This window comes from Pseudomonas sp. Z4-20 (assembly GCF_051131955.1).
Taxonomy (GTDB): domain Bacteria; phylum Pseudomonadota; class Gammaproteobacteria; order Pseudomonadales; family Pseudomonadaceae; genus Aquipseudomonas; species Aquipseudomonas marvdashtae.
Window position 1 is genome coordinate 4,942,914 of record NZ_CP071641.1, and the last position, 57,671, is coordinate 5,000,584.

At 60.5% G+C, this 57,671-nt stretch carries 45 protein-coding genes and 1 pseudogene (2 of these 46 cut by a window edge); 32 read left to right on the plus strand and 14 right to left on the minus strand.

Annotated elements, in window-relative coordinates; genetic code table 11:
• The 3 genes in view from ybeY to lnt are tightly spaced (at most 40 nt apart) and all read left to right on the plus strand, a layout consistent with a single transcriptional unit that may run on beyond the window.
• A protein-coding gene (gene ybeY / locus J3P82_RS22705) for an rRNA maturation RNase YbeY (RefSeq protein WP_434558763.1) crosses the window boundary here: on the plus strand, window positions 1-8 show its 3' end. 451 nt of this gene lie to the left of the window's left edge; 8 of the gene's 459 nt are visible here — the last part of the coding sequence; its start codon lies off the left edge, out of view; the stop codon is at window positions 6-8.
• Window positions 9-48: 40 nt separating this feature from the next.
• The gene (locus J3P82_RS22710) at window positions 49-888 is read left to right on the plus strand and encodes an HlyC/CorC family transporter (protein ID WP_186610826.1); all 840 of its coding nucleotides are present in this window, start codon (window positions 49-51) and stop codon (window positions 886-888) included.
• A 27-nt stretch (window positions 889-915) separates the two neighbouring features.
• Window positions 916-2,439, plus strand: coding sequence for an apolipoprotein N-acyltransferase (gene lnt, locus J3P82_RS22715; RefSeq protein WP_434558764.1), 1,524 nt, complete (start codon window positions 916-918; stop codon window positions 2,437-2,439).
• Window positions 2,440-2,508: 69 nt separating this feature from the next.
• On the opposite strand, the gene J3P82_RS22720 is transcribed toward lnt, so the two are convergent.
• Entirely contained in the window at window positions 2,509-3,270 is a 762-nt protein-coding gene (locus J3P82_RS22720) for a YdcF family protein (protein ID WP_434558765.1), read from the minus strand.
• Window positions 3,271-3,373: 103 nt separating this feature from the next.
• Window positions 3,374-3,694: a hypothetical protein gene (locus J3P82_RS22725; RefSeq protein ID WP_434558766.1), complete on the minus strand. Its 321-nt coding sequence runs from the start codon at window positions 3,692-3,694 to the stop codon at window positions 3,374-3,376.
• Between the two features lie 292 nt (window positions 3,695-3,986).
• On the opposite strand from J3P82_RS22725, the gene leuS reads away from it, so the two are divergent.
• The 5 genes from leuS to J3P82_RS22750 all read left to right on the plus strand — a co-directional run bounded on the left by leuS (window position 3,987) and on the right by J3P82_RS22750 (window position 10,202).
• Entirely contained in the window at window positions 3,987-6,593 is a 2,607-nt protein-coding gene (gene leuS, locus J3P82_RS22730) for a leucine--tRNA ligase (protein ID WP_434558767.1), read from the plus strand.
• 89 nt (window positions 6,594-6,682) lie between these two features.
• Window positions 6,683-7,288, plus strand: a complete 606-nt coding sequence (gene lptE / locus J3P82_RS22735) for an LPS assembly lipoprotein LptE (protein WP_434558768.1) — start codon at window positions 6,683-6,685, stop codon at window positions 7,286-7,288.
• Window positions 7,289-7,339: 51 nt separating this feature from the next.
• A complete protein-coding gene (gene holA / locus J3P82_RS22740; protein ID WP_434558769.1) occupies window positions 7,340-8,377 on the plus strand; it encodes a DNA polymerase III subunit delta in 1,038 nt (345 codons plus the stop codon).
• Between the two features lie 265 nt (window positions 8,378-8,642).
• Window positions 8,643-8,807, plus strand: a complete 165-nt coding sequence (gene arfA, locus J3P82_RS22745; protein ID WP_047229500.1) for an alternative ribosome rescue factor ArfA — start codon at window positions 8,643-8,645, stop codon at window positions 8,805-8,807.
• Window positions 8,808-8,879: 72 nt separating this feature from the next.
• Window positions 8,880-10,202 (plus strand): lytic murein transglycosylase, encoded by a 1,323-nt coding sequence (locus J3P82_RS22750; RefSeq protein WP_434558770.1) that lies wholly within the window; start codon window positions 8,880-8,882, stop codon window positions 10,200-10,202.
• Window positions 10,203-10,293: 91 nt separating this feature from the next.
• Here the strand turns inward: J3P82_RS22750 and J3P82_RS22755 are convergent, their stop codons facing one another.
• The 5 genes from J3P82_RS22755 to J3P82_RS22775 form a co-directional block, all read right to left on the minus strand.
• The gene (locus tag J3P82_RS22755; protein ID WP_434558771.1) at window positions 10,294-11,244 is read right to left on the minus strand and encodes a S66 peptidase family protein; all 951 of its coding nucleotides are present in this window, start codon (window positions 11,242-11,244) and stop codon (window positions 10,294-10,296) included.
• Between the two features lie 58 nt (window positions 11,245-11,302).
• Window positions 11,303-13,216 carry an arginine decarboxylase gene (gene speA / locus J3P82_RS22760; RefSeq protein ID WP_434558772.1) on the minus strand — a complete coding sequence of 638 codons (1,914 nt, stop codon included), beginning with the start codon at window positions 13,214-13,216 and terminating at the stop codon, window positions 11,303-11,305.
• Window positions 13,217-13,425: 209 nt separating this feature from the next.
• Window positions 13,426-13,797: a translation initiation factor Sui1 gene (locus tag J3P82_RS22765; RefSeq protein WP_434558773.1), complete on the minus strand. Its 372-nt coding sequence runs from the start codon at window positions 13,795-13,797 to the stop codon at window positions 13,426-13,428.
• A 171-nt stretch (window positions 13,798-13,968) separates the two neighbouring features.
• A complete protein-coding gene (locus tag J3P82_RS22770) occupies window positions 13,969-14,526 on the minus strand; it encodes an NUDIX hydrolase (RefSeq protein WP_434558774.1) in 558 nt (185 codons plus the stop codon).
• 3 nt (window positions 14,527-14,529) lie between these two features.
• Window positions 14,530-15,597 (minus strand): DUF2333 family protein, encoded by a 1,068-nt coding sequence (locus J3P82_RS22775; RefSeq protein WP_434558775.1) that lies wholly within the window; start codon window positions 15,595-15,597, stop codon window positions 14,530-14,532.
• A gap of 418 nt (window positions 15,598-16,015) precedes the next feature.
• On the opposite strand from J3P82_RS22775, the gene J3P82_RS22780 reads away from it, so the two are divergent.
• The 5 genes and pseudogenes from J3P82_RS22780 (at window position 16,016) to accC (ending at window position 22,185) form a co-directional block, all read left to right on the plus strand.
• Entirely contained in the window at window positions 16,016-17,686 is a 1,671-nt protein-coding gene (locus tag J3P82_RS22780) for a diguanylate cyclase (protein WP_434558776.1), read from the plus strand.
• A gap of 1,462 nt (window positions 17,687-19,148) precedes the next feature.
• Window positions 19,149-19,685 (plus strand): annotated as a pseudogene (locus J3P82_RS22785) (methyl-accepting chemotaxis protein); the annotation flags it as partial.
• 164 nt (window positions 19,686-19,849) lie between these two features.
• Complete coding sequence (gene aroQ / locus J3P82_RS22790; protein ID WP_018605716.1) at window positions 19,850-20,302, plus strand: type II 3-dehydroquinate dehydratase; 453 nt, start codon at window positions 19,850-19,852, stop codon at window positions 20,300-20,302.
• 48 nt (window positions 20,303-20,350) lie between these two features.
• A complete protein-coding gene (gene accB / locus J3P82_RS22795; protein ID WP_434558777.1) occupies window positions 20,351-20,812 on the plus strand; it encodes an acetyl-CoA carboxylase biotin carboxyl carrier protein in 462 nt (153 codons plus the stop codon).
• Window positions 20,813-20,829: 17 nt separating this feature from the next.
• Window positions 20,830-22,185, plus strand: coding sequence for an acetyl-CoA carboxylase biotin carboxylase subunit (gene accC / locus J3P82_RS22800; protein ID WP_434558778.1), 1,356 nt, complete (start codon window positions 20,830-20,832; stop codon window positions 22,183-22,185).
• Between the two features lie 85 nt (window positions 22,186-22,270).
• Here the strand turns inward: accC and J3P82_RS22805 are convergent, their stop codons facing one another.
• Window positions 22,271-26,239, minus strand: coding sequence for a type III effector 1 (locus tag J3P82_RS22805; protein WP_434558779.1), 3,969 nt, complete (start codon window positions 26,237-26,239; stop codon window positions 22,271-22,273).
• 197 nt (window positions 26,240-26,436) lie between these two features.
• Between J3P82_RS22805 and prmA the strand changes: the two genes are divergently transcribed.
• The 8 genes from prmA (at window position 26,437) to J3P82_RS22845 (ending at window position 36,767) form a co-directional block, all read left to right on the plus strand.
• A complete protein-coding gene (prmA, locus tag J3P82_RS22810; protein WP_434558780.1) occupies window positions 26,437-27,315 on the plus strand; it encodes a 50S ribosomal protein L11 methyltransferase in 879 nt (292 codons plus the stop codon).
• Between the two features lie 30 nt (window positions 27,316-27,345).
• Window positions 27,346-28,569, plus strand: coding sequence for a DUF3426 domain-containing protein (locus tag J3P82_RS22815; protein WP_434558781.1), 1,224 nt, complete (start codon window positions 27,346-27,348; stop codon window positions 28,567-28,569).
• 185 nt (window positions 28,570-28,754) lie between these two features.
• Window positions 28,755-29,762 (plus strand): tRNA dihydrouridine synthase DusB, encoded by a 1,008-nt coding sequence (gene dusB, locus J3P82_RS22820; protein ID WP_434558782.1) that lies wholly within the window; start codon window positions 28,755-28,757, stop codon window positions 29,760-29,762.
• Window positions 29,759-30,079: a DNA-binding transcriptional regulator Fis gene (gene fis, locus J3P82_RS22825; protein WP_186610807.1), complete on the plus strand. Its 321-nt coding sequence runs from the start codon at window positions 29,759-29,761 to the stop codon at window positions 30,077-30,079. The genes dusB and fis overlap by 4 nt, the downstream gene beginning before the upstream one ends.
• Window positions 30,080-30,162: 83 nt before the next feature.
• Window positions 30,163-31,770 carry a bifunctional phosphoribosylaminoimidazolecarboxamide formyltransferase/IMP cyclohydrolase gene (gene purH, locus J3P82_RS22830; RefSeq protein WP_434558783.1) on the plus strand — a complete coding sequence of 536 codons (1,608 nt, stop codon included), beginning with the start codon at window positions 30,163-30,165 and terminating at the stop codon, window positions 31,768-31,770.
• Between the two features lie 169 nt (window positions 31,771-31,939).
• Entirely contained in the window at window positions 31,940-33,235 is a 1,296-nt protein-coding gene (purD, locus tag J3P82_RS22835) for a phosphoribosylamine--glycine ligase (RefSeq protein WP_434558784.1), read from the plus strand.
• 98 nt (window positions 33,236-33,333) lie between these two features.
• Window positions 33,334-36,108, plus strand: a complete 2,775-nt coding sequence (locus J3P82_RS22840; RefSeq protein WP_434558785.1) for a response regulator — start codon at window positions 33,334-33,336, stop codon at window positions 36,106-36,108.
• A gap of 62 nt (window positions 36,109-36,170) precedes the next feature.
• A complete protein-coding gene (locus J3P82_RS22845) occupies window positions 36,171-36,767 on the plus strand; it encodes a MarC family protein (RefSeq protein ID WP_434558786.1) in 597 nt (198 codons plus the stop codon).
• Window positions 36,768-36,774: 7 nt separating this feature from the next.
• Here the strand turns inward: J3P82_RS22845 and J3P82_RS22850 are convergent, their stop codons facing one another.
• Complete coding sequence (locus tag J3P82_RS22850; protein ID WP_434558787.1) at window positions 36,775-37,599, minus strand: hypothetical protein; 825 nt, start codon at window positions 37,597-37,599, stop codon at window positions 36,775-36,777.
• 212 nt (window positions 37,600-37,811) lie between these two features.
• Here J3P82_RS22850 and J3P82_RS22855 point away from each other — a divergent pair, with 212 nt between their 5' ends.
• On the plus strand, window positions 37,812-38,459 hold the full coding sequence (locus tag J3P82_RS22855) for a hypothetical protein (protein WP_434558788.1): 648 nt from the start codon (window positions 37,812-37,814) through the stop codon (window positions 38,457-38,459).
• 74 nt (window positions 38,460-38,533) lie between these two features.
• On the opposite strand, the gene J3P82_RS22860 is transcribed toward J3P82_RS22855, so the two are convergent.
• From J3P82_RS22860 to cobG, 5 genes are all read right to left on the minus strand, one after another.
• Entirely contained in the window at window positions 38,534-45,583 is a 7,050-nt protein-coding gene (locus tag J3P82_RS22860; protein ID WP_434558789.1) for a TcdA/TcdB pore-forming domain-containing protein, read from the minus strand.
• Between the two features lie 422 nt (window positions 45,584-46,005).
• Window positions 46,006-47,703 (minus strand): precorrin-3B C(17)-methyltransferase, encoded by a 1,698-nt coding sequence (gene cobJ / locus J3P82_RS22865; protein WP_434558790.1) that lies wholly within the window; start codon window positions 47,701-47,703, stop codon window positions 46,006-46,008.
• A complete protein-coding gene (locus J3P82_RS22870) occupies window positions 47,700-48,431 on the minus strand; it encodes a precorrin-2 C(20)-methyltransferase (protein ID WP_434563937.1) in 732 nt (243 codons plus the stop codon). The genes cobJ and J3P82_RS22870 overlap by 4 nt, the downstream gene beginning before the upstream one ends.
• Entirely contained in the window at window positions 48,431-49,057 is a 627-nt protein-coding gene (locus J3P82_RS22875) for a precorrin-8X methylmutase (protein WP_434558791.1), read from the minus strand. The genes J3P82_RS22870 and J3P82_RS22875 overlap by 1 nt, the downstream gene beginning before the upstream one ends.
• Window positions 49,050-50,414 (minus strand): precorrin-3B synthase, encoded by a 1,365-nt coding sequence (gene cobG / locus J3P82_RS22880; protein ID WP_434558792.1) that lies wholly within the window; start codon window positions 50,412-50,414, stop codon window positions 49,050-49,052. Before cobG ends, J3P82_RS22875 begins: the two co-directional genes overlap by 8 nt.
• Window positions 50,415-50,578: 164 nt before the next feature.
• Here cobG and cbiE point away from each other — a divergent pair, with 164 nt between their 5' ends.
• The 10 genes from cbiE to J3P82_RS22930 all read left to right on the plus strand — a co-directional run.
• Complete coding sequence (gene cbiE / locus J3P82_RS22885; protein WP_434558793.1) at window positions 50,579-51,790, plus strand: precorrin-6y C5,15-methyltransferase (decarboxylating) subunit CbiE; 1,212 nt, start codon at window positions 50,579-50,581, stop codon at window positions 51,788-51,790.
• Window positions 51,783-52,880: a cobalt-precorrin-5B (C(1))-methyltransferase gene (locus tag J3P82_RS22890; RefSeq protein WP_434558794.1), complete on the plus strand. Its 1,098-nt coding sequence runs from the start codon at window positions 51,783-51,785 to the stop codon at window positions 52,878-52,880. The genes cbiE and J3P82_RS22890 overlap by 8 nt, the downstream gene beginning before the upstream one ends.
• An 11-nt stretch (window positions 52,881-52,891) precedes the next feature.
• Window positions 52,892-53,620: a cobalt-precorrin-6A reductase gene (locus tag J3P82_RS22895; RefSeq protein WP_434563939.1), complete on the plus strand. Its 729-nt coding sequence runs from the start codon at window positions 52,892-52,894 to the stop codon at window positions 53,618-53,620.
• A gap of 192 nt (window positions 53,621-53,812) precedes the next feature.
• Window positions 53,813-54,115 (plus strand): type II toxin-antitoxin system RelE/ParE family toxin, encoded by a 303-nt coding sequence (locus tag J3P82_RS22900; RefSeq protein ID WP_434558795.1) that lies wholly within the window; start codon window positions 53,813-53,815, stop codon window positions 54,113-54,115.
• A gap of 3 nt (window positions 54,116-54,118) precedes the next feature.
• The gene (locus J3P82_RS22905) at window positions 54,119-54,409 is read left to right on the plus strand and encodes an addiction module antidote protein (RefSeq protein ID WP_024617344.1); all 291 of its coding nucleotides are present in this window, start codon (window positions 54,119-54,121) and stop codon (window positions 54,407-54,409) included.
• A 169-nt stretch (window positions 54,410-54,578) separates the two neighbouring features.
• Complete coding sequence (locus J3P82_RS22910; protein WP_434558796.1) at window positions 54,579-54,977, plus strand: DUF2946 domain-containing protein; 399 nt, start codon at window positions 54,579-54,581, stop codon at window positions 54,975-54,977.
• Window positions 54,978-55,023: 46 nt separating this feature from the next.
• Window positions 55,024-55,503: a copper chaperone PCu(A)C gene (locus J3P82_RS22915; protein WP_434558797.1), complete on the plus strand. Its 480-nt coding sequence runs from the start codon at window positions 55,024-55,026 to the stop codon at window positions 55,501-55,503.
• Between the two features lie 12 nt (window positions 55,504-55,515).
• The gene (locus tag J3P82_RS22920; RefSeq protein WP_434558798.1) at window positions 55,516-55,968 is read left to right on the plus strand and encodes a DUF2946 domain-containing protein; all 453 of its coding nucleotides are present in this window, start codon (window positions 55,516-55,518) and stop codon (window positions 55,966-55,968) included.
• 185 nt (window positions 55,969-56,153) lie between these two features.
• The gene (locus tag J3P82_RS22925) at window positions 56,154-57,533 is read left to right on the plus strand and encodes a PepSY-associated TM helix domain-containing protein (protein ID WP_434558799.1); all 1,380 of its coding nucleotides are present in this window, start codon (window positions 56,154-56,156) and stop codon (window positions 57,531-57,533) included.
• 103 nt (window positions 57,534-57,636) lie between these two features.
• A protein-coding gene (locus tag J3P82_RS22930; RefSeq protein WP_434558800.1) for an ABC transporter ATP-binding protein crosses the window boundary here: on the plus strand, window positions 57,637-57,671 show its 5' portion. The gene runs 754 nt beyond the window's last position; the window shows 35 of its 789 coding nt (coding positions 1-35); its start codon is at window positions 57,637-57,639; its stop codon lies beyond the right edge, outside the window.

Consider the following 57,671-nt stretch of genomic DNA (forward strand, 5'->3'; position numbering starts at 1 on the left):
AACACTGATACATCAACCTGTAACGACAAAGGATTCAGAGTAATCGCTATGAGCGAAGATCGATCGACCAACGGGCAGAAGTCATGGCTGGGCAAGCTCACCCAGGCTTTTGCCCATGAGCCGAAAAACCGCCAGGAGCTGCTGGAGCTGCTGCGCGACGCACACCAGAACAAACTGTTGGACAGCGAAGCGCTGGCCATCGTCGAAGGCGCCATCCAGGTCGCTGACCTGCAAGTGCGGGACATCATGGTCCCCCGCTCGCAGATGGTCAGCATCAAGGCGACCCAGACACCCCGCGAGTTCCTGCCCGCCGTGGTCGATTCCGCTCACTCGCGCTACCCGGTCGTCGGCGAGAGCCATGACGATGTCATGGGCGTCCTGCTGGCCAAGGACCTGCTGCCCTTGATCCTTCAAGAGAACGGCGACAGCTTCAACATCAAGGACTTGCTGCGCCCGGCCACCTTCGTGCCCGAGTCCAAGCGACTGAACGTACTGCTGCGCGAATTCCGCGCCAATCACAACCACATGGCCATCGTCATCGACGAATACGGCGGCGTGGCCGGATTGGTGACCATTGAAGACGTGCTCGAGCAGATCGTCGGCGACATCGAGGACGAACACGATGTCGAGGAAGACAGCTATATCAAGCCGCTGCCCAGCGGTGATTTCCTGATCAAGGCCCTGACGCCTATCGAGAACTTCAACGAGTTCTTCGACAGCGAATTTTCCGACGATGAGTTCGATACCGTCGGCGGCCTGGTGATGAGTGCTTTCGGGCACCTGCCCAAGCGCAACGAAACCACCGAGATCGGTTCTTGGCGCTTTCGCATCCTGAATGCCGACAGTCGTCGGATTCATCTGCTGCGCCTGTCACCCATTGCCCGTTAAACCCCGCGAGCCCCGCTAAGGACACACATGCGTTGGATAACCCGCCCCGGCTGGCCCGGTAACCTGCTGGCCGTGGCGGCCGGCGCGATCACCACCCTGGCTTTGGCGCCCTTCGACATCTGGCCGCTGGCATTGCTGGCGGTCGGGTTGTTCTATGCCGGCTTGAGGGAACTCTCGCCGCGCCAGGCCCTGGGCCGTGGCTGGTGCTTCGGTTTTGGCTTGTTTGGCGCCGGCACCAGCTGGATCTACGTCAGCATCCATAACTTCGGTGGCGCCTCGGTGCTGCTCGCCGGGCTGTTGATGCTGCTGTTCATCGCAGCGATCGCCTGGTTCTTCGCGCTGCCGGCCTGGCTCTGGGCGCGCTGGTTGCGGCGCAACGAGGCGCCGTTGGCCGATGCCCTGGCCTTCGCCGCGCTGTGGCTGGGCCAGGAAGCGTTTCGTGGCTGGTTTTTGACCGGTTTCCCCTGGCTCTACTCCGGCTACAGCCAACTCGACGGCCCCCTTGCCGGCCTCGCGCCGCTGGGCGGGATGTGGCTGATTTCCTTCACCCTGGCCTTGACCGCCGCGCTGCTGTACAACGCGCCCGGCTTGGTTCGTAGCGGCCGCAAAGGCTTTATCGCGGCAGGCGTCGCACTGCTGGTCGGCCCATGGATTGTTGGCACGGCACTCAAGGGCCACGCCTGGACCAGCCCATCGGGCGAGCCCCTGAGCGTCGCGGCGATCCAGGGCAACATCGAGCAAAGCATGAAGTGGGACCCCGAGCAGCTCAACGCGCAACTGGCGCTGTACCGCGACATGAGTTTTGCGTCCAAGCGCGTCGACCTGCTGATCTGGCCGGAAACCGCGGTGCCAGTGCTCAAGGATTCCGCCCAGGGCTACCTGGACATGATGGGCAACTTCGCCGCCGAACGGAATTCGGCGCTGATCACCGGCGTGCCGATTCGCCAGTTGGTCCGCCATGAGAAGCGCTACTTCAACGGCATCACCGTGACCGGCGAAGGTGACGGAACCTACCTCAAGCAAAAGCTCGTACCGTTCGGCGAATACGTGCCGCTGCAGGACCTGCTGCGCGGGCTCATCGCGTTTTTTGATTTGCCCATGTCGGATTTCGCTCGCGGGCCGGCCGATCAGCCATTGTTACAAGCCAAGGGTTACCAGATCGCGCCCTTCATCTGCTATGAAGTGGTCTATCCAGAGTTCGCCGCCAGCCTCGCAGCGCGCAGCGACCTGTTGCTGACCATCAGCAACGACACCTGGTTCGGCACCTCGATCGGCCCGTTGCAGCATTTGCAAATGGCCCAGATGCGCGCCTTGGAAGCCGGCCGCTGGATGATCCGCGCCACCAACAACGGCGTGACCGGCCTGATCAACCCTTTCGGCCAGATTACCGTCAGCATCCCGCAATTCGAACGCGGCATCCTCTACGGCGAAGTGGTGCCGATGCACGACCTGACGCCGTATCTGCAATGGCGGTCGTGGCCGTTGATCATCCTGAGTGTGCTGCTGCTGGGTTGGGCACTGATCGCTGGACGGATGGCCAAGACCGTTTAAGGTTTTCGATACCCTTGTGGCGAGGGGATAGATCCCCTCGCCACAACAAGCTCCCTCGCCACAGGGAGCTCAGCGGTAGAACAACCGATACCCCACCTGCCCCACCGCCTCGTTCATCAACTGGCCAGACTGCCAGATCGACTTGAATTCCGGCATCCAGCCGCCCAGCGGACGGGCATTGTCCTGCCCCAGGAAACCGACAGGCGCCGGCACCACTTCAAATCCCGCACGCTCGAAACTCCAGACTGCCCGCGGCATGTGCCACGCCTGGGTCACCACCACGACACGCTTGATACCCGCTGGCAGGAGAATCTCGGCACTCATCTGCGCATTTTCCCAAGTCGTGCGGCTGCGTTCCTCCTGCCAGCGCACGGTCACGCCAAAATCCTCGCGCATCGAGTCGGCCATCAGCTTCGCTTCGCTGGGCGGGGTACCGTAATGCAGGCCGCCGGTGGTCAGCACCGGCAAGCCTGAAGCCTTGGCCAACCGCGCCGCATAACGCTGGCGCTCCAGCCCGATGCCGGTGGGCTGGTCGGCGCCCCAAGCCAGATCGCCGCGCTCGCGGCCCGAGCCCAGCACTACGATGGCGTCGGCGCGCTGGGCCAAGGTCGCCCATTCGCTACGTATTAATGGTGGTTCACGTTCCAACGCCTTGGCGCTCCATTGCACCGCAACTGGCAGGCTCATCAACCAGAAGCCACCCAGCCCCACAGCAAGACACACACGGGCCAGGCGCGGCCGGGAGTCGCGCCACCACCAGGCGAGCGCCAGCAGTAATAAAAGGATGCCGGGCGGCAACAAGAGTTGTTTGATGAAATAGCGAAACGGCATCGGGCATCTCCATAGATGCCCGAAGCCTAGGTGGGTTGACGCAAAGCGACAACAGATTCCAAAGATCTCGAATCAAAAAAAAGCGACACGCGTAAATTCGGCGTTACTTGAACTGCAGTGACCGGACCTTTACTTCATCCTTGCCGGGCGTCCGATCCTTGAGCCAGACTACCTTGGCCGAACGGGGCGCATCGAGACGCTTGTTTACCTGGGCTCCGCTTGCGCAGGCCTGGTGCCCGACCTGCTCAAGGTAAGCCTTGACCAGTTCGAACTCTGCGGGGCTCAAGCCGCGCAGCTCCAGCTCTGCCGGGCGTTCATCACGCAAACGACCGGCGGTTCTTGCAGCGTCCAGGGCCACCCCGAGACGGTCGATCAGTTTTCCGTACAACTCAGGTGTAGCGACTTTTCGTTGTGATTCAACCATCCCTCACCTCATTGAAGATAAGACTCACTCCCCATTGAGAAGCTTAGCTTCGCTGGGCGAACCGGCAGGGCGCCGCGACCAACGGCCCTGAACACAGGTCCTCGCCAGTGGTCCTGCATACCCGGCACGCAATCAGGGTTTCCCTCGGCGGAGCGCCGTCATGTATGCTACGGCGCTTCCTGTAACTCCACTTCCAGCTTGCCTGGGCATCGAAAACGCCGCATTCGGCGTCGTCTGCGTCCAGCATGGCCACGAAGAGGATTGGGCCACCCCATTCAGTACAAAAGTAGCCATGCACGAACACTACCAGCCCCGTGAAATCGAAGCCGCCGCCCAGTCGTTCTGGGACGAGCAAAAGTCCTTTGAAGTCAGCGAACAGCCAGGCAAGGAAACTTACTACTGCCTGTCGATGTTCCCTTACCCCAGTGGCAAGCTGCACATGGGGCACGTGCGCAACTACACCATCGGCGACGTGATCTCCCGCTATCAGCGCATGCAGGGCAAGAACGTCCTGCAACCCATGGGTTGGGACGCCTTCGGCATGCCGGCGGAAAACGCCGCGATGAAGAACAACGTGGCCCCCGCCAAGTGGACCTACGAAAACATCGCCTACATGAAGACCCAGCTGCGCAGCCTGGGCCTGGCGGTGGACTGGTCCCGCGAAGTGACCACCTGCAAGCCCGACTACTACCGCTGGGAACAGTGGCTGTTCACCCGCCTGTTCGAAAAAGGCGTGATCTACCGCAAGAACGGTACCGTGAACTGGGACCCGGTGGACCAGACCGTACTGGCCAACGAGCAAGTGATCGACGGTCGCGGCTGGCGTTCCGGCGCGCTGATCGAAAAGCGCGAGATCCCGATGTACTACTTCAAGATCACCGCCTACGCGGACGAACTCCTGGAGAGCCTCGACGAACTCACCGGCTGGCCTGAGCAGGTCAAGACCATGCAACGCAACTGGATCGGCAAGTCCCGGGGCATGGAAGTGCAGTTCCCGTACGACGTCGCGTCCATCGGCGAAGCCGGCACCCTGAAAGTCTTCACCACCCGTCCGGACACCCTGATGGGCGCCACCTACGTGGCCGTGGCTGCCGAGCATCCGCTGGCCGCCCTCGCCGCACAGAACAATCCCGAGCTGCAAGCTTTCATCGCCGAATGCAAGGGCGGCAGCGTCGCCGAAGCCGACGTCGCTACCCAGGAAAAGAAAGGCCTGCCGACTTCGTTGTTCGTCGAGCACCCTCTGACTGGCGAAAAACTGCCGGTGTGGGTCGCCAACTATGTGCTGATGCACTACGGCGACGGCGCCGTGATGGCCGTGCCAGCGCACGACGAGCGCGATTTCGAATTCGCCCACAAGTACAACCTGCCGGTCAAAGCGGTCGTGCGCACCAGCGCTGGCGACCAGACCTCGGCTCCTTGGCAGGACGCCTATGGCGAACACGGCGAACTGATCAACTCCGGCGAGTTCAACGGACTGGATTTCGCCGGTGCGTTCGATGCCATCGAAGTCGCCCTGATCAAGAAGAACCTTGGTGCATCGCGTACCCAGTTCCGCCTGCGCGACTGGGGCATCAGCCGCCAGCGCTACTGGGGCTGTCCGATCCCGATCGTGCATTGCGACACCTGCGGTGACGTACCAGTACCGGAAGATCAACTGCCCGTGGTCCTGCCGGAAGACGTCGTACCCGACGGCGCTGGTTCGCCCCTCGCCCGCATGCCTGAATTCTACGAATGCAGTTGCCCGAAATGCGGTGCACCGGCCAAGCGTGAAACCGACACCATGGACACCTTCGTCGAGTCCTCGTGGTATTACGCCCGCTACGCCTCGCCGCACTATGAAGGCGGCCTGGTGGAAAAATCCGCAGCTGACCACTGGTTGCCGGTGGACCAGTACATCGGCGGCATCGAACACGCCATCCTCCACCTGCTCTATGCGCGCTTCTTCCACAAGCTGATGCGTGACGAAGGTCTGGTGAGCTCCAACGAGCCGTTCAAGAACCTGCTGACCCAAGGCATGGTGATTGCCGAGACTTACTATCGTCGCGAAGCCAACGGGGCCTACACCTGGTTCAACCCAAGCGACGTCGAACTCGAACGCGACAGCAAGGCCAAGGTCATCAGCGCCAAGCTGATCGCCGACGGCCTGCCAGTGGAAATCGGCGGCACCGAGAAAATGGCCAAGTCGAAGAACAACGGCGTCGACCCACAATCGATGATCGACCAGTTCGGCGCGGACACCTGCCGCCTGTTCATGATGTTCGCCTCGCCACCCGACATGAGCGCGGAATGGTCCGATTCGGGCGTCGAGGGCTCGCACCGCTTCCTCAAGCGCGTCTGGCGCCTGGCCCAAGCCCACGTCACCCAAGGCCTGCCGGGGAAACTGAACGTCGCCCGCCTGAACGACGAGCAAAAAGCCATTCGTCGCTCGATTCACTTGGCGATCAAGCAGGCGAGCCATGACGTTGGCCAGAACCACAAATTCAACACCGCCATCGCCCAGGTGATGACGCTGATGAATGTGTTGGAAAAAGCTGCGCAGGGCACCGAACAGGATCGCGCGCTGGTTCACGAAGGCCTGGAAGCCGTGACGCTGCTGCTGGCGCCGATCACTCCGCACATCAGCCACGAGCTGTGGAGTCAACTGGGTCACGCCGACCCGGTGATTGACGCCCGCTGGCCGGTGGTGGACGAAACCGCGCTGGTGCAGGACAGCCTGACCCTGGTCATCCAGGTCAATGGCAAACTGCGCGGCCAGATTGAAATGCCGGCCGCCGCCACTCGCGAAGAAGTCGAAGCCGCCGCACGGGCCAACGAGAACGTGCTGCGCTTTGTCGATGGCCTGACGATCCGCAAGGTGATCGTGGTGCCCGGCAAACTGGTCAATATCGTCGCAAGCTAATTGGATCGGGCGTCCGGCCACAGGTCGGACGCCGAATATGACCTGCAGGGCCGCACGCTCGGCCCATGGGTTTCAAGGGGAGCAACAAGATGAACAAACGTAATTTGCTGGTTATGGGCCTGGCGGTCCTATTGAGCGCCTGCGGCTTCCAGCTGCGTGGCACCGGCACCACCGAACTGGCGATCACCGAGCTGGACCTGAGCGCGCGTGACGCCTATGGCGAAACCGTGAAAGCGCTGCGCGATACGCTGGAAAACAGCGGTGTGAAGATCTACAGCGGTGCACCCTACAAGCTGGTATTGACCCGTGAACAGCAAAGCCAGCGCAGCCTGAGCTATGCCGGCGCCGGTCGTTCGGCCGAATACGAACTGAACAATGTGCTGAGCTACGAAATCCGCGGCCAAAACAATCTGGTGTTGCTGGACGACAAGCTGCAAGTGCAGAAGATCTACCTGCATGACGGTAACAACATCACCGGTTCCGAGCAGGAGTCCAGTGAAGTGCGCGAGGAAATGCGCCGTGACCTGGTACAGCGCATGATGCTACGCCTGCAACAGCTGAGCCCGGCCCAGTTGGAGCAACTGCAACAGACCGCCGATGCCAAGGCCAAGGCCGAAGCCGAAGCACTCGAAGCGGCACGCAAGGCTGAAGCGGAAACCCCGCAGCAGTCGCCGATGCAAATCCCGGCTGAATAAGCCTTGCGGGGCGCTTCGGCGCCCGCTTGCATTGCCTATGAACTGTCCCTTATGAAACTGGCTCCCGCCCAACTCGGTAAACACCTGCAAGGTGCACTGGCGCCCGTCTACATCATCAGCGGCGATGACCCGCTGCTGTGCCAGGAAGCCGCCGACGCCATCCGCTCCGCCGCCCGCCAGCAAGGTTTCGACGAACGCCAGGTGTTCGCCGCCGACGCCAGTTTCGACTGGGGTACGCTGCTGCAGGCTGGGGCCAGCATGTCGCTGTTCGCCGAGAAACGCCTGCTGGAACTGCGCTTGCCCTCCGGCAAGCCGGGTGACAAGGGCGCCGCTGCGCTGATCGAATACTGCTCGCGACCGGCCGAAGACACGGTGCTACTCATCAGCCTGCCGAAACTCGATGGCAGCGCGCAGAAAACCAAATGGGGCAAGGCCCTGGTCGAAGGCCAGCAGACCCAGTTCGTGCAGATCTGGCCAGTTGATGTCAGCCAGTTGCCGAGCTGGATCCGCCAGCGCCTGTCCCAGGCCGGCCTGTCGGCCAGCCAGGACGCGGTGGAGCTGATAGCCGCCCGGGTCGAAGGCAACCTGCTGGCCGCCGCCCAGGAAATCGAAAAACTCAAGCTGATGGCCGAAGGTGGGCAGATCACCGTGGAAACGGTCCAGGCGGCCGTGGCCGACAGCGCCCGCTTCGATGTCTTCGGGCTGACCGATGCGATCCTCAACGGCGAAGCAGCCCATGCCCTGCGCATGCTCGAAGGCCTGCAAGGCGAAGGCGTCGAGCCTCCCGTGATCCTCTGGGCCCTGGCTCGGGAACTGCGGCTGCTGGCCAACCTGTCGCTGCAATACAGCCAGGGCGTGCCGCTGGACAAAGCTTTCAGCCAGGCCCGCCCGCCCGTCTGGGACAAGCGCAAGCCGCTGATGAGCAAGGCCCTGCAACGTTACTCGGCGCCACGCTGGGCGCAACTATTGCTGGAAGCCCAGCGCATCGATGCGCAGATCAAGGGCCAGGCCGCTGGCTCGCCGTGGATGAGCCTGAGCCGGTTGTCGCTGTTGATGGCTGGGCAGCGACTCCCTTTACCCGCTGAATAACACAGCACCTGTGGCGAGGGAGCTTGCTCCCGCTGGACTGCGCAGCAGTCCTAAAATCATTTGACTTGGTGTGTCAGACAAAATGCATTCAGCTCTCTTGGGGCTGCTGCGCAGCCCAGCGGGAGCAAGCTCCCTCGCCACAACAGCTCTCCAGCCACAACGCCGTCGGCCATCCTTGAAATTTCCTACGCAATGCAGGGACTGGACAAAGCCCCAGCCCTGTCCCATGATTTGCCCCGCAAAACCACCCCACGAGAGATCCCATATGAGCAAAAAGCCATCCAAGCATGGCCCCAACAAGGCCAAATCCATCATCGCCCAGCCCCTGTTCCGCAGCCGCCAGGAACGACCTGCCAAGGGCAAAGGTAGCTACCGCCGCGAAGCCTTCCAGTCTGACAACTGGGAGGCTTCTTGCTTTGTGGCAGCTTGAAACACCCGGACAAGCCCTACGCCCCTTTCGCATGTTAAGGTCAGCACCTGAACTGAATTTCTGGACCCGTGCATGCCCTTTTGTCTTCCCCGTCGTTGGCCATTGCGCCAACTGATCGCCGTCACAAGCGTCGCCCTGCTTGTTGCCTGCGCAGAGAAACCCACCGCCGCCGACGCCCAACCGCTCCAGACCGCTCCTGTCATGACGGCGCCGGCTATCGTGCCGCCTGTCGTCCCCTCCGGAGAAAACCTGGTCATAGCGCCCACCCAGACCTTTGCCGAATGGCAGGCCGGGTTTCGCAAGGAAGCCCTGGCCGCCGGGATCCGTGCCGATTTGTTCGACCGTGCATTTATCGGCGTCAGTCCGGACATGAGCGTGATCAAGGCTGATCGCAGCCAACCTGAATTCACCCGACCGGTGTGGGAATACCTCGACGGTGCACTGTCACCCTTGCGCATACGCAAAGGCCAGGCCCTGATCCAGCAGCAAGCGCAGATCCTGCAAAGCATCGAACAACGTTATGGTGTCGATCGCGAGGCGCTGGTTGCGGTGTGGGGCATGGAAAGCAACTTCGGCCAGTTCCAGGGCAACAAATCGGTGATCAACTCCTTGGCGACCCTGGCCTACGAAGGACGGCGTCCCGGCTTTGCCCATGCGCAACTGATCGCCGCGCTGCAGATCCTGCAACAGGGCGACATCTCGCCAGAAAAAATGCTCGGTTCCTGGGCCGGCGCCATGGGCCAGACCCAGTTCATTCCCACCACCTACAACACCCATGCGGTTGATTTTGACGGCGACGGTCGCCGTGACATCTGGGGCAGCGCCACCGATGCCCTGGCCTCGACCGCACATTACCTGCAGAGCTCCGGTTGGCAGCGCGGCCAGCCATGGGGGTTCGAGGTCGATCTCGCGGAGGGCTTCGACTACACCCTGGCCGATGGCACGATCCGCAAGCCAGTCTCCGAATGGATACGGCTGGGCGTCTCGGAATATGGCAGCTTACCGATAGCCCCCGAGAACAAGCCGCTATCGGCGTCCCTGCTCCTGCCGGCCGGCCATCGCGGCCCGGCGTTCTTGATCTTCGATAACTTCCGCGCCATCCTCAAGTACAACAACTCATCCTCATATGCCCTGGCGGTTGGGCTGTTGTCTCAGCGCTTCACCGGTGCAGGGCTGGTCTACGGACAGTGGCCAAAAGAGGACCTGCCCCTGAGCCGCAGCGAACGCATCGAGCTGCAGACCCTGCTCGGCAAGCACAACTACGACGCAGGCAATCCCGACGGCATCATTGGCGCCAACACCCGCAAGGCGATCCGCAGCGCCCAACAGTCGTTTGGCTGGCCGGCGGATGGATATCCGACGCATAAGCTGCTGGACGCGCTACGTAACCGCTGAATCGGCCTGATGCGTCCTACCGCTAAACTGCTCGCTACTCTTTCGAGGTTGGCGAGCAGTTCTCGATGATTGATGGATAGGTAACACTGGCCTAGCCGCCGAGCACCACATCCTGCTCCAACGTCACTTTCTTCTGCCCCGCATCCAGTTCCACCAGCGCGCCCATGGGCAACGTCAGATTGGGATCACAATGCCCGCTGCGCCAACCGGACAACACCGGAATGCGCAATGGCGAAAAGGTCTGCTTGAACAAGCGGTTCAAATCCTCGACGTCCACACCCGCGACATCTCCCAGCAGCACGCCCCGCAACTTCGCCAGGGTGCCCGCCAGCCGCAGCTGGGTCAGCAAGCGGTCGATGCGATAGAGCGGCTCGTTGACGTCCTCCACCAGCAGGATCACGCCTTCGGCATCGATCTCGTAAGGCGTGCCCATGGTCGCGGCTATCATCGACAGATTGCCTCCTAGCAGCCGCCCGTGAGCGATGCCTGGCTCGACAGTCGTCAATGGATAAGCCGCCGGATGGCTCAGTACGTCGCCTGCCCCCAATTGCCCATGCAACAGGCTGAAGAACGAAGTGAACGTCGACGGTGCCTTGCCGCCCAGCAGGTCGGCATTGAGCAATGGCCCATGGAAGGTCACGAACCCAGCATGACGGCTGATCGCCAGGTGCAGCGCGGTGATGTCGCTGTAGCCGACAAAGGGCTTGGCGTTACGCCGCAACAGCTCGTAATCGATGCGATCCAACAGTCGCGGCGTGCCGTAGCCCCCGCGCAGACAAATAATGGCCTTCACCTGCGGGTCGGCGAACGCTGCGTGCAGATCGTTGAGCCGCACCTCGTCACTGCCGGCCAGGTATCTGTCCTTTTCATGGACACCCGGAAATATCCGCAGCTCATGGCCGTGGGCGCGCATCCATTGCACGGCTTTGTCGCTGTCCAGCGGCGCCGGACCGGCAGGCGCAATCACCCCGATCAGCCCTTCGGCCGGGAGCGCCGGTACCGGCTGATGCGGATAAAGGGTGTGCTTGGGTCGAACGGTCATCCCTGAATCTCCCTGCATAAAGTCATGCGTACACACCGTCGTGAAGGGCCTGGCCCGATCAGGAAGACAGGTAGGAAGAGCGCGTCAGCCCAAGGCGTAGCGCATCCAGGTACTGGGTACGCTCGGCCGCGGTGATGCGAGCGCTGGCGCACTTGTCACGGTAATGCGTCATCAATTCCTCCGGCGACAGGTGCACGTAGCGCAGCATGTCTTCGATGGTGTCATGGGTCTCGATACCGGCGTGGTACACACTGCCGTCGGCGTTCTGGTAGATGTTCACCGAGTCGGTGTCACCGAACAGGTTGTGCATGTCGCCGAGGATTTCCTGGTAGGCCCCCACCAGGAAGATGCCCAGCAGGTAATCTTCGCCTGGATTGAGCGAGTGGACCGGCAGGCTGGTCTCGATGCTCTGCTCGTCAACGTATTGCTTGATCTTGCCGTCGGAATCGCAGGTCAGGTCTTGCAGCACGGCGCGGCGCAGGGGCTCTTCGTCGAGGCGATGCAGCGGCAGGATCGGCAATACCTGGCCGATCGCCCAGGTGTCCGGCAGGCTCTGGAACACCGAGAAGTTGCAGATGTACTTGTCGGCCAACTTGTCGTTGAGTTCGTCCAGCACCTGGCGGTGCGAGCGCTGGCGGGCCTTCAGCGAGTTGTGCAGGCGACGGCAGACGGCGAAATAGCATTGCTCGGCCAGGGCTTTTTCCGCCAGGGTCAGCTTGCCGTCGGCGTATTGGGCGGCCACGTCGCTCATGTAGTGGGTGGCGCGCCAGTAAGTCTCGGTGACCATCTCGATGTCGGTTGGGCCCAGCAGGTCCACCAACCATTGCACGGTTTCCGGCAGGCTTTCCTTGTTCTCGATCACCGGCACATCGTCGTGGTGTTTCTCGACGTCGGTCACCTGTACCACCAGCATCGCGTGGTGAGCCGTCAGTGAGCGGCCGCTTTCGGAAAAAATGTGCGGATGCGGCAGGCTTTGGGCGTCGCAGAATTCCTTGAGCATGCCCACCACGACGCCGGCGTAATCGTCCATGTCGTAGTTGATCGAGCTGGCGTTGCGCGAGTGCGTACCGTCGTAGTCCACGCCCAGGCCACCGCCGACGTCGATGTGATCCACCGGCAGGCCGAGGTTGCGCAGTTCGCCGTAGTAACGGATCGCTTCCTTGAAGCCATGCTGGTAGTCCGCCAGGTTGGCGATCTGCGAACCCATGTGGAAGTGCAACAGACGGATGCCCTGATCCAGGCCGGCGTCACGGAAGCGCTCGACCACGGACAACAGCTGCGCGGCCGACAGACCGAACTTGGACTTCTCGCCACCGGTGTCGGCCCACTTGCTCGACGCCAGGGACGACAGGCGCACCCGCAGACCTACCTGAGGCTTGACCTTGAGCGACGCGGCTTCTTCGATCACCAAGCCGACTTCGGATTCTTTCTCGATCACGATAAAGACGTTGTGACCAAGCTTCTGGCCCATCAGCGCCAGGCGAATGAATTCGCGATCCTTGTAACCGTTGCAGACAATCGTCCCACCCTTTGGCGCCAGGGCCAGCACCGCCAGCAGCTCAGGCTTGGAACCGGCTTCCAGGCCGATGGAGACGTTCTGGGTGGCGATGATGTTTTCGATCACCGCCTCCTGCTGGTTAACCTTGATCGGATAAAGCGCGGTGTACTGGCTCTGGTACTCCAGGCGTGCGATGTTGCTGTCGAACGCGCCGGTGAGCTGGCGCACACGATCTTGCAGGATGTCCGGGAAGCGCACCAGCAGGGGCAGCGAAAGGCCACTCTGGCGCAACTGGTCGACTTGCTCGTACAAATCGATGGGCGAGCTGTCGGGGCCGTTCGGACGGACTTCGACGCGACCGGCTTCATTGATCGCGAAATACCCGGCCCCCCAATGGCGGATCCCGTAAACGCTGCGGCTGTCCGCAACTGTCCATTGGCTGCCATCGTCTTTGCGTGTGCGTCGTACGGACATCGAAGTCCCCTATAAAGAAGTCAAAATGCACCATCCGGTCGGAGGCTGGCGCAGTCTAGAGAATGGAAATGACGATTTGCCTGTAAGCAAGGTAGACCCTGCCCACAGCGCTGAGTTTAAAACCCGTTCCGAACAGGTTCTGTGAAAACCCTGCGGACGATCCCGAACCCGGGGTTCGGATCAAGCCGAGGTGGCTTTCACAGAAGCTGCTAGCCGCCAGATTTTTTTGCCTTGAAACCGTGTTTGGTGAGTTCCGCCAGCAGCAGCTCGACGTGATCGCCCTGGATTTCGATGATGCCGTCCTTCAACGCGCCACCGGTGCCACAGCGTTTTTTCAACGTTGTCGCCAGCTCCTTGAGCGCGTCTTCGGCCAGCGGCAAGCCGGTGATCGTGGTCACCGTCTTGCCACCGCGGCCTTTGCTTTCGCGGCGCACGCGAGCGATACCGTCTCCGTCGGGAATGGCGGTCTGTTTGCAGATGCAGGCATCCACCGGCTGGCGGCAATCAGGGCAATGACGACCGGCGTCGGTAGAAAATACCAGGCCACCCAGGGCGGCGAAGGATGCGGCTTTTTTGGCCACCGGCAATCCTCTTCGGAGGACAATGACTGGTCGAGGAGCGAAAGTGCCCCGACCGCGAAGCCCCACTCAGGCAGGGGCAGCGCAACTGGACCGAGCGATGTCGGCCAAGCTTGAAAAGTCGCGCAGTGTAACGACAAAAAGCCGACTTGCTAAGGGCCAATCGACGCCAATTTACAGCTTCTTTGCGACACCCTGTTCGCGGGCTTTCAAATAGCGCCCGAGCGCCGCCAGAGAGTCCGGGCAATAAGGCTTGCAGCGGATTTCATCCAGGACCTGCTCGACCGGCAGGAAACGCGCTTCCAGCACTTCCTCCGGTTGCAGGATCAGCGGACCGTCCCAAATCGCCGAGAACGCCGAACACCACAGGCGACTGCCGGTGTCCTCGAAATAAAAATGGTCATGGGCAATCAGCTCGACGCCACTCACTCCCAATTCTTCGGCCAGCTCGCGGGCCGCCGACTCGGCGTAGGTCTCGTGCGCCTGCACCATGCCCCCCGCCGCAACGTCCCAGAAACCCGGGTAGATCGCCTTGCTCAAGGTTCTTCGATGAACGCACAACTCGCCGGCCGAGTTGAACAGCATGATGTAGGTGCCGCGCCCGATCAGGCCGCGCTCGCGCAGTTGCGAGCGCACCAGGCTGCCAAGCAGGTTGTCGTGTTCGTCGACCCAAGCAATCTGCTCGGCATCCGAGGCCACTCGGTGAGCAACCTCACGGGCACTTTCGTCCATTGATCAGCCCTGGTTCAGTAACTGCCGCAAGTCGATCACTGCCGCATTGGCGCGGGAAATATAGTTGGCCATGACCAGCGAGTGGTTCGCCAATACACCGAAGCCGCTGCCGTTGAGGATCATCGGGCTCCAGACCGGTTCCTGCGAGGCTTCCAGTTCGCGAATGATCTGCCGCACGCTGACCGTGGCGTTCTTCTTCGCCAGCACATCGGCGAAGTCCACCTCGATGGCACGCAACAGATGCGACAACGCCCAAGCCTGGCCGCGGGCTTCATAAAACACGTTATCGATTTGCAGCCAAGGCGTTTCCACCACTTCCTCATCCACCTGCGGCACCTGCCCCGGCGCCGGTACTTCGGTTTTCAACGAAGTGTTGAGCTTGACCCGGCCGACACTGGCCGACAGGCGCTGCGACAACGACCCCAGGCGCGTGCCGACATCACCTAGCCAGTTGTTGAGGTTGTCGGCGCGAGCGTAGAACAGCGCGCTTTTTTGCGCCGGATCGGACAGGCGCGCCTGATAGCGGCTCAACGAATTGATGCCTTCCTGGTATTCCGACTCGCTGGAGGGCAGCACCCAACTACGGTTGTCGAAATTGAACCGCGGCTCAGCCTTGGCGAGATCGGCGTCCTCGGCAGATTGCGACTGGGAACGGGCGAAGTCCTTACGCAACGCGCGGCTAAGATCGCGTACCTGTACCAGCACGCCGTATTCCCAGCTGGGCATGTTGTCCATCCACAGGCCCGGCGGGAAGCGATCATTGGAAATGTAACCGCCCTGCTTGGTCAACAACGTTCCGGCCACGGTCTTGAGGGTTTCAACGGTGGTGTAGCCGACCACCATTTGCCGGCCGTCCTTTTCCGCCGCCGCCTGGGCGTTCTGCTGCACGGGAAACAACGCTGGTTCCTGGCTCCAATACCAGCCAACCGCAATGGTCACCAGCAGATAAAGACCGATGAGCGTGGCCAGTGCCCGGCTGAAAAACACCCCGCCCAGGTAACTGCGGGTGTCCGATTTCGGTTCGGCGGCGCGTTCAGGCGCGCTGCCCGCGCGGTTCTTCCAGTCCAGCATGGCGATGTCCCTTCAATCACTTGAGTTCACGGTTCGACCACAACCTTACATCAACGTGCCTCAGCCGGCATCCGTCGTTGGGCTTATCGGAGATTTACTGTCGCGAAGCCGAAAGGCTTGTAAGGGATTCCCTTAACCGTGCAAGTCATCAATCCAAGGCAAAGAGCATCGATAGAAACCTGAGCCTGTATTGGATCGCACCACGAAGTACCGCGCAGATACTCCTTGAAGAAGCACTGAACCCCTTGTTTTCCGGGGATTTCCTCTACCCCGTACGGCGCATTCCAGACTATTCGGTCAGAAACTGAATGACCCCTCTTGGCAGATTATTGACGTACGACACTCATGTAAGGGAAAAGAGGTGCTAGCATAGAGCCACCAGTCGACCTCAGCATGCCCCCTAACTAGTAGTCAGGATATGACCGAGTCAGAAGACCCCAGCCGTGAGCGCCTCAAGCACCACTTTGCCCAGCGGGTAATTCATCAGGCTCGCCAGATCCTTGAGATATGGCAGCGCCTGCAACGCAGCGAGTGGTCGAGCACCGACCTCTCTGAGCTCAGCGAAGCCAATCTGCGCCTGCTGCGCTTTGCCGAGCGCTTTGAACAACCTGAGCATTACCAGCTCGCCCAAGATATCAGCCAGTCGCTGCACGCGGTGGATGCCAATCGTGGCCGCCTGAGCAGCCAATTGATCACTGAAATCAATCGCTTGATGCAACGCCTGTCCCGCACCGGCCTGCGCCATGGCGACCAGCTTGAGCAAACGTTCCTGCCGCCGCTGCGCAAGCCCGTCTATGTGGCGCTGCAAGACCATGACCGCGCCGAGCGACTGGCCAGGCAGTTGGAGTTCTTCGGCCTCAGCGCGCAGGCGCTGGACAGCGTCGCAGCGTTCAAGGCGTCGATGGTCGAGCGCCTGCCTGCGGCCATTGTCATGGATGTGGATTTCAGCGGCCCTGGTGTGGGCCTGAAGCTCGCAGCCCAAGCCCAGGAAGGACTCGACCAAGCCATTCCGCTGTTATTTTTCAGCTTGCTCGAAACGGATACGCCAACACGCTTGGCGGCGGTGCGCGCCGGTGGCCAGGAATTTCTCACCGGCACGCTCGAAGCCTCGAGCCTGCTGGAGAAAATTGAAGTGCTGACCTGTGTCGCCCAGTACGACCCTTATAAAGTGCTGATCATCGATGACTCCCGGGCCCAGGCCCTGCACACCGAGCGCCTGCTCAACAGCGCCGGGATCGTCACCCGGACCTTGATCGAGCCGATCCAGGCCATGGCCGAACTGGCGGATTTCCAGCCCGACCTGATCATCCTCGACATGTACATGCCCGCCTGCACCGGCACGGAATTGGCCAAGGTGATCCGCCACAACGACCGCTATGTCAGCGTGCCGATCATTTACTTGTCCGCCGAAGACGACCTGGACAAACAGCTCGACGCCATGAGCGAAGGCGGCGACGACTTCCTGACCAAACCGATCAAGCCCCGGCACCTGATCACCACCGTGCGCAACCGCGCTGCCCGGGCCCGCAATCTCAAGGCGCGAATGGTGCGCGACAGCCTCACCGGCCTCTACAACCATACCCACATCCTGCAATTGCTCGAAGACTGCAGTTTCCGCGCTCGCCGGGAAGGCAAGCCACTGAGCTTTGCGATGCTGGACATTGACCATTTCAAACGGGTCAACGACACCCATGGCCATCCCATGGGTGACAGGGTAATCAAGAGCCTGGCACTGTTTCTCAAGCAACGACTGCGCAAGACGGACTACATCGGACGGTACGGCGGTGAAGAGTTCGCGATCGTCATGCCCGACACCGACATCGACGCCGCCTACAAGGTGCTGGATGAAATCCGTCAGCGTTTTGCCGAGATCCATTACCCGGCCCAACCTCAAGACCTGTGGTGCACCTTCAGCGCCGGCCTGGTCGAAATGAGCGACGAATCCGACAGCCTGATGATGGCAAGCCAGGCGGACGAAGCGCTGTACCGTGCCAAGCACGCTGGGCGCAACAGGGTACAAAGCGCGCGGCAATCAAAGCAAAGTGCCACTTTTTCATCGGAATCAACCGATTCAGTCATAAACGTGTAACGTAAACGCAATAACTTCAGGCACTTACGATTCTGCCCCCGGTAGACCCTTGATGCGCCTGAAGCTGCTGACCAATCTCAATACCCTTCTTTTAGTTGCCGTGTGCCTTGGCCTCGGCGCCACGCTTTGGTGGTCGCAAATCGCCCTGGAGCGTCCTTATCTGCTGATGGAGCGCTACCTGGGCCTGTCACGACAGTTCCAAGGCGAGGTGGCGCGCAATATAGAGGACTATCTGGCCAGTGGCGACGCCTTGCGCCTCAGCGCAGCTACCCAGGCCTTGGAAATCCTGCAAAAAGAACTGGATCAATTCCCACCGGAACTGGCCAAGACGTTGCGCCCGAGCCTGTCGAACCTCGATGGCTTCAGCAGGACCGACTTGCTGGCCGCTGGCAAACTGGCCGGGGATCCCCAGGCGTTGCTGCTGCAGGCCGAACGTGAGCTGAGCGCCAACCTCGATCAGCTCGCCCAGTACGCCAACGGCGCACCGACTTATCTGCCGCCGTTGCTCGCTGCATCGCAGCATTTGGGCCGCCTGTCGCTCACACGGGGCAAACTCGTCAGCAGCGGCCGTAGCGAACTGGCCGCCGACGTCGAACGCGAACTGGCCAGTATCCGTGTCCAGGCCCAACAGCTCGATAATCTGGAGCTGCTCGGCGTCGCCGCCAGCAACGAATCCGGCAGCGATGACTTCGCCGCGTTGATGGGCTTGCAAACCCAGGAGAAAACCGTCGCCGAAGATGCCGGCATCGCGCTCAAGCGTGAACTCAACAGCCTGCTTGGCCGCTATCCAGCGGAACTGGCGCGCACCCGCGAGCTGATCCAGAAACGTACCGAGCTGGGCAATGCCACCCTCCTGAAGACCGCTGATGTGCAAAAGGCAATTGACGCCATGGAGCCGGCGGTGCGCGCCCAGCATGGACAGATCCAAGGCGAAGTACGGAGTATCCAGGGCGTGATGATCGGGTTGATCCTCTTGATCGCCCTGCTGATCGATACCCTGCAACGACACCTGGCCCGCACCCTGACCCGTCTGGCGCCAGCCCTGTCGACATGGGCCGAAGGCGACTTCAGCAATGATATCCACGTCGGCGCGAATAACCGCGAGCTGCGCGATATCGAAGCGTCCCTCAATCGCCTGCGCGCGTATCTGGTGGATCTGGTGGGCACCATTCGCCTGAACGCCGAGCAAGTGGCGGATAGCAGCCGGACCCTGGCGGAGTTGAGCGGCGAGCTGCACAGCGGCGCCCAATACCAGGCCGGCGACACGGCATTGATCCGCGATTCCCTCAGCGAACTCGAGGCGACCATCCAGCAGGTGGCCGGCGATGCCAGCCAGGCCGCAGCGGCCAGCCGCAGTGCCGGAGACGCGGTGGAACATGGCCAGAAAGTCATCGGCCTGAGCCTCGCCGGCCTTCACGCACTGGTCGGAGAAGTGCAAGGCAACGCGCAAATGATCGAACAACTGGCCGAGGAGTCGGCGACCATTGGCGGCGTACTGACCGTCATCCGCTCGATTGCCGACCAGACCAACCTGCTGGCCCTCAACGCGGCCATCGAAGCCGCCCGCGCCGGAGAAATGGGTCGAGGCTTTGCGGTGGTGGCCGAGGAAGTCCGTTCCCTGGCCCAACGCACGGCGGGCGCAACCGCCGAGATCCAGGCACTGATTGCACGCTTGCAGCTGGCCGCGCGTCAATCGGTGGATGGCATGCGTGCCCAGGTCGAACACGCCGAAGCCACCGCCAGCCAGGCGCAGGCAGCCGACGGTGCACTGGATGAAATCGTCGGCGCCATCCAGACCATCGCCGATACGGCCGGGCGCATCGCCGACGTCACTGCCCAGCAAAGCGGCGCCGTCAGCGAGATCCGTGATCATAGCGAGCGCATACATGAGCTCGGCGGGGATAACCTGCTGCGCATCGGCCAAGGGCGGGAACAGGGCGACAACCTGCTGCTGCTCGGTGGGCGGCTACACACTGCGGTGCAGGCATTCCGGGTCTGACCCTGCACATTCATTACAAGTGACCGGATCAAAGGACATGGTCATATATTTCGCGCAAACATCGCTCATCGTGCTGGCTATTGCTGAGAACTGGACAGTCATAAAGGCTTTGCGGCATAGTCGCCGGGTTCTGACACCTGCTCACAGATAACAAGGAACAGCAGATGGCGACCCTTTTGGTCCTGCATGGACCCAACCTGAACCTGCTTGGCACCCGTGAACCGGGCGTCTACGGCGCCGTGACACTGGCCCAGATCAACCAGGACCTGGAACAGCGGGCCCGCAATGCCGGCCATCATTTGCTGTATCTGCAAAGCAACGCCGAATACGAATTGATCGACCGCATCCACGCCGCGCGTGGCGAAGGCGTGGATTTCATTTTGATCAATCCAGCAGCTTTTACACACACAAGCGTCGCATTACGTGACGCGCTGCTGGCAGTGAGCATCCCATTCATCGAAGTGCATTTGTCCAATGTGCACAAACGCGAACCTTTCCGCCATCACTCCTACTTCTCCGATGTAGCAGTAGGCGTGATCTGCGGCCTTGGCGCCAGCGGGTACCGACTGGCCCTGGAGGCCGCCCTAGAGCAGCTTGAAAAACAGGCAACAGCTTGAACAACAAGCGTTAAACGCCCCTGACCGACCCTTGGGAGTTGATGATTCATGGATATCCGTAAAGTTAAGAAACTGATCGAGTTGCTGGAAGAGTCCGGCATCGACGAGCTCGAGATCAAGGAAGGCGAAGAGTCCGTACGCATCAGCCGCCACAGCAAGACCCCGGCCCAGCAGTTCTATGCACCGGCCCCGATGCAAGCTCCGGTCGCCGCCCCTGCTCCAGCAGCAGCGCCAGTTGCCGCCGCACCCGCCGCACCGGCAGCGCCAGCGCTCAACGGCACCGTTGCGCGCTCGCCGATGGTGGGCACGTTCTATCGCAAGTCTTCGCCATCCTCGCCATCCTTCGTTGAAGTTGGCCAGACCGTGAAGAAAGGCGACACCCTGTGCATCGTCGAAGCCATGAAGATGATGAACCACATCGAAGCTGAAACCAGCGGTGTGATCGAGTCCATCCTCGTCGAAGACGGCCAGCCGGTTGAGTACGACCAACCGCTGTTCACCATCGTTTGAACCGCGGGGAGCCTTTGATGACTGCGAAGTTGGAAAAAGTCCTGATCGCTAACCGCGGTGAGATCGCCCTGCGGATTCTGCGTGCCTGCAAAGAGATGGGCATCAAGACCGTCGCCGTTTACTCCAAGGCCGACAAAGAACTGATGCACCTGGGCCTGGCGGATGAATCCGTCTGCATCGGTCCAGCGTCGGCTGCGCACTCGTACCTGCACATCCCGGCGATCATCGCCGCCGCCGAAGTGACCGGCGCCACCGCCATTCACCCAGGCTACGGTTTCCTGGCGGAAAACGCCGACTTCGCCGAGCAGGTGGAAAACTCCGGTTTTGCCTTCATTGGCCCGAAAGCCGACACCATTCGCCTGATGGGCGACAAGGTTTCGGCCAAGCACGCCATGATCGCCGCCGGCGTACCGACCGTTCCGGGTTCCGATGGCCCGCTGCCTGAAGACGAGGAAACCGCTTTGCGCATCGGTCGCGAAGTGGGTTATCCGGTGATCATCAAGGCCGCTGGCGGCGGCGGTGGTCGCGGCATGCGCGTGGTACACAAGGAAGAAGACCTGATTTCCTCGGCGAAACTGACCCGCTCCGAAGCGGGCGCGGCGTTCGGCAACCCGATGGTCTACCTGGAAAAGTTTCTGACCAACCCGCGTCACGTCGAAGTCCAGGTACTGTCCGACGGCCAAGGCCAGGCGATCCATCTGGGCGACCGCGATTGCTCGCTGCAACGTCGTCACCAGAAGGTCCTCGAAGAAGCGCCGGCTCCGGGCATCGACGAGAAAGCGCGCGAAGAAGTCCTGGCACGCTGCGTCAAGGCGTGCATCGACATCGGCTACCGTGGCGCCGGCACTTTCGAGTTCCTGTACGAGAATGGCCGTTTCTACTTCATCGAAATGAACACCCGCGTCCAGGTGGAGCACCCGGTCTCGGAGATGGTCACCGGTATCGACATCGTCAAGGAGATGCTCAGCATCGCTGCTGGCAACAAGCTGTCGTTCACCCAGGATGACGTAGTGATTCGTGGTCATTCGCTGGAATGCCGAATCAACGCCGAAGACCCGAAAACCTTCATGCCAAGCCCGGGCACGGTCAAGCACTTCCACGCCCCAGGCGGCAATGGCGTTCGCGTCGATTCGCACCTGTACAGCGGCTATGCGGTTCCGCCGAACTACGATTCGTTGATCGGCAAGCTGATCACCTACGGGGCGACCCGTGACGAAGCCTTGGCGCGCATGCGCAATGCGCTGGACGAAATCGTGGTCGACGGGATCAAGACCAACATCCCGCTGCACCGCGACCTCGTGCGTGACGAAGGCTTCTGCAAAGGTGGCGTCAACATCCACTATCTGGAACACAAGCTGGGCAACCAGCACTGATGCTCCAAGGGATGTAAAAAAGACCCCGGTCCATTTGGCCCGGGGTCTTTTTTTGGCGCGTCTTTCTCGGGATGCCGGAATCGAATCAGCCCAGCACAACCAGGGTGATCTCGTTCAAAGCAAGTTGCGCCGCCGTCGCCGGCCTGCCTTCGCGGGTACGAACGGCACCATTGGCATTGGCTACCAGCGGCTCGCTGCGATAGCGCGTCATGAATGTGCGTGCACGCATCGACACAGGGTCAGAGCCCTTTTTCGCCCTCGCCAGTACCGGAACGTAAAAGCGTTCGACCTGGCCCTGTGATGTCTTGAATACCGTCGTCAGCCCACTGCGCAAGTCCAGTGACACGCCATAGGTATTACCGAAGCAGGAAGAATACGACCAGTAATCCCAGGTCGGTTGGAGACCTTGACGTCTCATCACCTGCCTGACCGGTTCACCAATGTCCGCGCCCGTGAGCCAGTCCCCACCGACCAGGGTCACCCGAACATCCTTCGCTGGTCCTCCCAGGCGCGACATGACCGCCTTGGTACCGCGTTCGATAAGCTTGCGGATGTTGTGATCAAAATGAATGACCGCTCCTATCTTGGTGATTGGGTTGTACATGGAAGCGACCACACACGTCTGCGCGTTCAGGGAGAACAGATAGTGATCCGTGATCGCCTCGCTGAACCTCGCCACCACTGCCTCGCCCTGCATCGCCCCCCTTGTTACGTCAGGGAAGACGTGTCCGGGAAACGCCTCCCTTAGATCCCCCACACGACCCAGATTGCGAACACCGTCATTGCCGCCCTTCAAACCAACGGCATTATGCGCCCACTTTCCATTCGCCAGCCTGCGGATGGGCAACTTGTACAACGCACCGGGACGACTGGCATCCACCAGGCACAAGCCGTCGAAGTAAGGATCCCTCCGTACTTGGTAGTACTTACCGTTACTGCGTATGTAATAAGTGCTTTGGGGGTGCGATGCGCTGGGCGGGCGACGATAGGTGCCTTGAAAAACTCCCTCTTCGGTCACCTCCTGCAGGTCCTTTGGCACCTGCCTGGCCGCTTGCCTTGGCTTGAAGCGTATGGGCTGCGTGACAGGCCCAGCCTCGTTGACTGCGGCCGATGCCAGGCGTCCCAAGCCTTGAGCGGATATCGATCTCAATACCCCTCTTGCCTTTCTGAATGCCCATATCAGTGGCGCATACACGCTTGGCGGCCCGAACATGGCAAACAATGTTCCCCAGGACACCTCCAGCCAGCGGCCGAGCGCTGCGTCCAGATCATTCTGCCGATGGGCTTCGATTGCTTGCCTGGAACCGATAACAATGAAAGTCACATCCAAAAATAAAATGAAGGGAGGGTAAATCATGCAGACGGGAAGCGCCGCCATGAGCAGCCCCTTGACGACCTGGTTCTTGATCATTTCAACGCGGCTGGTGGTTATGTCTTGTACGTCACTGACAGAGCGCTCGATATAGGCATCGAACTGCGCAGCAATATTCGATACACGATTGAACTCACGCAACGTATCGACACGAGTCGTTGCAATGGCCAGCGACTCCAACGTGCGCCTGACAGCAGCACGCGCGGCCTGCCCCACTCGCGCCATGACGTAATCATGCAGTTGCGCCGCGATACTCCCGGAAAAATCCAGGTATCTGCGAAACGCAATGCCGTCTGGAGAATCAGGCGTGTACAACCAATAGCTGGCCTTCGGATCGAAATAGATAAAGACGTAGACGCCCAGGACGACATGCCCGCCGACAGTAAATTTGATCATGCCTTCCTGCGCCACAGCAAAAGTCGAAGACATGGGAGGCGCGCCATCGTCCCACTGGCCGAGCAAGGTGACTTGGCGGGTCAGCCATCGGAACTCATCACTGCTCAAGATCGACTGGCCATAGGCAACACGCAGATCACGGTCAATCCTGGCAAGTTGTAAGTAACGATAAGCATCGCGACGCTTCAAATACTGCGGGGCATCGGGGTTCAGGAACTTGCCGCGAATATGCTTCGCATAGTGCTCCCCCAGGTGAGCGCGCCGAATATAAAGCGCCAAGTCAGCACTTCGTAACTGCGTCAGATCCTGCCCAACCGAAGAGAGTACGCCTTTTTGGGGATCGTCAATGCCCCAGTTGTCGTCATAACCATGGATGACCAGATCCAGCAGGCTGGCCACATGCTTGCCCCCCGTCCACCCCGAACGGTAGTCAATAAGCACCGTGGCAGGATCCACCGGTTCTTGAACGCCTTTGCTGCGCAAGTAGGGAGCGATCGCTTGCATGACGGTCCGCTTGGCGAAGTCCACAAAAACTTCATATTCCGCCAACAGATCGTTGAACATCTGCTGATGAATCAGCACCTCCTGGTTCAAACCGCTTATGTGTCGTCGAGAATCGACTGGCAGGGCGGAGTACCAGCGCGGCGATTCGTTCAGCTCCACCTCCGCCAGTTCATTCGTCAGCCCCATCGAGACAGCGATCCGGATACATTCCTCGAAACCTGCAACCGTACCTCTCAAGTCCTTGTTCAAGTCCCATGTAACTGACGTTGCCGTGATGCGAGAAAGGTACTGTCGGGCTTGCGCCCGATCGCCAGGAGCAAGTTGCTGCAACAGATAAAAACAGCCCGCGTCACTTGCGGTCCACCCACCGATCTCGGCACTGAGCGCCCGCAACGAGATCAACTCGATCCATTCCTGGCCATCAGGTTTGCCGGGGGCATAGAGCAATAAATCGTCAGGCTCGCCGCGCGGGTCTTCGCGGTAAAAAAGAAGCAGGTCGGTACATTTCAATCCATTGGGAAGTACCAGCCCGGCGACATGCAGCCCGGCTTTGGCTCGCGCCGCAGCCTCGCGCTCCCACTGAGCCATGAGCCGGTCGTGCCCGACGTCCGTCAGCTGGCCTGCGCAACGTGCGATAAAAGCACTGTGTTGCAGTCTTGCTAAAAACCGATCGAACATAGCGTCTTTCAGATCCGCTTTGTCGTAGCGGCTGGTCAGTGCCGGTAAATACCCGGCAGGCGCATCAACATTTGCTAACAACTGCGCGATGAACGTGGGCGATAGGGGCTGGTTGCGTAACATATCCCCGTTCTCGACCAGGAGCACCGATATCGCGTCCGGCCTCATGGGGCCCGCCGCGAGCAACTCGCTCAGGCTGTAGGTCCGCACAGGTTGCCCCACCACGGTTCGCCACTGTAACTGTACCTGGACTCGTTCTGGCTCAACGTCCATGTCCAGTTCATGCCTGACATAGTCTTTGGCGAGGTGCTTTGCGAAGGCGCGCAACGAGCCGAGCCCATCAAGCAGCTCATCCAGGCGCGCCTGCGTTTGCGCCGTCTGCTCCTGAAAAGTCAATAACGTCTTACGGTCAAATTCGCTCAATACCCGCAGCCATTCCGGCAAGTGCAATCGCGCAACCGCATCAATGGCCTCGCGCTCCTGCGGGGTCGCCAACCTCTGGAGTTGAGTCGCTTCGTGCCAGGCATCCTGAAGCGTTTGAATTTTTTCCCGTAGCTCATCAACGTCTAGGCCAACAACCTTGTCAGGATGAAAAACCTCATCGATTGATGCCATATGTTCATCAAGCCTTTGCCTGACGAACTCATCCAGCGAGGCATCCTCTTCGGCCATCTTCCAATGACGCCGCAGATAATCCTTGTAGTGACGGATAAAGCCCGAGACCGTCCCTTCAAGTGCCTGTGAAATGATATCCCGGCGCTCTGCCGAAAATCCCAGGTCAGCCCCTTCGGACCAGCGATAAGGAGCATCCTGCTGCTCGTCGAAAACCGCGGGCGCTTGGTCGATTATTTGCCGCAGCACTGCGTCCAGCAGCGTGCCGACGAAGTGTGGGTCGATGTTGCCTTGGTAGTAATGCGTGCGCAGTTCGACCAACAGATACTCTTCCAGCAATTCCAAAAACGTCATCTGGGTTTGCATCCGCGCATCGATAATCCCGTGCCAACGCGTTAGCTTTTCCAGAATTTCCGTTGCAGTGTCCGCCGACGAGGAAATTACCGGCACCGCGTCGTCCAAACTTGCTTGCCTCTCAGTAGCGTCGTCCATACACATTCTTCCCTGTTGTGTGGACCGGCACCTTATCCGCCTTGTGACCCGCTGATGTCATACATATATATATATATCGAAACACCCACCCGGACCGCCCGGGACGCGCTTATCCACTTTGATAGCGACCTGGCGTACACTGCGCGCCTTTGCAGCCTCACGCTGCCCCCCGTGGATATATTTCAAAGGTGCCCGCCATGCCTTGGCTGCAAGTACGTCTGGCCATCAGCCCGGAACAAGCCGAAACCTACGAAGACGCCTTCCTTGAAGTAGGCGCGGTATCGGTAACCTTCATGGACGCCGAAGACCAGCCCATTTTCGAGCCAGAGCTCAACACCACGCCGCTGTGGTCCCACACCCACCTGTTGGCGCTGTTCGAGGGCGGTGCTGAAGCTCAGAGCGTGCTCGCTCACCTGGAGCTGCTGACGGGCAGTCCATTGCCCGAACATCACAGTGAAGTGATCGAAGACCAGGACTGGGAACGCAGCTGGATGGACAACTTCCAGCCGATGCGCTTTGGCCAGCGCCTGTGGATCGTGCCGAGCTGGCATGCCGCGCCGGAACCGGACGCGGTGAACTTGCTGCTGGACCCGGGCCTGGCGTTCGGCACCGGCACCCATCCGACTACCGCGCTGTGCCTGGAATGGCTCGACGGCCAGGATCTCAAGGGCTGCAATGTGCTCGATTTCGGCTGCGGCTCAGGGATCCTGGCCATTGCCGCGCTGCTGTTGGGCGCCAAGGAGGCGGTCGGCACCGACATCGATGTCCAGGCCCTTGAAGCGTCCCGCGACAATGCCGGGCGCAACCACATCGCAGAAGAACTGTTCCCTCTGTATTTGCCGCAGGATTTGCCGCAAGTCCAGGCCGACGTGCTGGTGGCCAATATCCTCGCCGGTCCGCTGGTATCCCTGGCGCCGCAACTGTCGAGCCTGGTCAAGCCGGGCGGGCGCCTGGCATTGTCGGGGATCCTGGCCGAACAAGGCGATGAAGTCGCCGCCGCTTATGCCGCGGATTTTGACCTGGACCCGATCGCCAATCGCGATGGCTGGGTGCGCATCACCGGACGTCGGCGCTAGAATGGCCGCCTGTATCGACCGGATTGCCGCATGACCGACAGCTTCGTCACTCAATGCCCGCATTGCCACACCAGTTTCCGCGTCAGCCATGGTCAATTGAGCGTGGCACGCGGAGTGGTTCGTTGCGGCTCGTGCCTGCAAGTGTTCAATGCCGCCCGGCAATTGCTGGAGCAACGCACTGGCAAGGACATCGCCGCGCCGCCGGCTTCGCCCGTCAAGCCTGCCGTCGAAGCCCCGCGCGCCATCAGCCAGAAACAATGGACGGCCGCCGAGCTGGATCTCGATGACCTGGACAAGGAACTGGCTCGCCTGGAACGGCGTGACAAGCGGGCGCCAGACACCTTGGGCCGGCGCCGTGAAGACAACCTGAGCGCCCAGCGCGAAAACCTTTCGAACGAGCAGGAGCCCTGGTCCAACAGCCTCTACAGCGAGTCCCCCGCCGAACGCGCCGGAGCCGCCATCCAGCCGCCCCTCGAGCCGTTCGAGCCCCATGAACCCGCGCGACCGCCGCGGACCGAACCCTCCTTGTCGCTGGCGCTCGAGCCGCTGGAACCGGACGACGAACCTGTCGCCCCGCTGAGCCTCACGCAGGACGACGAACCCCACGAGCACCTCGAGCGCCTATCCGCCACTGACGATCTCGACGACGAACCCGAGCAACCGGTGCCGCTGCGCAAGTCACGGGAACGCCAGGAACCGGGAATACGCGCCGAAGCCCTCCACGACCTGGACGACGACCCGCTGCAACTGGACTGGCGCAAGCGCCGCACGCCCTGGGGCCGTCGCCTGCTCTGGGGCCTGTTGATACTGCTTGCCGCCGCAGCTTTGGGCGGTCAGTACATTGCGTACCATTTCGAAGAACTGGCTCGCCAGGATCAATACCGCCCCTGGTTCCTGCAAATCTGCCCGACCATCGGCTGCGACGTACCGTCCAAAGTCGACATCGCCAAGATCAAAAGCAGCAACTTGGTGGTGCGCAGCCATCCGGAATTCAGCGGCGCCCTGGTGGTGGACGCGATCATCTACAACCGCGCGCCCTTCTCCCAGCCCTTCCCCCTGCTGGAGCTGCGTTTTGCCGACCTCAACGGTCAGCTGATCGCCAGCCGTCGCTTCAAGCCAGGCGAGTACCTGGGCGGCGACCTCGAAGGCCGGGGGGAAATGCCACCGCAGACGCCGATCCATATTGCGTTGGATATCCTGGACCCAGGCCCCAAAGCGGTGAACTACAGCCTGAGCTTTCATTCGCCCGAATGAAGCCCGCCAGGGCCGGCCGATTGACGACAGCTTTCTGACTCACCTGACCCAGACCAAACCGCTGGCGATAACAAAATAGCTGTTCAGATTTTATCCAATTCGACCTTTATCCAGTCATCGAGAGCGGGTATCATGCCAACCCTTTTTCGAAGTCTCATGATCCGGCCCCACTTCAGGGAAGTCCTATGTCGGCGGTACGCATCGGCCCATATACATTGCAGAACGGTCTGGTTCTCGCCCCCATGGCGGGCGTCACCGATCAGCCCTTTCGTCAGTTGTGCAAACGATTGGGTGCGGGCCTTGTGGTCTCGGAAATGGTGACCAGCGACATGAGCTTGTGGAACACCCGCAAGTCGCGGCTGCGCATGATCCACGAAGGCGATCCCGAACCCCGCTCGGTACAGATTGCCGGTGGCGACGCACAGATGCTGGCGGAGGCAGCCCGGGCTAACGTCGAACTGGGGGCGCAGATCATCGACATCAACATGGGCTGCCCGGCGAAGAAGGTTTGCAACAAGGCTGCTGGCTCGGCGCTGTTGAAGGATGAAGCGCTGGTCACCGAGATCCTGCAGGCGGTTGTCGCCGCAGTCGATGTGCCGGTGACCCTGAAGATCCGCACCGGGTGGGACCGGGAGAACAAGAACGGCCTGACGGTGGCGAAGATCGCCGAACAGGCCGGTATCACAGCGTTGGCGGTCCATGGCCGCACCCGTGCTGACCTGTACACCGGCGAAGCCGAGTACGACACCATTGCCGCGATCAAGCAGGCGGTGTCCATTCCGGTCTTTGCCAATGGCGATGTCGACTCGCCAGAAAAGGCCCGGTACGTGCTGGACGCGACCGGTGCCGATGGCCTGTTGATTGGTCGGGCCGCCCAGGGGCGGCCGTGGATTTTCCGTGAGATCGAACACTACCTGCGCACCGGCGAAAAACTCGCTGCGCCGATGTTGTCCGAGGTGGAACGTATTCTGCTAGAGCATCTGGCCGCGCTGCATGTCTTCTATGGCGAAGTCATGGGCGTACGCATCGCTCGCAAGCATGTGGGCTGGTATCTCGCAACCCTGCCGGGCGCCAGGGAGTTTCGCGCCCGTTTCAATCGTTTGGATGGTACGCAAGCACAATGCGCCGACGTTCAGGCGTTTTTCGCCGGACGTTACAAGAGCCTGACAGGGGACGAAGGGGTGGCCGCATGACGATGATGACCGAGACTTTAGTGAGTGGAATAGCACCCGTGAGCGACAACGTGAATTTGAAACAGCACCTCAACACGCCCAGCGAAGAAGGCCAGACCCTTCGCGGGAGCGTCGAGAAGGCGCTGCACAATTATTTCGCCCACCTTGAGGGCGCTGCCGTCACGGATGTGTACAACCTGGTGCTTTCCGAAGTCGAGGCGCCGCTGCTCGAAAGCGTGATGAACTACGTCAAGGGCAACCAGACCAAGGCCAGTGAGCTGCTGGGCCTGAACCGCGGCACCCTGCGCAAGAAACTCAAGCAGTACGATCTGCTGTAAGCATTCAATCAAACCAGAAAGGCGCCCGCGTAAAAAACGGTCGCCTTTTTTGCTGACTTCCCTTGCTTTTGATGGAACTTGAAATGACCGACCAGACCACCCGCCTGCCGATCCGCCGCGCCTTGATCAGCGTCTCCGACAAGACCGGGATCCTTGAATTCGCCCGCGAGCTGCAACAGTTGGGCGTAGAGATCCTCTCTACCGGCGGGACCTTCAAGTTGCTGCAGGACAACGGTGTCGCCGCAGTGGAAGTCGCGGACTACACCGGCTTCGCGGAAATGATGGACGGTCGCGTCAAGACCCTGCACCCGAAAATCCATGGCGGGATCCTCGGTCGTCGCGGCATCGATGACGCCATCATGAATGAGCACGGCATCAAGCCGATCGACCTGGTAGCGGTCAACCTCTACCCGTTCGAAGCCACCATCAACAAGCCCGGCTGCGACCTGCCGACCGCCATCGAGAACATCGACATCGGTGGCCCGACCATGGTCCGCTCGGCCGCCAAGAATCACAAGGACGTGGCCATCGTGGTCAACGCCAGCGACTACGCCAGTGTGCTGGAGAGCCTCAAGGCCGGCGGCCTGACCTACGCCCAGCGTTTCGACCTGATGCTCAAGGCCTTCGAACACACCGCCGCCTACGACGGCATGATCGCCAACTACATGGGCACCGTGAACCAGGCCGCCGAAACGCTGAGCACCGAAGGCCGCAGCGAATTTCCGCGAACCTTCAACACCCAATTCATCAAGGCCCAGGAAATGCGCTACGGCGAGAACCCGCACCAGAGCGCGGCGTTCTACGTGGAAGCCAAGCCTGCCGAGGTCGGCATCGCCACCGCTACCCAATTGCAAGGCAAGGAGCTGTCGTTCAACAACGTGGCCGACACCGACGCCGCGCTGGAATGCGTGAAGAGCTTCGTCAAGCCGGCCTGCGTGATCGTCAAGCACGCCAACCCGTGCGGCGTGGCGGTGAGCCCGGACGCTGAGGGTGGCATCCGCCAGGCCTACGAACTGGCCTACGCCACTGACACCGAGTCGGCGTTCGGCGGCATCATCGCCTTCAACCGTGAGCTGGACGCAGAGACCGCCAAGGCCATCGTCGAGCGCCAGTTCGTCGAAGTGATCATCGCCCCTTCGGTCAGCGAAGAGGCCCGCGCCATTGTCGCCGCCAAGGCCAACGTGCGCCTGCTGGCCTGCGGCCAATGGTCGGCCGATCGTGCGCCGGCCTGGGACTACAAGCGCGTCAACGGCGGCCTGCTGGTCCAGAGCCGCGACATCGGCATGATCGGCAGCGAAGACCTCAAGGTCGTGACCCAGCGTGCCCCGAGCGAACAGGAAATCAACGACCTGATCTTCGCCTGGAAAGTCGCCAAGTACGTCAAGTCCAACGCCATCGTCTACGCCAAGAACCGCCAGACCATCGGCGTCGGCGCCGGCCAGATGAGCCGCGTGAACTCCGCCCGCATCGCCGCGATCAAGGCTGAACACGCCGGCTTGCAGGTACAAGGCGCGGTCATGGCCTCCGATGCGTTCTTCCCGTTCCGCGACGGTATCGACAATGCGGCCAAGGTCGGCATTACCGCAGTGATCCAGCCGGGCGGTTCGATGCGTGATGCAGAAGTGATTGCTGCAGCCGACGAGGCTGGCATCGCCATGGTATTCACCGGCATGCGCCACTTTAGGCACTGAGGCCAGCGGTAAGCTTCAAGCTGCAAGCGGCAAGTTAAGAGCAGGCCTGTGGCGCTCTGCTTGCCTTTGCAAACTCACTCATTCAAAGCCATAAGCTGCAAGTTAGAATCGCGCATACCCGCTCTGACTTGCAGCTTGTAGCTTGCAGCTTCTCCGAAGGAGTCTTTCTTTGAACATTTTGATCATTGGCAGCGGTGGCCGTGAACACGCCTTGGCCTGGAAAGTGGCCCAGGATCCCCGCGTGCAGAAGGTTTTCGTGGCGCCGGGCAATGCCGGCACCGCTATCGAAGCCAAGTGCGAAAACGTTGCCATCGACGTACTGGCCTTGGAACAACTGGCCGACTTCGCTAAGAAGAACGTCTCGCTGACCATCGTCGGCCCGGAAGTGCCGCTGGTCGCCGGCGTGGTCGACCTGTTCCGCTCCCGTGGCCTGGACTGCTTCGGCCCGACCGCCGGTGCTGCACAGTTGGAAGGCTCGAAAGCATTCACCAAGGACTTCCTGGCGCGTCACAAGATCCCGACCGCCGACTACCAGAACTTCACCGAAATCGAACCGGCGCTGGCGTACCTGCGTGAAAAAGGCGCACCCATCGTGATCAAGGCCGATGGCCTGGCCGCCGGCAAAGGCGTGATCGTTGCCATGACACTGGCCGAGGCCGAAGACGCGGTGCGCGACATGCTCGCCGGCAATGCCTTCGGTGACGCCGGTTCACGCGTCGTGATCGAAGAATTCCTCGACGGCGAGGAAGCCAGTTTCATTGTCATGGTCGACGGCAAGAACGTCTTGCCGATGGCCACCAGCCAGGACCACAAACGTGTCGGCGACGGCGACAGCGGTCCGAACACCGGCGGCATGGGCGCCTACTCTCCCGCTCCGGTGGTCACCGCCGACGTACACCAGCGCGTGATGGACCTGGTGATCTGGCCAACCGTGCGCGGCATGGCCGAGGAAGGCAATGTCTACACCGGTTTCCTCTATGCAGGGCTGATGATCGACAAGGCTGGTAACCCAAAAGTCATCGAATTCAACTGCCGTTTCGGCGATCCTGAGACCCAGCCGGTCATGCTGCGCCTGCAATCGAGCCTGGTGTTGCTGGTGGAAGCCGCCCTGGCCCAGGCGCTGGACAAAGTCGAAGCCCAGTGGGACCCACGTCCGAGTGTTGGCGTTGTACTGGCAGCCGGTGGTTACCCCGGCGACTACGCCAAGGGCAGCGTTATCAAGGGCCTGGAAGGTGCGGCCCAGTTGGAAGGCAAGGTGTTCCACGCTGGCACGGCATTGAAGGACGACCAAGTGGTTACCGCCGGTGGTCGCGTATTGTGCGCCACGGCAATGGGTGCCAGTGTCGACGTCGCTCAGCAGCAAGCCTACAAGCTTGCCGCGCAGATTGATTGGGAAGGCTGTTTCTACCGCAAGGACATTGGCTACCGTGCAATTGCCCGCGAGCGTGGTGAAAACCTGAAATAACCTGGCCATTCAGCCAGGCCAGGGTCCATGGCCCTTGCCTGGCTGCCCAGGCGCCGCGCATAGTTATCATCTGGCATCAACTACGAAGGGATTTCGCCGTGCGCTGGCTCAGGATTGCCATAGGCTTGACCGTTACCCTGCTGACGCTGCTCTGCGTGCTCCCGGCCCTGGCCGCGCCCGGCAGTGGCTGGGCGGTATTGCTCGACGAACAGGGCGACCTGAAACTGAGCGACATCCGCTCAGCCCGCTATACCAATCAATTCAGCCCCATTGACCTGGACCACCTCAAGGCAGCCGAGCCGGGTGGAGCCCTGTGGCTGCGTTTCCGACTGGCTCCCGACAAGCATGAGCAGATACTGCGCATTTTTGCGCCTGACCTGTCGCGCCTGAATCTCTACGTGCTGGACGGCGATGCCCTGGTTGATCAACAGATCAACGGCAATGCGCTGCCAAGCTCCGAACAACCCGTGCCCAGCAGCGATTTCATGCTGGCACTGCCTCGCAGCGAAAAACCCCTCGACGTCTACCTGAGGCTGTCATCCCGTTACGAACTGCGCCCCTACGTCACCCTGCAACCGGCCGTCATGGCGGCAGCCGACCAGAACCAGACATTGATCTATGGGCTGCTGTTCGGCTGCATCGCCATGCTGATCCTGCACAACCTCACCCGCTACGCCTACACCCGGTCACGTAGTTGCCTGTGGTTGGCGGCCTGTGAAGGACTGCTGATGCTCAGCCTGGTCCTGCTGCTGAACCTGGCCGGCGCCTGGCTGCCAAACTGGCCGGCGATCCAGACGCCAGGCGCGTATTTGGCCCTGCTGCTGACAGCACCCTGCGGCTTGATGTTCGCCTATCGCTACTTCGCGCCGCTGGGATCGCATCCGCTGAACCGGCTGTTGTTGGGCGAAATTGTCTTCATCATGCTGTGCAGCCTGTTGCTGCTGTTCGTCGCCACGCTGCCGCTCAATATCATGACCTATGCACTGGTGGCCTTGGCCGGTCTGAGCATGCTGTTCGTCAGTGCCTGGCATTGGCAGAAGGGCTATCGCCCGGCACGGCTGTTCGTCGCCGCCATGGTGGTGTTCAACCTGGGTACGTTGATCATTCTCCCGGCCCTGCAAGGATTGACGGAAGTCGCCCCCCAGGGACTGATCGTCACGCTGCTGGTGATCATCTGCATCAGCGGCCTGCTGATGAGCGTCGCGTTAGGCGAGCGACAGCGATCGATAAACGAGAGTCGCTTCAGCATCAGTCGCGACCTGGCGGCAAGTAACGCCGAGATCAACGCCAAGGCTGAATTCCTGGCGAAGATCAGCCACGAGATCCGCACTCCGATGAACGGCGTGCTGGGCATGACGGAACTGCTGCTAGGCACGCCGCTATCGGTCAAGCAACGCGATTATGTACAGACGATCCATAGCGCCGGCAATGAACTGCTCACCCTGATCAACGAAATCCTCGATATTTCCCGTCTCGAGTCGGGACAGATCGAACTGGACGATGTGCAGTTCGACCTCAACGCACTGATCGAGGACTGCCTGAGTATCTTCCGCGCCAAAGCCGAACAGCAAAATGTCGAGCTGATCAGTTTCATCCAGCCCCAGGTACCGCGGGTGATCAGCGGCGATCCGACACGGCTGCGCCAAGCGCTGCTGAGCCTGCTGGAAAATGCCTTGAAGAAAACCGATGAAGGCGAGGTCTTGATTGTCGTTGCCCTCGACGAGCGCAGCGATCAGCCACGCCTGCGCATCGCGGTGCAGGACAGCGGATCGCCCATGGACGCCGAAGAGCGCGACATGCTGATGCACGCCGAACTGCACAGCAAGAATGTCCTCTCGGCCACGCGGCTGGGTGGCAACCTGGGCCTGGTCATCGCGCGCCAGTTGATCATGCTGATGCATGGCGAATTCGGCATCAAGAGCGGCAGTAGCCAGGGCAGTACCTTATGGCTGACCTTGCCGCTGGACCCGGATCGCCTCGAGCACCCGACGTCCGATCTCGACGGCCCGCTGCAAGGGGCACGTGTGTTGGTCGTCGATGACAACGATACCTGCCGCAAGGTGCTGGTCCAGCAATGCAGCGCCTGGGGCCTCAATGTCAGCGCGGTTCCCTCGGGCAAGGAAGCCCTGGCGCTGCTGCGCACCAAGGCTCACCTGCGCGATTATTTCGACGTGGTGTTGCTGGACCAGAACATGCCCGGCATGACTGGCATGCAACTGGCCGCCAAGATCAAGGAAGACCCGAGCCTGAACCACGACATCCTGCTGATCATGCTGACCGGCATCAGTAACGCCCCGAGCAAGGTCGTGGCGCGCAACAGCGGGGTCAAGCGCATCCTCGCCAAACCGGTGGCCGGCTATACACTCAAGACCACCCTGGCGGACGAACTGAACCAGCGCAACAAAGGCCAGGCGCCGAACGTCCCGGTCAATGCCGGCCCTCCCGTTACGGTAAAGGTACCCAGCGATTTCCGCATCCTGGTGGCCGAAGACAACAGTATTTCCACCAAAGTCATCCGCGGCATGCTCGGCAAGCTCAACCTGCAACCCGACACTGCCAGCAATGGCGAAGAAGCGCTCAAGGCCATGAAGGAGCACCGCTACGACCTGGTCCTGATGGATTGCGAGATGCCGATCCTCGACGGTTTTTCCGCCACCCAGCAACTGCGGGCCTGGGAAATGGGAAACCAGCGGACACGTACCCCCGTGGTAGCGCTCACCGCTCACATCCTGGCCGAACACAAGGAGCGCGCCCGCCAAGCCGGGATGGACGGACACATGGCCAAGCCGGTGGAGCTGTCGCAGCTGCGCGAACTGATCGAACATTGGGTAGCGCAGCGCGACCAGCAAAACCATACGGCGCAAACGTCCTGAGCCGACAGGCGTCAAAACGCCTGATAGACTCCCGTCGTCTTCCTTCGTCCTGAGCCTCGACCATGCTCCATGTGCTGTTCAGCGTTTACCTGAAAATGTTGGTGCTCTACAGCCCCTTCTTCGTATTGTCGTGTTTTATCGGCTTGACTCGAGGCTACTCGCGCAAGGAACAACGTCGCCTGGCCTGGAAGGTCGCGACCGCGACGCTGGTCTCGAGCGTATTGCTGTACTTGTTTGGCAGGGTGATTTTCAGCGTGTTCGGTATCACCGTGGATGCGTTCCGCATTGGCGCCGGCAGCGTGTTGTTCATTTCGGCGCTGGGCATGGCCCAAGGCAAGTCCGCCGTGCAGACCGACAATGTGCAGCAGGACGTAACGATCGTCCCGCTGACCATTCCCTTGACCGTTGGCCCCGGCACCATCGGCGCTCTGCTGGTGATGGGCGTGAGCCAGCCGCACTGGGACGACAAACTCATGGCCATCATCAGCATCGCCCTGGCCAGCTTTACCGTCGGCGTGGTGCTCTACCTGTCCAGCCGCATCGAGCGGATCCTGGGTGACCAGGGCTTGCAGATTGTCAGCCGGTTGATGGGGCTGTTTGTTTGTGCCCTGGCGGCTCAGATTATTTTTACCGGCGTGAGAGGCTACCTGATGCAGTGACTGTGACTCAGGCGCGCTTGCGACGGCTGAAGCGCTTGCTCAACACTTCCCGGCGATGTTCGCCCAGGTATTCTTCGATTTCCTGCCTGAAGTCTTCATAGCGCGCCGGGTTAAAGGTCACGAACGACTTGCCGCGGAAAACTTCTCGCGCCGAAGAGCGCCAGTTCACAAAAAGAACGCCACCGTTATTCGAAGAACCGGTCTGTTTTATCGAACTGGACGATGCGATCAGGATACCGTTGGACAGTTGCTCACAGGGAATGACGGATAAGCGTGCGCCATCGGCCGACTTCGCCTGGGTACCGAACAGATCGAGGGTTTCCTTGTCCTGCGTCAAGCCAACAATCGTGGTATCGACCACGCTACCCAGCACTGTCGCCGCCGGAAAGCTCGCCTTCACGCCATCGATAATCCCTTTTACGATATCCTTGACCACCAGATCCATATCCACCTGCAAGGAACTCTCGGAATAACGAGTGTAACCATCATCTAACACAAAACATCCGAGTTCTTGCAAACACTTGATGAATTCCATGTACCACTCATGGGTATTTTTGCCGCCAGGCACTAAGTAGTTGGCCTCCATGATCGCCATGGTCATCACGTTCTCCATGATCGCCATGTTATTGAGCGACATGTTATTGCCGTAACCGACAAGTGCATCGCCCAACATGACCGCATCCAGTTCCTTGTTGGGGTTGTCTTGCACCGACTGCACGACAGACCTGCGCATACGCCGACTGACCGAACCCTGTGCCTTGCGCCTGTCGATACGCGCAGCGATCAACTCAACACTTCGCGCGCCACTTATTTCACTTTCAAAAATGCCCATAATAATTCCTTAGTTAAACAAACGACCGCTCCTGCGGACAAACAACAATCTAAATCATCGCCCCAAACTTAACAAACCAAACCAGCTACAGCATATGTCAACTCATTCCCCCCCACTAAAACATTTAGTTGCCAATCAATAACTCCACGCACTTGAAGACTTGCACCGTTACTGGATTCATATAAACCCCTCACAACGACGGAATCCATTTCATGAACAATCAAGCATTAACCGGTTTGGTAACAGGCCCCAATCTAATTTCCTACATCGAGACGCTTTCACTACAAGACCACGATTACATTGCCGACACCAATCATCTCGCCACCTTATCCGCCGACCTCGAACATGACCGCTACACGGCTCAAAAAAGCTGGTTTGACTCGTATATCCACACGTTGAGATACATGGGCTGGTCGCTATATAAAGACTCTACCTTTACAAGTACCCGCCATATCGTTACGAATTCGGTCGCGGACTTCTTGGTAGAAAGCGCCGATGCCATGAAGGATTTCCGACAGGCGAATGCGATGATCGATACGTTGCAGGCGATGAAATCCGATAATCCGGCCATGCTTTCGTTCGATAAGGAAAGTCGGCAAGGTGAGTCCTTTCAAGTTGTCCCGGCGCGCTACGACTCGGAGGGCAACCTCCATATCGCCTTCTACAAGCTTGAACTAAGGGTTCGTAATAGAAGCAGCCGTTTTTTGTTCTGGAATTTGGAAGAACACTCCGCCAGGATCATCCAACACAAGGCATACATGAGGCTTGATCGAAAAGAAATGGCGAGGATCAGCGAGTATATAAAACAGAAAGCGAATGGGTCTCTCATGAGGCGCTTTGCCTTGCGAAAGCATCGCTGACTAACGCATGCATAAAAGGGTTGCAGATGGACAGCATTTGCAACCCTCTTATTTTTATTCGACGCGCCGAGCAATCAACTCACGTGGGTCTCTCCAGCGGTCGACAACTCCATCAACGCTTTCAGCGTGGCACCGCTCTGGATGTCAGGCAAAGCGCCTAACCGTGCCATGAGCGTCGAAACGGAATATTGTCGGTTCCCGCCGAAGTCTAGCAAGACCTCCCCACGAAAGTCGACATCGGTCGCAAACACTTCACGACAGATCACACTCCGTCCGCTGTCCGGATCGATGATCACCAGATGCTCATCGACGTGGCTCAACAACAATTGGTCAGGCTCATCCAGTTCCCAAATCAACCTGCCAGGTGCTGTCGCCGCGTCGCCCCACGACCGCCGGCAGTCCAGGATGACCGACTCGATCCGCCGCCAGAGCGATTTCGATAACCGGTAGGTCACCGTACCTGGGCCCATGCGCAGGACCAGGACAGTGACGTTGTCCGGTAGCAGCGCCTGGAGATTATCCAGCTTCGTTTCGTGGCTTTCGACAACCATCACCTCGCCCTCACGCTGGACATAGCTGAGCGGTCCAGCATGTCCCTCCTGCGGGAGCGTCAGCAGTCTCCCATTCTGGTTTTCGCGGAGCATTACATTGGTCTGCCGTTGGGTTCCCAACACCTCGAATGCTGGCGGAAGTGCAGTCTTGGACACCCGGATGACCCGCCCGGTCTCGGCAACGAACCATTTAAGGCTACCAGGCTCCTCCACCGTCAGCAGGGCGCTGCGGGAGGGGGCGCTCGCCAGTCGCTCAAGCGCCTCCTGCTCGCGATCGCCTTGGGCGATAACCCATTCATGGGTGGCGCCGGTGATCAATGCCGGCTCATGATCTCGCAGTCTGACCACCAGGCCTTCATAGGTGATGCCACGCAGCCCCGGCCCATCGGCCTCCAATTCGAGAAACTGCCAGGGCGCCCATTCACGTTCCGCCAAGGGTAATACGTCAGCCTGGAGCAATCGCGAACCGCGCCCGAACGCGGTCTCGATCTTGTCCGGATCGATAAAGGCCTGGCGACAGACCTCGCCACTCACAACATTGAATAACCAGGCGGCTTGGCCATCCGGCGTTACGTTCAGCAGGCGGATTTCCGTTGCCTGTCCAGGGTTTGCGAGCAACAGCTTGTTGTCGACATACCAGGCAAACAACCTCGGTTTACCGCTGGGGTTGGTCAAGCCAACAAGCGCAAAACGTTCAGTGGCATGCTTGCGTGCCAGTGGTTTCAATGCAGGCCACCAATGCGTCTGCTCATGCTTCTTGAACCAATCTTCGTTCACGCCTCCCAGTGCCAGGTTTCCCTGGGTGGTCAGGTTGAAGAACACACCATCAAAAGTCGTGGCCACGTATCCGTGATCGGTAGCGAAGACTTCCTTTATGTTCCCCGTCTGCATCCAGCGGTTGGACCATTGCCCTTTGTCGTTCACCACGGTTCGTTGTCTGCGACAGACAGTCTTATAGCGTCGGTCATAAATCAAGAACGCATCGCTTCCTTCTACCTGCGCCAAAAGCGTCAACTCAGTCATATGCTTGATCGAGTCAGGCCAACCACGGTGATGATTGCGTGTCGGCACGGGACGGATGATCAAGTTGTCACTACGACGTACCCACGCCATATCCCGGTACGCTTCCTCCGATTTCCAACAGATCGAAACGAAAGGAGCCGGTTGCCAAGTAACCGTATCGTAGGAGTGTTCATTACCAAAAGAGGGCGAATAGGCGTAACCATCGCCAAGCAACTGGGGCCAGAACTCCAAGTGTTCGCTGGCGCCAAGGAGCGTTTCCAAACCTGTGTCGAGGTCTCTGGTGATTGATGTCAGCAAGAGCTGCTCATCATAAATCACATAAGTCAACACATCGCGACTCCCATCCAGGCGAGTAATCTGCTGCACGACATGGATGACGCCCTGCTCGTCCGCCTCGACGCTCTTGATGACAGCGTCGGCGCTCAGTGAACCCCACAGCCAATAGTGTCGGCTCAGCAGTCCGGTAATGGCGTCGACCTGCCAGATCCTTACGTCGGCCGGGTGATAGAACCAGACATATCCGTCTGCCACCGCCCCTAGGACCGTCGGCGGCTCACCACTGATTTCGTCACGAATGTAGAGAAAACGGTCCGCCTTCACGTCGTACCAGGCCGAGACGTACCGCGGATTAAGTGGGTCCTCGAATGGAATCTGATAATTTTGTACCGGTGTGTGGAGCACCACCAATCGGTGCTGTTGATTCAATGCCTGGAAATGCTCCTGCAACCCCTGCTGAGCCATTCCCGTTGGCATCACCAACTCGACAACATTGAGCCGGCGCTGCTCCAGATCTATCTGGAACACCTGCTGGGTGCCGGTCCGAAGCAAAACTTCGTGACGGCCCGCTCCAGTGAAATCCACCTGAACATCGCCAACGGACAATTTCCCAGCCGACCCAAACCGAACATCGCTTTCCTCCGCCCAAGGGGCGTCCAGTACCCAACTTGAATTCAACGTTTGCGCCGTATGGAAAATCAGGCTCACGCCGGAATTGAGCAGCAATGCGCAACGCTTGCCGCCCCCTTGGATCTGATAAGTGATTTTCCCATGCCAGATTTCAGGCAGCTCAGGCACGACCAGCGAGCGATCGGTATCGTCGAGCAACACATTGATGATCGTTGGGCGATAGTCCGGGTCGAAAAGACGATAGAGGATGTATTCGCTCGGAAACGAATAGAAGGAGAACAGAAACAGCCATTTGCCTTCCGGCAGCCATTTCTCCAGGCGCCGTGCGGTGTCGAAACCGGTGTCATAACGGGTGGTGGCACCTGGCAGTGCCTTGTATTCGTAGCGGTAGCAGGTTGGCGGCGTGCATGGCAACACGATGGCTTGCCCGGAAGGAGGCGAGAAGCTGACGTGGGCTGGTAGGTTCAGCTCGCGGCGGAGATTGATTGCCCGATCGTATTCCGGGTCAAATGTCGGCACGCCGAAATGATCGCGCAGCGGAAATAGCTTGGGGCTGTCCAGCTCCAAACCGCCACCAGCCAGATCCACGGTCTTGATGATCAGCGATGGGCGGGGCTTCCAGGCGCCATGCTCCCTGTCAAATTGATAAGCGTTCAGGTGAGCCTTCGCTACTTCGTCGAAAAACAGCCCGACTTGCTTGGCTTCTGCAGCAATAGTTGCGAACCCCTGGGCCAGTGCCGCCGCTCCCACCGCTAGCCCCCCCAGCATCACGGAAGCGCCACCGAGCACCGCCCCTGCCGTCGCAGCGCCGGCCATAGAGGCCCCCAAAGCCACCCCCGATAACGCCAGGCCGGCGGAGTCGAAAGCCAGTTGAGTGCCGAACTGGGCTCGCTCAACTTCGGTTTGTGCGGTCGACAATTGATAGATGTCGAATCCGACATTTGCCAATTGCAGCAGTCCACCCGTCGCTTCGTTCACGGTGGAACCCACAGAGGTCCTGACCATTGGCGCGACGGTATCGGCAATCAGTTTCTCTTCAGTCAGCGCTTTGCGGACCAGTCCCACCAACTGCGCAGCATCGGCCACGTTGCCGTGCACTAATTGCACATAGTTGACATAGGCATGCAATCGCACCGCCAGGGAGGGCGAGCGGCCTGCGCCTTCCCTGCCCCTCAGTGCGTTCATCAGCGCTTGTATCGCGAAACCAGCGTTCAGGGTATGAACGCTACCTGCGTCGAAGTGATCGCTCAAAACGGCGGGATGGTTGGCCAAGGTCGAAAAACGTTCCGTGAGGTATTTTTTTATCCTTGGGAGGCGTTGATCGTCCGCGTGGATCTGCACCGGTTCATCGTGGTTGGCCGGATCGATCATCGTCATCCGGTATGTTTCGCCCGACGTGGTTTCCAGGGTGTCGAACAACGGCACATGGTTGGACGTCAGATGATTTTCTTGTTGAAGGTGAGTGGTCGCTTCAGCGATCTGTTGCGCCCACCAATGGCCATCCAACGCCAGCAGGCAGCTGCCCAGCTGCGGGTTGCTCTGAAGTGATTGTCCTCGGGCACTGGCGACGCGCTGTCTGACTGAGCGGTGCGACTGTCCTGGCAATGCGTCAGGTTGCAACAGGTCCGAAACCCTCACAGCATTGGGCATTACCTCCCGTGCCACTCGCACGCCGTCCAGCTCGATCAAGTCGAAGGCCGGACGAGCCGCATCGCCATAGGCCGCATACTGGCGGGCCATCCCTTGCTCGATAAAAAACGCCTTAAGCGCCGCGCTGAAACGGGTCGCGTCCTGGAACTCGAACACACCAAAATTCGGATCATAAAAGTGAAAAGCACCGCCCTCGCCTCCAGCGGTCTTGGCAATCAACATGGCGTGATTATCAGAGTTGAGCATCAGCGTACCGAACGATTTTTCCTGCAGGATGCGCACGACCCCATCCAGGTCGGAGCGCGCCAGCGCACTACCTACGTCATCAATCGGCAGGTCACGCAGTGATTCCAAGCTGTGCAGAAACACAGCGGAATCACTGGCGTCATGCTTCGCGACCGCCAATTCGAATCGATTGCACAAGGTTTTAACCGCGTCCAGCCCCTTCGAAAAGGCTGCCGCCATGGCCAGGGACAGCGGATAACACCGCCCGGCCACCCGATCACCCGGTCCCTGGAGGAGTAGATCCTGCGGTACAGATCTGAACTTGTCGGGATCCGTCGCTGACACAACCTTGTGCAGCCGGGTGACGACCTGGACCCGATGTTCATGAATCGCCGCCTGCCGGATACGGGCAGCTTGCTGGCCCCATTGACGTAACGTCAGCGGTTGCTCAAGGGCAATTTTCTTCAGGCTCAACGCCGTTTCGTCATGCCAGGGAAGAACGTCCGCCACGCTCGCCAGCCCCGCCAGGAATGCCGGCGCTCGATGCGTGAACAGCGCTTGCTCGATCGTCGCGTAATTGTTGACGGTTCCTGGTTTCTTGAAATCATTGATCACATTGTCCAACTGCGGGCGAACCGCCTCGAAGCTGCGATTATCCAACGTCTTTACACCGATCAACGCGCCAATCTGCAGACGTTGCAAAGGACTCAAATGAAGGAGATCAAGATGACCTTCGGCGAGTTGGTTCAAAAGCGTCGAAATAGACAAGGGTTGCGTCTTTGGATCGCTCAACGGTACGGGCGCAAACGCGTCGGTGCTTTGTGCAAGAATCGATTGGCGTTCATCAAATCCCAGGGGCACAACGTTTTCGAAAGTACGCACACCGTCATGGTTCTGGTTCATCGCCTGCATGAAGGGCTCGCCCAGCTCATCCGCCAGATGCTGCAACAGGTCGGTGGACAGCACATGGCGATCCTCGATCAACGGCCAACCTTTTTCGAATTCGATACTGTGGTGTTTGAATAGTTGGGCAATGTCTCCCGCATAGCGAGCTTGCATTTCATTCCGGGTCCAGCGTTGTTTTTCGTCCGTGACCCAGTCTTCTACAGGTTTAGCTTTCCATGAATGAACTCTCTCTTCCTCGGTAGCGTTGTTGAAACCCGTCATTAACCGAACGAAGCGACGCGCCGCTTTAGCCCCGTCTGGCGTGAAAAGCCTGCTTTCATACTCCAACAGACCGGCTCGAACAGCATCTGGCCCCGTCAGGTATATCGTGCCGTCAGCCAGTGGGTCGACGCCGTCACTGAAATAATCGGCAATGCCCCTGCACAATTGCGGCAGGGGACCAACGATATGGAACTCGTCCTTGAGCACCTGCTCCGTAAGGGCAAAGAAGGGATCACGATCATGGAACTCGATACCCTCTTTCCCGGCTTGACGCTCAACCGCGAGCAAAGCCTGGTAGTGGGTCTCGAAGCGCTTGATGATGGCCTGGAGTGCAGCCGACCCGGCATGGCTGACAATCAACGCATTGGACTCGCCCTCACCGATCATCGCCAATCTCAAACTGTCGACCGGAGCACTGCCATGCGCGAATGGCACAAACACCTGCTTCAACGAAGGGGATTTTTTCGCAAATTGCTCTAGCGCACCACGATGCTTCGCAGGGATTGCACGGGTGTAATCCTCGCCTGATCCCGGCTCCGGCGCCTGGCGGGCCGGCATCCAGTCGGGATTATTGTTCAGCAGCAACTGCAGCACACCCAGCCGTCCGGCGGGGGTCATTCGGTTGACGTCAACACCCGCCAACTCATCGGCAAGCGGCGGCAAGAAATCCACGTCATTGTAGATACCCCCCTCGCCGTACATGACCAACAGCCGCAAGATGTCCGAGGCTGACGCGAGGTTACCGCGCAAGGACATTTCACGACGATAAAAGTCCTCCAGTCCAGAGAACGTCGGCAGGTCATGAACACTGCGCAATTGCATACCGTCATTATCAAGGCTGCGCATGATCTGGGCATTCGCTTCCTTCAGTGCACGCAGAGCAACTTCGTCGCGACCATAGCCGCGAACCAATAAGTCAATGCGCGCCTCATCGGCGCTTTTACCCTGCTCAACCGCTCGACTGACGTGCAAAAACATTTGGCGTTTCAACGCCGCTATCCGCGGCTCATAACGCTTGGCCAGGTCTGCATGCGAAATAACTTCATCCCCTGCGCGGGACCATACGCCCGCCTTTGCCGCCTCGACAATGATCCGATTGGTTTCGACTATCAACAACCCGTCCGGGTCATGCCAGACATTCACGGAGAAGTCAGGCATTGTTTTTTTCCAGAGGCGAAGATAGTTCAGTTGAATGTCGCCCACACCTCCCCCAAGCCAGATGAAATGCAATTTTTTCGGAACTTCCGTAGCAGGTTGCTTCAATAGTTCGAGACTGTGGGACAGACTCGCTTCGTAAGTTTCCAGCTTGTCATAAATACCCGCCAACTTCCCTCCGGTGCTGGCGGGGTTCGACGTTGAATCTGGCGTCCGGCGACGCCTGGCTTGCCCTTGAATCGACTCTAACGTTTGCTTCAGCAACGCCAAAGGCGCCAGCATCAGGGGCGTGTCCTGAGTCTCGATACAATTGGCGTAATATTGGAGCGCTGCGGGGTAGTGCTCGGAATCTTTATACGAAGATAACAGCCCCTCCAGTTCCCCGCGCTTTAACACCTCACCGAATGCGACATATTGACTCACCGACACCTTTTCAAGATCACTCATGAACAATAATTCCATTTATTGTTAAACCATATAACCCACAGGCTTTTATCGTGCAGGCACTCAACGCCCTGCACGGGCCTTCACGCATTCAATGACTACTTAAAATGGGGCGTTTTACATCGACTCGCAGGATAAATCAAACCGACATTATCCGATCAAGCAGCCGCCCCCCCCCTGAGACGGCGAGCAACATAACCCACCGATAATGTCATATTCAACCTACACCGCGCCCAATAATTATTTCAAATAAAACCACAAACCACACATGAGCCCCGCCTGCATAAAACACAAATACAACGACCTGTTTCTTGCAGCAAACTATCGCGCTGGACGAATCAAAAAACAGAATCGTCAAACACCACGACAATAAAATAGCGGAGCAACTTTTAATGATAGCGGCCCGAACGGACCGCCAAGTTTCATCAGGCAGGTTTGTTGCCGTACCAACGCGGGGTATACACCCACTCTCCACCTTCGGCACGGGGAAACACGCACGTGGTGGAAGAGCCCACGAGAACCATGGTGCGCATGTCCACCTGGTCCGGCGTCAACTGCCCCAATGTCGTGACGCGCAAGGTCTGGCCCGGCCGGCCAATGTCGCGTCCCAACACCACCGGAGTATCCGGCGCACGATGCTGCGCAACGAGCTCGAGCGCCCGTCCCAACTGCCATGGGCGGGCGCGCGAGATCGGGTTGTAGAACGCCAGGGCCAGGTCGGCTTCGGCCGCCAGGTCCAGGCGCTTCTCGATGATCGACCAGGGCTTGAGGTTGTCCGACAGCGACATCACGCAGAAGTCATGCCCCAGCGGCGCGCCGGCCTGGGCGGCGGTGGCCAGGGAGGCCGAGACGCCTGGCAGGATTTGCAGGTCGACAGTGTGCCAATGCGGATCACTGGATTCATGCAACGCTTCGAGCACCGCCGCCGCCATGGCGAATACGCCTGGATCGCCTGAGGACACCACCACCACCGACCGCCCTTGGGCCGCCAGTTCGAAGGCATGCCGGGCGCGCTGCATCTCTTCACGATTATCGGTGCAGTGTTGCACCTGGTCGGCACGCAAAGGCCCGGCCATGCGCACGTAGGTTTCATAGCCCAGCACGTCCGTAGCGCGATCCAGCTCGGCGCGCACGGCCGGCACCATCAGCTCGGCCGCACCAGGACCAAGCCCGATCACCGCCAGTCGTCCGCGAGGGCGACCGATCCGTTGCGGATCGACGGGCTGCTCGGCCACGGCGATGGCAATGTTGCCCAAGACCTGCACGTATGCCGGTTGACCCGTGGCGTCGCTTAACCACTGCACCGCGCTGCCATTGGCCGCAACGAAACGCAGCGGCACGCCCAAGGCCGAAGCGGCGTGCTGCAACTCGGAGCGCGCCATGTCGCTGTCCGCCGCCAACACGCACGCCACTGATTGCATCGCGAGTCCGGCCTGAGCCAGCGCTTGCTCAATGGAGGTCGATACCACCATCGCGCCAGCCTCCACCGCAATCAAGACGTTGCGCGGATAGATGCGCAACTCGTTCAGCGCAGGCACTCCCGCAGCACTGTCGATACGGATCGCCAACCGCGCCTGTGCATCTTGCGGCAACTGTGCCTGATCCAGCCACGGCGCCGCGCCTTCGATCCGCACCGGCTCACCGGCCAACAGGTCGGAAACGAAGCGCTTGCCCTGCTCCAGGTCACCGAGGCGGTAGCCGCCTGGCGGGTTGAGCAGGCAGGTACCGAAACGCAATTCGCCGCTGGTGGTGATCGCCGGCGCGACTTGCAGCATTGCCGCAATGTCCCGGGCCATGCCATTCACCCCGCCCAGGCCGCCCAACAGCGGTACCACGGCGCTGCCATCCTCGGCCACCGCCAGAACCGGCGGTTCGGCGCCTTTCTCCAGCAGCAGCGGCGCCAGGGTACGAATGACGATGCCTGCCGCGCACAGGGCGATGATCGGCGTGTCCTGTTGGTAGAGTTCGCGCAACGTCGCACCAAACTCAAGGTATTGCCGATCGCCCTCGACTCGACCCGCCAGGCCGTGGATCAAGGCGTCGGGATAACGCTGCTGGATTCGCCGGGCCGTCGCCAGGCTGCCCTGGCCGAGGATGACAATTGCCGGAGCTTTTGAAGTCATCCCTGCCACCGCTCGCCAGGGACGATGATCAGCGAGAAATACGGCGAGGACATCGGCTCTACTTCATCCAGCGGGACGATTTTCTGGTTGGCCATGGTCGCGCGCTCGACGTACAGCGCCCGCCCGTCCAGGCCCAGTTCCTGGAGCACTTGGCGAACCTTGGGGAAATTGCGTCCCAGCTTCATGATCACCGCCGCATCGGCGTCGGCCAGGCGACGCTTGAGATCGTTGTGTGGCAAGACACCGGAGAGCACCGACAGGCTCTGGTTGCGGTACACCAGCGGCGCACCCAGCACCGAGGCGCCACCCAGCATCGAACACACGCCTGGAATGACCTCGGCGTCATAACGCTCGGCTAACCGATCGTGCAAGTACATGTAGGAGCCGTAGAAAAACGGATCGCCCTCGCAGATCACCGCCACGTCGCGACCGGCATCCAGGTGCACCGCCAACTGCTCGGCGGCGGTGTCGTAGAAATCGGCAATCACCTGTTCGTAGGACAGCGGCGCCGGCAACGCTTCGGTGGTGACCGGGTAGACCAGCGGCAGCAACGTCTGCGCATCCTGCAAATGAGCCTCGATGATGCCGAAGGCGTTGCCCTTCTTGCCCTTGGCGACAAAGTACGCCACCACGGGCGATTCACGCAGCAGGCGCAAGGCCTTGACGGTAATCAGTTCCGGATCACCTGGCCCCACGCCAAGGCCGATCAGACGTCCAGGCTGCTGCATCATTCAACCTCCGTGGCGAGGGCGTTGACGGCGGCGGCGGCCATGGCACTGCCGCCGAGCCGTCCTTGCATGATCACGAACGGCACGCCACGGCTGTCGGCCGCGAGCATCGCCTTGGACTCGGCGGCACCGACGAAGCCCACCGGAAAACCGAGGATCAGCGCCGGTTTCGGCGCGCCGGCATCGAGCATTTCCAACAGGTAGAACAGCGCGGTCGGCGCGTTGCCGATGACCACGACGCTGCCTGCCAGATGGGGGCGCCATAGCTCCAGGGCGGCGGCTGAGCGAGTGTTGCCCAACTCGCGGGCAAGCTCCGGGACGCTGTCATCGCGCAGGGTGCAGATCACTGGGTTATTGGCCGGCAAGCGCGCGCGAGTTACGCCTTCGCTGACCATCCGCGCGTCGCACAGAATCGGCGCGCCAGCAGCCAGCGCCTCGCGCCCGGCCGTGCCCGCGCCCTCGGAAAACTGCAAGCCATCGATGGCCTCGACCATGCCGCAGGCGTGGATCACCCGCACCGCGAGTTTTTCCAGGTCGGCCGGAATGCGCGCCAGGTTGGCCTCGGCACGAATGATCGCGAAGGAGTTGCGATAGATCTCCTGACCGTCGCGGATGTAATCAAGCATCAAGGGGGCTCCGGGGGTGAGCGTCGAGCCAGTGGCCGAGCGCTTCGATTGTCAGATTGTGTGCTTGCAACGCGCCAAAACCCGGCAGCGTGGCATCGCGAAAATACAGGTCGTAACGACCGGGGGCGACCGCCAGCAAGGTGGCGGGCGCGACATGGGCCGCCGCGCAGGAACGCGGGCAGCCCGACAGATGAACCTTCAGGGTTCGGCCCTGACGTTGCAGCAGTTCAGCCAGTTGACGAGCGTCGGCCTTGGTCTCGGCCAAGGCCTTGGCGCAGCCACTGGAGCCGGTACAGGCGATGAGCTGCGCCAGGGGTTGGTCGAGCGAAACCAACAGGCCCAACGCCTCTAGCCGTTCCAGCACTTCCTCGGCGTCCTCACGGCACACGTTGGGCAGCAGCAGGCTTTGCCAAGGGGTGAAGCGAAGGCTGCCGTCGCCCTTCTCCCTCGCCAGTTGCGCCGTTCCCCGCAGCATGACCGCATCGAGCCGCCCCAGGGGAGCCGCCGCGCCGATATAGACGCGGTCGTCGTGCTGGGGATGGACGCCGAGGTGCAGTCCATCGATGGACACATCCCGCTGCCAATCCAGGCAAGGCTGCAGAGGCACGCGAGAGGCCAATCGGGCCACGAATTCATCCTCAGGGACCTCAGCCAGCAAATGGCGCATGCGCGTCTGGTCCGGGCGGGCCCGGTCGAGGAACAGCTCCAGCACCGCCACCACCAAGGCATGTCCCTGGGCGAGGGGCACCTTGCCCGCCGGCTTATCCAGCGGGGTGCCGGCCAAACCGAAGGCCAGCCAGGGCTCGCCGTCACGGACAAGGGCCGAGAGCCACAGGTCGTGGTGATGTTCGAGCATCGCCAGTGCTTCTCCGCCATCCAGTTGCACGGCGAACTTGGCCGACAGCTCATGGAAACGTTCATGGGTTTGCAGGGTGACGAGGATCTGCTCGGCCAACGGGCGGGTGTCGAACAGCATCTGCCGGTCGATCCCGGCCGAAGGGCTGAGCATCAGGTTGCGCACGTCATCACCGGCCGGTTTGCGCGGGCCAAGCCCGGCGGCCAGCAGTGGCTCGATCAACGCGTTGTGCTCGGGACCGATCCCACGGATTTGCAGGTTGGCGCGATTGGTCGCCTCGATCACGCCCCCGGCGAACCGCTCGGCCATCGATGCCACGACTTCGGCCTGATCCGCCTGGAGGGAACCGCCATCGAGCTTGATCCGACAGATTCCCCCGTCCAGCGCCTGGACGACACGCAGCAACCCCGGGCAACCGGAGGGGCGTACGACGAGGGAGGATGGACGTTCGTTCAAAGGAAGACCGGCAATAAGAAACGCCACAGTGGCGAGGAGCGCCATTATGCCTGCTTTGCCGCGACTCATGAAAAGCTTGCTGGTCGCAATGCTGGTGGTGGACACACAGGGATGGTTCACGCCTGATCCGCCGGGGCGCGGTATGATGGCGGCACAGTTCGCGGTGGCGATACGCCAGTCGATCAACCCCATTTATTCGAGGAACAGAGATGACCCCCTGGCTGACCGTAGTGGGCATCGGTGAAGACGGCTTCAAGGGCCTGGGCCGGACAGCCCGCCATGCCTTGCTGCGGGCATCGCGGATTCTGGGCAGCGCCCGCCAGTTGGAGTTGTTGCCACTGTGTATCCGTGGCGAACGGGAGTTGTGGCCCAGCCCGTTCTCCCTGGAACCGCTGCTCGCTCTCCAGGGCGAACCGGTGTGCGTGCTGGCCAGCGGCGATCCGATGTTCTACGGCGTGGGCGCCAGCCTGGCGAAACACGTGCCTTGCGCTCAAATGCTGGTCATTCCCGCGCCATCCTCCTGCTCGCTGGCGGCGGCGCGCATGGGCTGGCCATTGCAGGACGTGGTCACGCTGTCGCTAGTGGCGCGTCCGCTGGCAGCGCTCAACGGGCATTTATCCACAGGGGTCAGGCTGCTGCTGCTGAGCAACGACCGCCACAGCCCTGCCGCCGTGGCGACGTTGTTGCACGAGCGAGGGTTTGGTCCGAGCGCCATGACGGTGCTGGAACATTTAGGCGGCGCGGCAGAACGGCGGATCGAAAGCACTGCGACGCAATGGTCCGATGACACCGTCGCCGACCTGAACCTGATCGCCATTGAGGTCCGGGCCGAGCCTTCGACCTTGCGCTTGTCACGCCTGGCCGGTTTGCCGGACACCGCGTTTGAGCATGACGGTCAGTTGACCAAGCGTGACGTGCGCGCCGTTACCCTCGCCCGCCTCGCCCCGACACCCGGCGAGCTGCTCTGGGATGTTGGTGCCGGCAGCGGCTCCATCGGCATCGAATGGATGCGCAGCCACCCCAGCTGCCGGGCCGTGGCCATCGAAGCCGATGAAGGCCGGCAAGGCTTGATCGAACGCAACCGCGACACCCTCGGCGTGCCCGGACTGCAACTGGTTCGCGGCAGCGCCCCGCAGGTGCTGGAGAGTCTGGAGCGGCCGGACGCGGTGTTCATTGGCGGCGGCGTCACACGAGAAGGCGTGCTTGACACCTGCTGGGCCCAGCTCAAGCCCGGCGGGCGGTTGGTAGCCAACGCGGTAACGCTGCAAAGCGAGATGACGCTCATGAATTGGCGCGAACGCCACGGCGGTGAGCTGACTCGCATCCACATCGCCCAGGCCCAGCCATTGGGCGAGTTCGATACGTGGCGCCAAGCCTTGCCGATTACCTTGCTGGACCTGACGAAACCTCTCGATGCGTGACGAAACCGCCGAACAACCCGCGCCCTTGCGCAGTGGCCTGACCACCGGCAGTTGCGCCACGGCGACCAGCCTGGCAGCCGCGCGACTGCTGCTTTGCGGCACCGAAGCCGACGCGGTGGAAATCGTGTTGCCCAAGGGCAAGCAGGTGCAGATGCGCCTGGAGTTCTGCCGGCTGACCGAACAGGGCGCCGAAGCCGGGACGATCAAGGACGCCGGCGATGACCCGGACGTGACCCACGGTGCCCTGCTTTTTTCCCAGGTACGTTTGATCGTCGAGCCCGGTGTGCATTTCGTCGCCGGTCGCGGTGTCGGCACAGTGACGCGACCAGGGTTGGTGCTGGGCGTCGGTGAGCCGGCGATCAACCCGGTGCCACGCCAGATGATCCGCGATCATTTGGGCCGTTTGGCCGAAGAGCGCGGTTATGCGGGTGGTTTCGAAGTCACGGTCAATGTCGAGGGCGGCGAAGCCCTGGCGCTGAAAACCATGAATCCGCGCCTGGGCATCCTCGGCGGCCTGTCGATCCTCGGCACCAGCGGCATCGTCCGGCCGTTTTCCTGCGCGGCCTACATTGCCTCGATCCACCAAGGCATCGACGTGGCGAAAACCAACGGCCACCTGCACATCGCCGCCTGCACCGGCAACGCCAGCGAAGACACCATGCGCCGGGTCTACAACCTGCCGGAAATCGCCCTGATTGAAATGGGCGATTTCGTCGGCGCGGTGCTCAAACATGTGCGCAAGGTGCCGGTGGAGAAGCTCAGCCTCTGCGGCGGCTTTGGCAAGATCAGCAAACTCGCCGCCGGCCACATGGATCTGCACAGCCGCCATTCAAGCATCGACCTGCCGCAACTGGCCGAATGGGCGGCGGCCATCGGTGCCGATGAAGCGTTGCAGCAAGGCATCCGGCAAGCCAACACCAGCCAGCAAGCCCTGGCGATGGCCAGCGCCGCCGACATTGCCCTCGGCGATGCGGTGTGCGAGCACGCGCTGGCCTTCGCGCGTAGTGTGGTGCCGGCCCAGGTTCAGGTCGAGGTCTTCGCCATCGACCGCCAGGGCGGGATTGTCGGCCATGCCGGTGCCTTGTCATGAGGAGCCTTGAAATCAAACGCATCCTGCTGCTCGGCGGTGTCACCGAAGCCCTGGCCATCGCCCGCACGCTCGGGCCACAGCATATCTACAGCCTGGCAGGCATCGGTCGCATCCCCACCGACCTGACCTGCCAGGTGCGCGTCGGCGGCTACGGCGGCGCTGAAGGGCTGGCCCAATTCATCCGCGCCGAGGGCATCGAGTTGCTGCTGGACGCCACCCACCCCTACGCCGCCCAGATCAGCCACAACGCCGCCCACGCGGCCCGCATCTGCGCCATCCCCTGCTGGGCCCTGCGCCGCCCGGCCTGGCAACCCCGGGCCGGCGATGACTGGCGCGAAGTGGCTGACTGGGCCGAACTGATCCAGGCCCTGCAACCCTTCCACCGTCCCCTGTTCACCCTTGGACGCGAGCCGCTGCAACACCTGCATGAAATCCCGCCGGAGCAATTCTGGACCCTGCGCGCCCTGGACGTTTACTCCGGCAATGAACGTTGCGAAGTGATTGGGGCCCGTGGGCCGTTTCACATCGAGGGCGAGCGAGAACTGTTTGAACGACGGCGGATCGATGTGCTGGTCAGCAAGAACAGCGGCAGCACGGCTACTGAACCGAAGCTGGAGGTGGCGCGGGAGCGAAGGGTGCCGGTGGTGCTGTTGAAGCGGCCGGTGTTGCCGGGGGTGGATCGGGAGTTTGGAATGGTCAATGAAGTGCTGGACGCTTTATCCGTACCAAACGGGTTCTGAATTCAGCACATTCGCGCGACATTTCCGACAAATTTTCAAGACAGAGCCGGCTGTTTCGTCCAAGACGTTCAATTCTATAGTTCCGTTCCTTAATACCCACGGCAGCACCTGGCAGTCATTAAGCATGAGCGACCCGTCTCGTGCCGAGGAAAGTGCTGCTTGCCAATATGTATCCCAAGGAATACGATCCGAATGATCGAATTTGAACAGTCCCGAGTATTTTCAAGCTGGCTTAACGGGTTGAAGGACATTGCTGGGAAAGCTCGCATCATTGCCAGGCTTCGATCTGCAGAGCATGGAAATTTTGGGGATTGCGAGCCGGTCGGCAACACAGTGTATGAGATGCGTATTCACTCAGGTCCGGGCTACAGAGTGTATTTCTCCCGTCGAGGCTCCGTATTTTATTTACTGCTTGTCGGAGGCGACAAATCAACCCAGAAACGGGATATCACGCGCGCTAAACAAATGGCGCTAACCATGGGTCAAGAGGAGTGAATCATGACCGAGGAATTCACACGTTTCGACGCAGCGACCTACCTCAAAACACCTGAGGAAATGGCTGCTTATTTGGATGCCTGTTTCGAAGAAGACGCGGGTGACGGCGTATTGGTTCGAGCAGCCCTTAACGATATTGCCAGGGCAAAAGGCATGACGCAGATTGCCCGTGATGCAGGCTTGGGCCGAGAGAGTCTTTATAAAGCACTGGGAAGTACAGGCAATCCAGAGTTCACGACCATCATGAAGGTCATGAAAGCTTTGGGCCTGAGGTTACATGCGACGGCCATTTGACAAGCGATAGCCTCCCTCGGAATGATCGTATGTCAGTTAACCAACCCGAAAATCCATTGCTACTGTTAACACCAACCCTGCGACCCTACACCGCACGTGGCTTTTTTACTTCTCAACCCCGATCAGGCTAAATACCGCCACCTGATCGCCCAACCGAGCGGATTGCCCCATGTCCCGACAACGGCTTGCATTTGCCTGGATCGCCTGCTTCGCAGTGCTGTTCAACATGCTTGCCATGCCGCTTTCCAGCAGTGGGGCGGCGAAGGCCAATTCGCCAGCCGAGCAACTGCTATGGGGCAGTTTCTGCTCATCCAGCGGCACGAAGATGCTGGCGGTGTCCCTGGGCACGTTCGAACAGGACACGCCACAGAAAGACAATCATTCGACAATGCAGCATTGCTGGTGCTGCTCGGGTCCGGCGCCGCTGATGGCGCTCACCGGGCATGCGCCACTGTTGTATCTGGATGCACAGCTGGCCCATCGCAGCGCAATCCGCTCGAAACTGGACAGCCCCACCCCGCGCCAACAATGGCCCAGCCTAAATCCCCGCGCCTCGCCTCTGGCCTGATTCTTCCCGCATAAAATTGCGCCCTGAATCGTTCCGGAGAATTGCCATGTTGAACAGACTTATCCTGCTGGCTGCCTTGCTGCTTCCCGTCGGCTTCGCCCACGCTCACCAGTACAAGGCCGGCGAGCTTGAGATCGCCCACCCGTGGTCCCAGGAATTGCCGCCCAACGCGCCGACCGTGGCCGCATATTTCGTGATTCACAACAGCGGCACGAGCGCGGACAAACTGTTCAGCGTCGACTCGCCCATCGCCGGCCAGGCCGAATTCCACGAGCATGTGATGCAAAACGACCTGATGAAAATGCAGCAGGTGCCCGCCGTCGATATCGCCCCCGGTGCAACCGTCACCTTTGCGCCAATGGCCTATCACGTGATGCTCCTGGACCTGAAGGACCGCAGCCTGCTTAGCGACGGCAAACGTTTCCCCATGACCCTGCATTTCGAAAAGGCCGGGGATATCAAGGTCGACGTCAAGGTGCAGAAAAAAGCCCCTGACGGCGCCAAGACGCACATGCACGCCCAGTAGACGTAGCCGCCCATGCAATCTCCTCGCGCCAGCCTGTCCACGCACCGCCGTCAGCCGACGAGCCTGACCCGCGGCAGCTGGATCAGCCTGTTCGCCATGCTGATGATTTTTATCGGTCCGCTGATTTCCCAGTCGATGCCGATGGGTCAACGCATGTCCATGATCATGTCGATGGACATGGACATGGACATGGACATGGGCATGGACATGGGCATGGATATGACAGCGCACGAAGTGCCGGCAGCCGAGCATTGCCCACCCCAGAGCGATCACCATGCGTTGTGGGAAAAATGCGGTTATTGCAGCCTGCTGTTCAACTGCCCCGCGCTGCCTGGCGGCCATACGTTCGCCGTCTTCGACTCGCCGCCTACCCACAGCTACACCAGCCCTTCCCCGCGCCTGGGCCATGCCCGACCGGCGTTCTTTCCGGGCGCCCGTACCCGCGCACCGCCCCTCGAAGCGTAAGCCCGCATCTACTCACCCGGTCGCAAAGGACAGCCCACGATTGCCCTGAGCCCGGAGATGAGTTTTCTGACAACGCAGGCAAGACCTGACACCTGACCCTGTGTCCACTGAAGGCTCACCTGCTATCGGTTGCCCGGCAACCGCACAACATGACAACCCAATTTGCCCTGCGGAGCGCTTTTGCAATGAGCCAACCGAAACCGAATTTTTATAACCTGGCCTGGCGCTGGCATTTCTATGCCGGTCTGTTCGTCGCACCGTTTATGGTGATGCTGGCCCTGACCGGCATCATTTACCTGTTCAAGCCACAGCTCGACCCCCTGATGTACGGCGATCTGCTGAACGTGCCGGCCGGCCATCACACCTTGGCGGCGGACGATCTGCTCAAGCAGGTTCGCCAGGCCTATCCAGACGGCCAGGTCACACAGTACCTGCCGCCGATCAATGCCGAACGCAGCGCGCAATTCGTGGTGATCGACAAGGGCCGGGAATTGAACGTATTCATCGACCCGTACCACGGCGATGTCCTCGGCGAGCAGGACGCCAAAGACAACCTGCAAGCCATGGCGCGGGCGATCCACGGCGAATTGATGATCGGCACCGTCGGTGACCGGCTGGTGGAAATGGCCGCCGGATGGGGCGTGGTATTGCTGGTTTCCGGGCTGTACCTGTGGTGGCCGCGCGGGCAATCGTCGGCCGGCGTGCTGTGGCCGCGCTGGAACGCTCGCGGCCGGGTGTTCTGGCGTGACCTGCACGTCGTAATCGGGTTCTGGGGCTCGGCGTTCTTGCTGGTGATGCTGCTCAGCGGCATGACCTGGACCGGCTTCTGGGGCAAGCAATACGCCGACCTCTGGAACCGCTTCCCGGCAGCGATGTGGAACGACGTACCGAAGTCTGACGTGGAGGCCGGCAGCCTCAACCACGCCCACCGCCAGACCGTACCCTGGGCCATGGAAAACACGCCGATGCCGATGTCCGGCGACCATGCCGAACACATGGCCCATGGCGGCATGCACGAAGGCCCCGCTGCCCCGACCGTCAACCTGCAAGCGGTGCAGGACATCGCCGCCGAGCGCAGCGTCGAGCCCGGCTACAGCATCACGTTCCCAACGACCGCCAGCGGCGTGTTCACCGTCGCCGTGTTCGCCGACGACCCGCGCAATGACGCGACCCTGCATGTGGACCAATACACCGGCAAGGTCCTGGCCGATGTGCGCTGGGAGCACTACAACCTCGTGGCCCGCGCCACCGAAACCGGAGTGATGCTGCATGAAGGCAAGATGTTCGGCCCGGTGAACCAGATCATCGTGCTGTTGATCTGCCTGATGATCCTGCTCAGCGCCGTGAGCGGCCTGGTGATCTGGTGGAAGCGCCGGCCGCAAGGCAAGTTCGGCGTGCCGCCGTTGCGGCACGACTTGCCGACGTGGAAGAGCGGCGTGTTCATCATGCTGGCTCTGGCGCTGGTGTTCCCGCTGGTGGGAGCTTCACTGGTAGCGGTGTGGTTGCTGGATCGCCTGGTCACGCGACTCAATCGCCAGCCTGAGACGGCCTCATCGTCAAGCTGAAGAGCGTGCATTAACGGAAAGCGGCGAGATGCCTCTACAATCGCGCCGCTTTCCAACGATGAACACAGCCCGATATGTTCCAAACCCAATCCTGTGTGCAAGCATGACCTCGCTGACCCTCTCCCATCTCGCCTGGAC

What these genes read in the sequence shown, in the direction of transcription:
- J3P82_RS22710 (WP_186610826.1), top strand. Translation starts at nt 49, where the DNA reads ATGAGCGAAGATCGATCGACCAACGGGCAGAAGTCATGGCTGGGCAAG.
- lnt (WP_434558764.1), top strand. Translation starts at nt 916, where the DNA reads ATGCGTTGGATAACCCGCCCCGGCTGGCCCGGTAACCTGCTGGCCGTG.
- J3P82_RS22720 (WP_434558765.1), bottom strand. Translation starts at nt 3,270, where the DNA reads ATGCCGTTTCGCTATTTCATCAAACAACTCTTGTTGCCGCCCGGCATC.
- J3P82_RS22725 (WP_434558766.1), bottom strand. Translation starts at nt 3,694, where the DNA reads ATGGTTGAATCACAACGAAAAGTCGCTACACCTGAGTTGTACGGAAAA.
- leuS (WP_434558767.1), top strand. Translation starts at nt 3,987, where the DNA reads ATGCACGAACACTACCAGCCCCGTGAAATCGAAGCCGCCGCCCAGTCG.
- lptE (WP_434558768.1), top strand. Translation starts at nt 6,683, where the DNA reads ATGAACAAACGTAATTTGCTGGTTATGGGCCTGGCGGTCCTATTGAGC.
- holA (WP_434558769.1), top strand. Translation starts at nt 7,340, where the DNA reads ATGAAACTGGCTCCCGCCCAACTCGGTAAACACCTGCAAGGTGCACTG.
- arfA (WP_047229500.1), top strand. Translation starts at nt 8,643, where the DNA reads ATGAGCAAAAAGCCATCCAAGCATGGCCCCAACAAGGCCAAATCCATC.
- J3P82_RS22750 (WP_434558770.1), top strand. Translation starts at nt 8,880, where the DNA reads ATGCCCTTTTGTCTTCCCCGTCGTTGGCCATTGCGCCAACTGATCGCC.
- J3P82_RS22755 (WP_434558771.1), bottom strand. Translation starts at nt 11,244, where the DNA reads ATGACCGTTCGACCCAAGCACACCCTTTATCCGCATCAGCCGGTACCG.
- speA (WP_434558772.1), bottom strand. Translation starts at nt 13,216, where the DNA reads ATGTCCGTACGACGCACACGCAAAGACGATGGCAGCCAATGGACAGTT.
- J3P82_RS22770 (WP_434558774.1), bottom strand. Translation starts at nt 14,526, where the DNA reads ATGGACGAAAGTGCCCGTGAGGTTGCTCACCGAGTGGCCTCGGATGCC.
- J3P82_RS22775 (WP_434558775.1), bottom strand. Translation starts at nt 15,597, where the DNA reads ATGCTGGACTGGAAGAACCGCGCGGGCAGCGCGCCTGAACGCGCCGCC.
- J3P82_RS22780 (WP_434558776.1), top strand. Translation starts at nt 16,016, where the DNA reads ATGACCGAGTCAGAAGACCCCAGCCGTGAGCGCCTCAAGCACCACTTT.
- aroQ (WP_018605716.1), top strand. Translation starts at nt 19,850, where the DNA reads ATGGCGACCCTTTTGGTCCTGCATGGACCCAACCTGAACCTGCTTGGC.
- accB (WP_434558777.1), top strand. Translation starts at nt 20,351, where the DNA reads ATGGATATCCGTAAAGTTAAGAAACTGATCGAGTTGCTGGAAGAGTCC.
- accC (WP_434558778.1), top strand. Translation starts at nt 20,830, where the DNA reads ATGACTGCGAAGTTGGAAAAAGTCCTGATCGCTAACCGCGGTGAGATC.
- J3P82_RS22805 (WP_434558779.1), bottom strand. Translation starts at nt 26,239, where the DNA reads ATGGACGACGCTACTGAGAGGCAAGCAAGTTTGGACGACGCGGTGCCG.
- prmA (WP_434558780.1), top strand. Translation starts at nt 26,437, where the DNA reads ATGCCTTGGCTGCAAGTACGTCTGGCCATCAGCCCGGAACAAGCCGAA.
- J3P82_RS22815 (WP_434558781.1), top strand. Translation starts at nt 27,346, where the DNA reads ATGACCGACAGCTTCGTCACTCAATGCCCGCATTGCCACACCAGTTTC.
- dusB (WP_434558782.1), top strand. Translation starts at nt 28,755, where the DNA reads ATGTCGGCGGTACGCATCGGCCCATATACATTGCAGAACGGTCTGGTT.
- fis (WP_186610807.1), top strand. Translation starts at nt 29,759, where the DNA reads ATGACGATGATGACCGAGACTTTAGTGAGTGGAATAGCACCCGTGAGC.
- purH (WP_434558783.1), top strand. Translation starts at nt 30,163, where the DNA reads ATGACCGACCAGACCACCCGCCTGCCGATCCGCCGCGCCTTGATCAGC.
- J3P82_RS22845 (WP_434558786.1), top strand. Translation starts at nt 36,171, where the DNA reads ATGCTCCATGTGCTGTTCAGCGTTTACCTGAAAATGTTGGTGCTCTAC.
- J3P82_RS22850 (WP_434558787.1), bottom strand. Translation starts at nt 37,599, where the DNA reads ATGGGCATTTTTGAAAGTGAAATAAGTGGCGCGCGAAGTGTTGAGTTG.
- J3P82_RS22855 (WP_434558788.1), top strand. Translation starts at nt 37,812, where the DNA reads ATGAACAATCAAGCATTAACCGGTTTGGTAACAGGCCCCAATCTAATT.
- J3P82_RS22860 (WP_434558789.1), bottom strand. Translation starts at nt 45,583, where the DNA reads ATGAGTGATCTTGAAAAGGTGTCGGTGAGTCAATATGTCGCATTCGGT.
- cobJ (WP_434558790.1), bottom strand. Translation starts at nt 47,703, where the DNA reads ATGACTTCAAAAGCTCCGGCAATTGTCATCCTCGGCCAGGGCAGCCTG.
- J3P82_RS22870 (WP_434563937.1), bottom strand. Translation starts at nt 48,431, where the DNA reads ATGCAGCAGCCTGGACGTCTGATCGGCCTTGGCGTGGGGCCAGGTGAT.
- J3P82_RS22875 (WP_434558791.1), bottom strand. Translation starts at nt 49,057, where the DNA reads ATGCTTGATTACATCCGCGACGGTCAGGAGATCTATCGCAACTCCTTC.
- cobG (WP_434558792.1), bottom strand. Translation starts at nt 50,414, where the DNA reads ATGGCGCTCCTCGCCACTGTGGCGTTTCTTATTGCCGGTCTTCCTTTG.
- cbiE (WP_434558793.1), top strand. Translation starts at nt 50,579, where the DNA reads ATGACCCCCTGGCTGACCGTAGTGGGCATCGGTGAAGACGGCTTCAAG.
- J3P82_RS22890 (WP_434558794.1), top strand. Translation starts at nt 51,783, where the DNA reads ATGCGTGACGAAACCGCCGAACAACCCGCGCCCTTGCGCAGTGGCCTG.
- J3P82_RS22900 (WP_434558795.1), top strand. Translation starts at nt 53,813, where the DNA reads ATGATCGAATTTGAACAGTCCCGAGTATTTTCAAGCTGGCTTAACGGG.
- J3P82_RS22905 (WP_024617344.1), top strand. Translation starts at nt 54,119, where the DNA reads ATGACCGAGGAATTCACACGTTTCGACGCAGCGACCTACCTCAAAACA.
- J3P82_RS22910 (WP_434558796.1), top strand. Translation starts at nt 54,579, where the DNA reads ATGTCCCGACAACGGCTTGCATTTGCCTGGATCGCCTGCTTCGCAGTG.
- J3P82_RS22915 (WP_434558797.1), top strand. Translation starts at nt 55,024, where the DNA reads ATGTTGAACAGACTTATCCTGCTGGCTGCCTTGCTGCTTCCCGTCGGC.
- J3P82_RS22920 (WP_434558798.1), top strand. Translation starts at nt 55,516, where the DNA reads ATGCAATCTCCTCGCGCCAGCCTGTCCACGCACCGCCGTCAGCCGACG.
- J3P82_RS22925 (WP_434558799.1), top strand. Translation starts at nt 56,154, where the DNA reads ATGAGCCAACCGAAACCGAATTTTTATAACCTGGCCTGGCGCTGGCAT.